The organism is Geodermatophilus pulveris, from assembly GCF_900188375.1.
GTDB lineage: Bacteria > Actinomycetota > Actinomycetes > Mycobacteriales > Geodermatophilaceae > Geodermatophilus > Geodermatophilus pulveris.
Map to the genome: position 1 here is coordinate 56614 of NZ_FZOO01000009.1, position 55613 is coordinate 112226.

At 76.5% G+C, this 55613-nt stretch carries 56 protein-coding genes and 1 riboswitch (1 of these 57 running past the window's edge); of the genes, 28 read left to right on the forward strand and 28 right to left on the reverse strand.

All coding sequences use genetic code 11. The features are described 5' to 3' along the window. Nucleotides 1–20: 20 nt before the first annotated feature. Nucleotides 21–138, reverse strand: a riboswitch (SAM riboswitch). 85 nt (nt 139–223) lie between these two features. Then, complete coding sequence (locus CHB98_RS16940; protein ID WP_089306775.1) at nt 224–1240, forward strand: zinc-dependent alcohol dehydrogenase family protein; 1017 nt, start codon at nt 224–226, stop codon at nt 1238–1240. Between the two features lie 4 nt (nt 1241–1244). Here the strand turns inward: CHB98_RS16940 and CHB98_RS16945 are convergent, their stop codons facing one another. The 4 genes from CHB98_RS16945 to CHB98_RS16960 are packed head-to-tail and all read right to left on the reverse strand — an operon-like array spanning nt 1245 to nt 3876. Next, the gene (locus CHB98_RS16945) at nt 1245–1748 is read right to left on the reverse strand and encodes an Rv3103c transmembrane domain-containing protein (RefSeq protein WP_089306776.1); all 504 of its coding nucleotides are present in this window, start codon (nt 1746–1748) and stop codon (nt 1245–1247) included. After that, the gene (locus CHB98_RS16950) at nt 1745–2620 is read right to left on the reverse strand and encodes a mechanosensitive ion channel family protein (protein WP_089306777.1); all 876 of its coding nucleotides are present in this window, start codon (nt 2618–2620) and stop codon (nt 1745–1747) included. Before CHB98_RS16950 ends, CHB98_RS16945 begins: the two co-directional genes overlap by 4 nt. Nucleotides 2621–2671: 51 nt before the next feature. After that, nucleotides 2672–3475, reverse strand: coding sequence for a thioesterase family protein (locus CHB98_RS16955; RefSeq protein ID WP_089306778.1), 804 nt, complete (start codon nt 3473–3475; stop codon nt 2672–2674). A 23-nt stretch (nt 3476–3498) separates the two neighbouring features. Then, nucleotides 3499–3876 carry a hypothetical protein gene (locus CHB98_RS16960; RefSeq protein ID WP_089306779.1) on the reverse strand — a complete coding sequence of 126 codons (378 nt, stop codon included), beginning with the start codon at nt 3874–3876 and terminating at the stop codon, nt 3499–3501. A 178-nt stretch (nt 3877–4054) separates the two neighbouring features. On the opposite strand from CHB98_RS16960, the gene CHB98_RS16965 reads away from it, so the two are divergent. From CHB98_RS16965 to CHB98_RS16975, 3 genes are all read left to right on the forward strand, one after another. Beyond that, a complete protein-coding gene (locus tag CHB98_RS16965) occupies nt 4055–4453 on the forward strand; it encodes a VOC family protein (protein WP_245821329.1) in 399 nt (132 codons plus the stop codon). Nucleotides 4454–4497: 44 nt separating this feature from the next. After that, nucleotides 4498–5442 carry an EamA family transporter gene (locus tag CHB98_RS16970; protein ID WP_245821287.1) on the forward strand — a complete coding sequence of 315 codons (945 nt, stop codon included), beginning with the start codon at nt 4498–4500 and terminating at the stop codon, nt 5440–5442. A gap of 252 nt (nt 5443–5694) precedes the next feature. Beyond that, the gene (locus tag CHB98_RS16975; protein WP_089306782.1) at nt 5695–6657 is read left to right on the forward strand and encodes a siderophore-interacting protein; all 963 of its coding nucleotides are present in this window, start codon (nt 5695–5697) and stop codon (nt 6655–6657) included. A 66-nt stretch (nt 6658–6723) separates the two neighbouring features. On the opposite strand, the gene CHB98_RS16980 is transcribed toward CHB98_RS16975, so the two are convergent. From CHB98_RS16980 to CHB98_RS17000, 5 genes are all read right to left on the reverse strand, one after another. Beyond that, nucleotides 6724–7536, reverse strand: a complete 813-nt coding sequence (locus CHB98_RS16980) for an ABC transporter ATP-binding protein (protein ID WP_245821288.1) — start codon at nt 7534–7536, stop codon at nt 6724–6726. A gap of 26 nt (nt 7537–7562) precedes the next feature. Then, nucleotides 7563–8639 (reverse strand): FecCD family ABC transporter permease, encoded by a 1077-nt coding sequence (locus CHB98_RS16985; protein WP_089306783.1) that lies wholly within the window; start codon nt 8637–8639, stop codon nt 7563–7565. After that, entirely contained in the window at nt 8636–9709 is a 1074-nt protein-coding gene (locus CHB98_RS16990) for a FecCD family ABC transporter permease (RefSeq protein ID WP_245821290.1), read from the reverse strand. The genes CHB98_RS16985 and CHB98_RS16990 overlap by 4 nt, the downstream gene beginning before the upstream one ends. A 178-nt stretch (nt 9710–9887) precedes the next feature. Further along, nucleotides 9888–10607, reverse strand: a complete 720-nt coding sequence (locus tag CHB98_RS16995) for a mycothiol-dependent nitroreductase Rv2466c family protein (RefSeq protein ID WP_089306784.1) — start codon at nt 10605–10607, stop codon at nt 9888–9890. Between the two features lie 13 nt (nt 10608–10620). After that, nucleotides 10621–11037 carry a DUF2237 family protein gene (locus tag CHB98_RS17000; protein ID WP_089306785.1) on the reverse strand — a complete coding sequence of 139 codons (417 nt, stop codon included), beginning with the start codon at nt 11035–11037 and terminating at the stop codon, nt 10621–10623. A gap of 145 nt (nt 11038–11182) precedes the next feature. Here CHB98_RS17000 and CHB98_RS17005 point away from each other — a divergent pair, with 145 nt between their 5' ends. Continuing rightward, nucleotides 11183–13198 carry an acetoacetate--CoA ligase gene (locus tag CHB98_RS17005; protein ID WP_089306786.1) on the forward strand — a complete coding sequence of 672 codons (2016 nt, stop codon included), beginning with the start codon at nt 11183–11185 and terminating at the stop codon, nt 13196–13198. Between the two features lie 12 nt (nt 13199–13210). Here the strand turns inward: CHB98_RS17005 and CHB98_RS17010 are convergent, their stop codons facing one another. From CHB98_RS17010 to CHB98_RS17025, 4 genes are all read right to left on the reverse strand, one after another. Next, the gene (locus CHB98_RS17010) at nt 13211–14161 is read right to left on the reverse strand and encodes a carbohydrate ABC transporter permease (protein ID WP_218822405.1); all 951 of its coding nucleotides are present in this window, start codon (nt 14159–14161) and stop codon (nt 13211–13213) included. Next, nucleotides 14161–15093: a carbohydrate ABC transporter permease gene (locus CHB98_RS17015; RefSeq protein ID WP_089306787.1), complete on the reverse strand. Its 933-nt coding sequence runs from the start codon at nt 15091–15093 to the stop codon at nt 14161–14163. The genes CHB98_RS17010 and CHB98_RS17015 overlap by 1 nt, the downstream gene beginning before the upstream one ends. A gap of 2 nt (nt 15094–15095) precedes the next feature. Next, on the reverse strand, nt 15096–16490 hold the full coding sequence (locus CHB98_RS17020; RefSeq protein WP_089306788.1) for an ABC transporter substrate-binding protein: 1395 nt from the start codon (nt 16488–16490) through the stop codon (nt 15096–15098). Between the two features lie 81 nt (nt 16491–16571). After that, a complete protein-coding gene (locus CHB98_RS17025; protein WP_089306789.1) occupies nt 16572–18278 on the reverse strand; it encodes a glycoside hydrolase family 13 protein in 1707 nt (568 codons plus the stop codon). Nucleotides 18279–18336: 58 nt separating this feature from the next. Between CHB98_RS17025 and CHB98_RS17030 the strand changes: the two genes are divergently transcribed. Then, entirely contained in the window at nt 18337–19143 is an 807-nt protein-coding gene (locus CHB98_RS17030; protein ID WP_245821295.1) for an SDR family NAD(P)-dependent oxidoreductase, read from the forward strand. On the opposite strand, the gene CHB98_RS17035 is transcribed toward CHB98_RS17030, so the two are convergent. Further along, nucleotides 19071–19460 carry a VOC family protein gene (locus tag CHB98_RS17035; RefSeq protein WP_089306790.1) on the reverse strand — a complete coding sequence of 130 codons (390 nt, stop codon included), beginning with the start codon at nt 19458–19460 and terminating at the stop codon, nt 19071–19073. The two genes, CHB98_RS17030 and CHB98_RS17035, sit on opposite strands and share 73 nt — an antisense overlap. 90 nt (nt 19461–19550) lie before the next feature. On the opposite strand from CHB98_RS17035, the gene CHB98_RS17040 reads away from it, so the two are divergent. Further along, on the forward strand, nt 19551–19928 hold the full coding sequence (locus CHB98_RS17040) for an FKBP-type peptidyl-prolyl cis-trans isomerase (RefSeq protein WP_089306791.1): 378 nt from the start codon (nt 19551–19553) through the stop codon (nt 19926–19928). A 120-nt stretch (nt 19929–20048) separates the two neighbouring features. Here CHB98_RS17040 and CHB98_RS17045 read toward each other — a convergent pair whose 3' ends face one another. The 3 genes from CHB98_RS17045 to CHB98_RS17055 all read right to left on the reverse strand — a co-directional run bounded on the left by CHB98_RS17045 (nt 20049) and on the right by CHB98_RS17055 (nt 21676). After that, the gene (locus CHB98_RS17045) at nt 20049–21011 is read right to left on the reverse strand and encodes an NAD(P)H-dependent flavin oxidoreductase (RefSeq protein ID WP_089306888.1); all 963 of its coding nucleotides are present in this window, start codon (nt 21009–21011) and stop codon (nt 20049–20051) included. A gap of 88 nt (nt 21012–21099) precedes the next feature. After that, nucleotides 21100–21342: an acyl carrier protein gene (locus tag CHB98_RS17050; RefSeq protein ID WP_089306792.1), complete on the reverse strand. Its 243-nt coding sequence runs from the start codon at nt 21340–21342 to the stop codon at nt 21100–21102. 70 nt (nt 21343–21412) lie between these two features. Further along, nucleotides 21413–21676, reverse strand: coding sequence for a hypothetical protein (locus CHB98_RS17055; protein WP_245821297.1), 264 nt, complete (start codon nt 21674–21676; stop codon nt 21413–21415). Between the two features lie 85 nt (nt 21677–21761). Between CHB98_RS17055 and CHB98_RS17060 the strand changes: the two genes are divergently transcribed. The 8 genes from CHB98_RS17060 (at nt 21762) to CHB98_RS17095 (ending at nt 31806) form a co-directional block, all read left to right on the forward strand. Beyond that, complete coding sequence (locus CHB98_RS17060) at nt 21762–22079, forward strand: ArsR/SmtB family transcription factor (protein ID WP_342744043.1); 318 nt, start codon at nt 21762–21764, stop codon at nt 22077–22079. Beyond that, nucleotides 22076–22612, forward strand: coding sequence for an SRPBCC family protein (locus CHB98_RS17065; RefSeq protein WP_089306794.1), 537 nt, complete (start codon nt 22076–22078; stop codon nt 22610–22612). The genes CHB98_RS17060 and CHB98_RS17065 overlap by 4 nt, the downstream gene beginning before the upstream one ends. A gap of 206 nt (nt 22613–22818) precedes the next feature. After that, nucleotides 22819–24633 (forward strand): phosphoenolpyruvate carboxykinase (GTP), encoded by a 1815-nt coding sequence (locus CHB98_RS17070; protein WP_089306795.1) that lies wholly within the window; start codon nt 22819–22821, stop codon nt 24631–24633. Nucleotides 24634–24787: 154 nt separating this feature from the next. Further along, entirely contained in the window at nt 24788–26002 is a 1215-nt protein-coding gene (locus CHB98_RS17075; protein ID WP_089306796.1) for an MFS transporter, read from the forward strand. Next, nucleotides 25999–26442: a rhodanese-like domain-containing protein gene (locus CHB98_RS17080; protein WP_089306797.1), complete on the forward strand. Its 444-nt coding sequence runs from the start codon at nt 25999–26001 to the stop codon at nt 26440–26442. The genes CHB98_RS17075 and CHB98_RS17080 overlap by 4 nt, the downstream gene beginning before the upstream one ends. Before the next feature lie 41 nt (nt 26443–26483). Then, a complete protein-coding gene (locus CHB98_RS17085; RefSeq protein ID WP_245821301.1) occupies nt 26484–27119 on the forward strand; it encodes an acVLRF1 family peptidyl-tRNA hydrolase in 636 nt (211 codons plus the stop codon). A gap of 123 nt (nt 27120–27242) precedes the next feature. After that, nucleotides 27243–29252, forward strand: coding sequence for a HelD family protein (locus tag CHB98_RS17090; RefSeq protein ID WP_089306798.1), 2010 nt, complete (start codon nt 27243–27245; stop codon nt 29250–29252). A 103-nt stretch (nt 29253–29355) separates the two neighbouring features. Further along, a complete protein-coding gene (locus tag CHB98_RS17095; RefSeq protein ID WP_089306799.1) occupies nt 29356–31806 on the forward strand; it encodes a transglycosylase domain-containing protein in 2451 nt (816 codons plus the stop codon). On the opposite strand, the gene CHB98_RS17100 is transcribed toward CHB98_RS17095, so the two are convergent. Genes CHB98_RS17100 through CHB98_RS17110 form a run of 3 tightly spaced genes read right to left on the reverse strand, consistent with a single transcriptional unit; the run spans nt 31767 to nt 34458 of the window. After that, complete coding sequence (locus tag CHB98_RS17100; protein WP_245821303.1) at nt 31767–32639, reverse strand: YhjD/YihY/BrkB family envelope integrity protein; 873 nt, start codon at nt 32637–32639, stop codon at nt 31767–31769. The genes CHB98_RS17095 and CHB98_RS17100 overlap by 40 nt on opposite strands. Then, nucleotides 32636–34189 (reverse strand): phytoene desaturase family protein, encoded by a 1554-nt coding sequence (locus CHB98_RS17105; protein WP_089306800.1) that lies wholly within the window; start codon nt 34187–34189, stop codon nt 32636–32638. Before CHB98_RS17105 ends, CHB98_RS17100 begins: the two co-directional genes overlap by 4 nt. A gap of 59 nt (nt 34190–34248) precedes the next feature. Continuing rightward, a complete protein-coding gene (locus tag CHB98_RS17110) occupies nt 34249–34458 on the reverse strand; it encodes a lipoprotein (RefSeq protein ID WP_089306801.1) in 210 nt (69 codons plus the stop codon). Nucleotides 34459–34811: 353 nt separating this feature from the next. Here CHB98_RS17110 and CHB98_RS17115 point away from each other — a divergent pair, with 353 nt between their 5' ends. The 3 genes from CHB98_RS17115 to CHB98_RS17125 all read left to right on the forward strand — a co-directional run bounded on the left by CHB98_RS17115 (nt 34812) and on the right by CHB98_RS17125 (nt 37682). Further along, nucleotides 34812–35870 carry a C40 family peptidase gene (locus tag CHB98_RS17115; RefSeq protein WP_089306802.1) on the forward strand — a complete coding sequence of 353 codons (1059 nt, stop codon included), beginning with the start codon at nt 34812–34814 and terminating at the stop codon, nt 35868–35870. Nucleotides 35871–35976: 106 nt separating this feature from the next. Further along, nucleotides 35977–36312 carry a DUF3817 domain-containing protein gene (locus CHB98_RS17120; protein WP_089306803.1) on the forward strand — a complete coding sequence of 112 codons (336 nt, stop codon included), beginning with the start codon at nt 35977–35979 and terminating at the stop codon, nt 36310–36312. 38 nt (nt 36313–36350) lie between these two features. Then, nucleotides 36351–37682, forward strand: coding sequence for a serine hydrolase domain-containing protein (locus CHB98_RS17125; protein ID WP_089306804.1), 1332 nt, complete (start codon nt 36351–36353; stop codon nt 37680–37682). A gap of 169 nt (nt 37683–37851) precedes the next feature. Here the strand turns inward: CHB98_RS17125 and CHB98_RS17130 are convergent, their stop codons facing one another. From CHB98_RS17130 to CHB98_RS17140, 3 genes are all read right to left on the reverse strand, one after another. Beyond that, nucleotides 37852–38499, reverse strand: coding sequence for an MSMEG_1061 family FMN-dependent PPOX-type flavoprotein (locus tag CHB98_RS17130; RefSeq protein WP_218822406.1), 648 nt, complete (start codon nt 38497–38499; stop codon nt 37852–37854). A 31-nt stretch (nt 38500–38530) separates the two neighbouring features. Continuing rightward, complete coding sequence (locus CHB98_RS17135; RefSeq protein WP_179224612.1) at nt 38531–39049, reverse strand: hypothetical protein; 519 nt, start codon at nt 39047–39049, stop codon at nt 38531–38533. 216 nt (nt 39050–39265) lie between these two features. Then, nucleotides 39266–39823 (reverse strand): hypothetical protein, encoded by a 558-nt coding sequence (locus CHB98_RS17140; RefSeq protein WP_089306806.1) that lies wholly within the window; start codon nt 39821–39823, stop codon nt 39266–39268. 58 nt (nt 39824–39881) lie between these two features. Between CHB98_RS17140 and CHB98_RS17145 the strand changes: the two genes are divergently transcribed. Continuing rightward, nucleotides 39882–40136 (forward strand): DUF3253 domain-containing protein, encoded by a 255-nt coding sequence (locus CHB98_RS17145; RefSeq protein WP_089306807.1) that lies wholly within the window; start codon nt 39882–39884, stop codon nt 40134–40136. On the opposite strand, the gene CHB98_RS17150 is transcribed toward CHB98_RS17145, so the two are convergent. Then, the gene (locus CHB98_RS17150) at nt 40127–40600 is read right to left on the reverse strand and encodes an Lrp/AsnC family transcriptional regulator (RefSeq protein ID WP_218822407.1); all 474 of its coding nucleotides are present in this window, start codon (nt 40598–40600) and stop codon (nt 40127–40129) included. The genes CHB98_RS17145 and CHB98_RS17150 overlap by 10 nt on opposite strands. A 264-nt stretch (nt 40601–40864) precedes the next feature. Here CHB98_RS17150 and pdhA point away from each other — a divergent pair, with 264 nt between their 5' ends. The 6 genes from pdhA (at nt 40865) to CHB98_RS17180 (ending at nt 47666) form a co-directional block, all read left to right on the forward strand. After that, entirely contained in the window at nt 40865–41989 is a 1125-nt protein-coding gene (gene pdhA, locus CHB98_RS17155) for a pyruvate dehydrogenase (acetyl-transferring) E1 component subunit alpha (protein ID WP_179224614.1), read from the forward strand. A gap of 79 nt (nt 41990–42068) precedes the next feature. Continuing rightward, a complete protein-coding gene (locus CHB98_RS17160) occupies nt 42069–43046 on the forward strand; it encodes an alpha-ketoacid dehydrogenase subunit beta (protein WP_089306810.1) in 978 nt (325 codons plus the stop codon). A 3-nt stretch (nt 43047–43049) separates the two neighbouring features. Then, entirely contained in the window at nt 43050–44522 is a 1473-nt protein-coding gene (locus CHB98_RS17165; RefSeq protein WP_089306811.1) for a dihydrolipoamide acetyltransferase family protein, read from the forward strand. Nucleotides 44523–44661: 139 nt separating this feature from the next. After that, complete coding sequence (locus CHB98_RS17170) at nt 44662–45939, forward strand: APC family permease (RefSeq protein WP_245821305.1); 1278 nt, start codon at nt 44662–44664, stop codon at nt 45937–45939. Beyond that, complete coding sequence (locus tag CHB98_RS17175; RefSeq protein WP_089306891.1) at nt 45936–47120, forward strand: AGE family epimerase/isomerase; 1185 nt, start codon at nt 45936–45938, stop codon at nt 47118–47120. The genes CHB98_RS17170 and CHB98_RS17175 overlap by 4 nt, the downstream gene beginning before the upstream one ends. Before the next feature lie 78 nt (nt 47121–47198). Next, nucleotides 47199–47666, forward strand: coding sequence for an SRPBCC family protein (locus CHB98_RS17180; RefSeq protein ID WP_089306813.1), 468 nt, complete (start codon nt 47199–47201; stop codon nt 47664–47666). Nucleotides 47667–47774: 108 nt separating this feature from the next. Here CHB98_RS17180 and CHB98_RS17185 read toward each other — a convergent pair whose 3' ends face one another. Genes CHB98_RS17185 through CHB98_RS17200 form a run of 4 tightly spaced genes read right to left on the reverse strand, consistent with a single transcriptional unit; the run spans nt 47775 to nt 52015 of the window. Next, entirely contained in the window at nt 47775–48035 is a 261-nt protein-coding gene (locus tag CHB98_RS17185) for an HPr family phosphocarrier protein (protein ID WP_089306814.1), read from the reverse strand. Between the two features lie 53 nt (nt 48036–48088). Then, entirely contained in the window at nt 48089–50197 is a 2109-nt protein-coding gene (locus CHB98_RS17190) for a PTS fructose transporter subunit IIABC (RefSeq protein ID WP_089306815.1), read from the reverse strand. Nucleotides 50198–50216: 19 nt separating this feature from the next. Continuing rightward, entirely contained in the window at nt 50217–51251 is a 1035-nt protein-coding gene (locus CHB98_RS17195) for a 1-phosphofructokinase family hexose kinase (protein ID WP_089306816.1), read from the reverse strand. Beyond that, on the reverse strand, nt 51248–52015 hold the full coding sequence (locus CHB98_RS17200) for a DeoR/GlpR family DNA-binding transcription regulator (protein ID WP_089306892.1): 768 nt from the start codon (nt 52013–52015) through the stop codon (nt 51248–51250). The genes CHB98_RS17195 and CHB98_RS17200 overlap by 4 nt, the downstream gene beginning before the upstream one ends. A 159-nt stretch (nt 52016–52174) precedes the next feature. Here CHB98_RS17200 and CHB98_RS17205 point away from each other — a divergent pair, with 159 nt between their 5' ends. The 3 genes from CHB98_RS17205 to CHB98_RS17210 all read left to right on the forward strand — a co-directional run. Then, a complete protein-coding gene (locus CHB98_RS17205; protein WP_089306817.1) occupies nt 52175–53887 on the forward strand; it encodes a phosphoenolpyruvate--protein phosphotransferase in 1713 nt (570 codons plus the stop codon). 136 nt (nt 53888–54023) lie between these two features. Further along, complete coding sequence (locus tag CHB98_RS21790; protein ID WP_179224616.1) at nt 54024–54173, forward strand: hypothetical protein; 150 nt, start codon at nt 54024–54026, stop codon at nt 54171–54173. 213 nt (nt 54174–54386) lie between these two features. Continuing rightward, nucleotides 54387–55613: the 5' portion of a sensor domain-containing diguanylate cyclase gene (locus CHB98_RS17210; protein ID WP_089306818.1), read on the forward strand. The gene runs 861 nt beyond the window's last position; 1227 of the gene's 2088 nt are visible here — the first part of the coding sequence; the start codon lies at nt 54387–54389; its stop codon lies beyond the right edge, outside the window.

Genomic DNA, 55613 nt, shown 5'->3' on the forward strand with positions numbered 1-55613 from the left:
GGAGACCCGCGGCGCAGCGAGCTCCGTCCTTGCCCGGGTGACGGACGCCGCCCGGGCCGGCTCTTCCCCTGGAGCACCTCGGACGGAGTCGAGGTTGCCGGGCAGCCAGCCAGGTGCTTGACACTGCCTCTCGTGAGCCACCCGCGATCCTAGGCCGACCCGCCGCACCCGGTGGACGACGGGGGTGGCGGCGGCCGTCGCCGGTCGCTGACACGCTGCCGGGGTGCGCGCACTCGTCTTCGAGACCTTCGGCGGCCCGCTGACCGTGCAGGAGGTGCCCGCACCGGACCCGGCACCCGGCGGCGTCGTCCTCCGGGTGGGCGCCACCGGCGTGTGCCGCAGCGACTGGCACGCCTGGCAGGGGCACGACCCGGACGTGGTGCTGCCGCACGTGCCCGGGCACGAGCTGGCCGGCACGGTGGCCGCCGTCGGGGCCGGCGTCCGGCGCTGGCGGGCCGGCGACCGGGTCACCGTCCCGTTCGTCAACGCCTGCGGCCGCTGCGCGCAGTGCGCCGCCGGCGAGCACCAGGTGTGCGACCGGCAGACCCAGCCCGGCTTCGCCCACTGGGGCTCGATGGCGCAGTACGTCGCGCTGGACGCCGCCGACGTCAACCTCGTCGCGCTCCCCGCCGGGCTGGACGACGCCACCGCCGCCGCGCTGGGCTGCCGCGTCGCCACCGCGTTCCGGGCGGTGGTGCAGGTGGCCCGGGTGCGGCCCGGCGAGTGGGTGGCCGTGCACGGCTGCGGCGGGGTGGGCCTGTCGGCGGTGCAGGTCGCGCTGGCCGCGGGGGCCCGGGTGGTCGCCGTCGACGTCTCCCCGGCCGCCCGGGCGCTGGCCGCCGACCTGGGCGCTGAGCACGCCCTCGACGGCCCGGCGGCGATCCCGGAGCTGACCGGCGGCGGCGCGCACGTCTCCCTCGACGCGGCCGGCGCCGTGGCCGCCTGCGAGGACTCCGTCCGGTGCCTGCGCCCGCGCGGCCGGCACGTGCAGGTGGGCCTGCTGCCGCCCGCGCAGGGCCGCCCGGCCGTGCCGATGGACCTCGTCGTCGCCCGGGAGCTGCAGGTGCTGGGCAGCCACGGCATGGCCGCGCACGCCTACCCGGAGCTGCTCGGCCTGGTCGCCGCCGGGCGGCTGCGACCGCAGGCGCTGGTCACCCGGGAGCTGGGCCTCGACGAGGCCGGCGCGGCGCTGGCCGCGGTCGGCCGTGCGCCGGGCGTCGCCGTCGTCACCCGCTTCTGAGGCCTCAGGTCCCGGGCGCGCCGGTCGCGGTCGCCGCGGTCGTGGGGGCGGCCGTCGTCGGGGCGGCCGTCGTCGGACCGTCCGGCGCCGTCGTCGGGGCCGGCTCCGCGGTCCCCGGGGGCTCCGTCCCCGCGGTCCCCGCCGTCCCCGCCGTCGCGCCCGGGGAGGTCGCCGGCGGCGCGGCGGTGGAGCGCGGCGCCGTGGTGGTGGGCGCGGAGGTCGTCGGCGCGGCGGACTCGGTCGGCACGACCGGCACCACCTGGGCCGGGGTCTCCACGGAGGTGCCGTCGGCGGGGACCGTCCCGGCGGCCGGGTCCGGCGGGCGGACGTACAGGTAGAGCACGTAGAGCCCGACGAACAGCAGCGCCAGGACGACGGTCGAGGTGCGCGCCCGGCCGAGGTGGTGGGGCACCGCCGACCACCAGCGGCGCGGCGCGGCCGGCGGGGCGGTGCTCACCGACGGGGTGCGCGGCGGCTCGCCGGGGCCGTCGGTGCGCGGCGCGGTCACCGCGCACCGTCCACCGACGGCGTGGCGGCCGTCGGCGCCGGCACGCCCAGGCCCTCGCGGCGGAAGGCGGTGACGACGCGGGCGCGCAGGTCCCGGCCGACGTCGAACTGCTTGCCGGGCAGCGTGCGGGCCACCATCCGGACGTTGACCTGCTCCAGGTCGATCGTCTCCACCCCCATGACGCTGGGCGGGTCCAGCAGCAGCGGGCGCAGCTCCGGGTCGCGGAAGGCCTCCGCGCCGACCTGCCGCAGGATCTCGTTCACCCGGTTCACGTCGCTGCTGGTCGGCACCGGGACGTCGACCACGGCGCGCGCCCAGTCGCGGGACAGGTTGGTGACCTTGACGATCTGCCCGTTCGGCAGCGTGACCACCTCGCCGTTGGCCGACCGCAGCCGGGTGATCCGCAGCGTCACGTCCTCGATCGTGCCGTCGGCCGGCTCCACCCCGCCCACCACCTGGATGCTCACCACGTCCCCGAAGCCGTACTGCCGCTCGGTGATGATGAAGAACCCGGCCAGCACGTCGCCGACGATCCGCTGCGCGCCGAAGCCCAGCCCGACGCCGAGCACCGTGGCGGGCGCGACCAGCCCGCCGATCGGGATGCCCGCCCGGTCCAGGACGGCGAACACCGCCACCGCGTAGACCAGCACGATCAGCGTCCAGGTGATCACCTGGGTCAGCGAGTGCCGGTGCTTGGCCGCCTCCGAGCGCACCAGCGCGTCCCCGCCGGTGGCGCGGGCGTCGATGCGGTCGGTGATCTTCTCGCCGACCCAGGAGATGAAGCGGGCCAGCAGCACCGAGCCGAGCACGAGCAGCACGATCTCCAGCCCGCGCCCGGCCAGCCAGGTCAGCAGTGGGTCCAGGGGTTCCATCGGCGCCCAGTCTCCCAGCCCGCCCGGCGCAGGACGGCGGGGCCGGCCCGGTCAGCGCGTCTCGACGAACAGCGCCTGCGCGGAGCGGCCGATCCGGCCGGTGGCGTCGTGGAGGTCCGCGAAGCACTGCCCCGCGCCGGCCGGCCCGATCGTCGTGGCGGCGTCCACCCCGAGCCACTCCCCGGCCGGAGGCCGCAGCAGGGCCACGGTGAGGTCGATGTTGGCGAAGGTGGTCCGGGTCCAGTCCAGGACGGCGGAGATGCCGCTGGCCGCGTCGGTCATCACCAGCAGGTGCTGCAGGGGGCTCATCGGCTCGCCCTCGACGAGGGTGCACAGCGGCCGGGTCCAGGCGGCGGCCGGGCCCGGCGCGTTGAAGGAGCCGTGCGCGAAACGCCAGTCCAGCGCCCGGTGGTAGGCGACGTCGGTGGTGAAGAAGGCGGCGGTCTCCGGGCGGCTCTGCTCCGGCCCGGGCAACGGGACGCCGGCCTCCGGGGTCGGCTCGACCGCCGACGTCCGCAGCCGCCAGGCGGTCAGCCGCACCAGGGGCCGGTCGCGGTCGGCGGGCGAGTCCCCGGCGGTGAGCACCGCCTCGACCAGCTCGATGCGCCGGCCGGGCCGCAGCAGCCGGGCGGCGACCTGCACCGGGCCGACCGGCACCGGCGCCAGGATGTCGAAGGCCAGCCGGACGGTCTGCCCGGCCGGGATCGCGGAGACCCGCTCGGCCTCCCGGGCCAGCAGCGCGGCGACCGGCCCGGCGTGCTGCAGCGCCGGGTCCCAGGGGCCGATGGTCAGGTCGGTGGCGCGGTAGCCGTCCCCCTCGGGCAGGTAGAGGGCGCTGGGCGGGGCGGGGGTCACGCCCAGTGAGTCTGCCGCCGCGCTCAGCCGCCGGAGCGGCGGGTCTCCCAGACGGCGAACGCCGCCCACGCCGCCGCGACGGCCGCGGCGACCACCCACAGCCAGCGCACCGACGACCCGGTGGGGTTGGACAGCACGAGCAGCACGGCCACGACGAAGACGGCCCCGGCCAGCGGCGGGGTGCGCAGCAGCGTGCCCAGGGTGTCCGGGCCCGGGACGGTGACGAACACCACCAGCGCCACCACGACCAGGAAGGCGCACAGCGCGCCGAGGAAGGCCGCCGTCACCCCCCACTCGGCGGGCAGCCCGACGGCGCCCAGTCCCCCGAGGACGGCACCCACCGCCAGCCACAGCAGCGTCCGGCGCCGCCGCGCCGACCAGGGGGGACGCGGCTCGCTCACGGTGTGGTCCTCCCCCTGTCGCGGCGTCCTCCGGCGTCGTCCGCCCCTGGAGTGTGCCCGGCCGCCCGGGCGGGCACACGGGTGCGCGCCGGTGGGCGATGAGTTCGGCCGGGCGGCGGCGTCCTACCCCACGACGGGGCCGACCGGGCCCCCGGGACGAGTGGAGCCCCTCGTGCGCATGATCTTCGTCAACCTGCCCGTGTCCGACCTGGCGGCCGCGCGGGCCTTCTACGCCGGCCTCGGGTTCGGCTCCGACGAGCGGTTCTCCGACGACCGGACGACGTCGGTCGTGGTCTCCGACGCCATCGTGGTGATGCTCCTGACCCGGGACCGGTTCGCCGACTTCGTGCCGGACGCCGACCGGGTGGGCGACCCGTCGCGGTCGACCACGGTGCTCAACGCGCTGTCGGCCGGCAGCCGCGAGGAGGCCGACGACCTGCTGGCCCGGGCGCTGGCCTCCGGCGGGAAGCCGTGGATGCCGGCGCAGGACCACGGGTCCATGTACGGCGTCAGCTTCACCGACCCGGACGGCCACGTCTGGGAGGTCGTCTGGATGGACCCCGCCGTCCTGCAGTGACCCGGTAGGGGGCTCGGGGTGCGACGGTCGCTACATTGGGTCGTGTGCCCCGGCCCCTGCTCGGCTACGCGCTGACCGTCGGCGCGGCCGGCCTGTTCGCGGTCAACGGCACGGTGTCCACGCTGGCCCTGCAGGCGGGGATACCGGCGCCGTGGCTCACCGCGCTGCGCTGCGGCGGCGCGGCGGTCGTGCTGCTGGCCGTCCTGGCCGCCGTCGCGCCCGCGCGGCTGCGGGTGTCCCGCCGCGAGGTGCCGTTCCTGGCCGCGTTCGGCGTGGTGGGCGTCGCGCTGACCCAGTGCCTGTACTTCGTCGCGATCGGCCGGCTGCCGGTCGGCATCGCCCTGGTGTTCGAGATGACCGCGCCGGTGCTCATCGCGCTGTGGGTCTGGCTGGTCCGCCGGGAGCGGGTCCGCCGCCGGGTGTGGGCGGCGCTGGGGCTGTCGCTGTCCGGGCTGGTCCTGGTGGCCGAGGTGTGGCGCGGCGGCGGCTCGCTGGACGCCGGCGGCGTGGTGGCCGCGCTCGGGGCGGCGGTGTGCCTGGCCACCTACTACCTGATGGGGGAGCGGGGCACCGCCACCCGCGACCCGGTGACGCTCACCTGCTGGAGCTTCGTGGCCGCCGGGCTGTTCTGGGCGGTGCTGGCGCCCTGGTGGCCGTTCGACCCCGCGGTGCTGCGCAGCCCGGTGCCGGTCTCCCTCGGGTCGGTCGAGCTGCCGCTGTGGGCGCTGGTCGGCTGGATCGTCGTCCTCGGGGCCGTGGCGCCGTTCTGGCTGTCGCTGTCCGCGCTGCGCCACCTGCCGCCGACGACGGCCGGGCTGGTCGCCACGGTGGAGCCGGTGCTCGCCTCGGTGGTGGCCTGGCTGTGGGTGGAGCAGGTGCTGTCCGGGTGGCAGGTGCTCGGCGGCGCGGTCGTCCTGGTGGGCATCGCCCTGGCGCAGACCGCGCGCACCGCGCGCCCGGCCGCGGTCCCGGAGCCGGCCGCCGCGTAGTGCCGGCCGCTCACCTGACCTCCTCGGCCTCCTGCAGCTAGCCGGCCGGCTCGGTCAGGTCGCCGGCCTGCACCGGGTGGTCCGTGCCGACGTACCCCCCGCACGGTGACGCCCCGCTCGCCCGCGGCGGTGAACTGGCGGGCGACGGGTCTCCTCGCGGTCGGTGGCCGGGTGTTCCCTCCGCCGGTCGAACTCAGGTTAGCCTCGCCTCAGTAGGCCGCCGCCCGGGTCGGCCGGGACGGGAGAGCGGGCATGGCGACCACCGTGCAGCCGGCGGTCGTGGTCGCGGTCGCTCCGGCCTGGCGGTTCTTCGACGCCTCGGTCGCCGCGGTCCGCCGGCTGGGTCCCAGCTTCGTGCGGCTCACCCTCACCGGCCCGGACCTCGCCGCCTTCGGCGCGGCGGGCCGCGACCAGCGGTTCAAGCTGGTGCTGCCCCGGGACGGCGACGGGTTGGCCCGGCTGCGCGGGTGCGGGCCGGACTGGTACGCCGAGTACCGCGCGATGCCCGAGCAGCAGCGGCCGGTCATCCGCACCTACACCGTGCGGGCCGCCCGGCCCGAGCGTGCCGAGCTCGACGTCGACGTCGTCCTGCACGGCGTCACCGACGGGCACGCCGGCCCGGTCGCGAGCTGGGCGGCCGCGGCGGTGCCCGGCGACCGGATCGTCCTGCTGGGCCCCGACCGGCCGTGCCCCGACCCCGTCCGCTCCGGCCGGCCGTGGGGCGTGGAGTGGGCGCCGCCCGCCGCCGCCCGCACGCTGCTGCTGGCCGGCGACGAGACCGCCGTCCCCGCCGTGTGCGCCGTCCTCGAGTCGCTGGCCGGCGATCCGCGCCCGGTCACCGCGCTGCTGGAGGTCCCCGGGTCCGGGGACGCCGCCGACGTGGTCCTGCCGGCCGGGGCGACGCTGCGCTGGCTGCCCCGGGACGGCGCGCCGCGCGGGTCCCGGCTGGTGCCGGCCGTGCACGCCGCGCTGTGCGGGCTGGGCATCACCGCCGCGCCGGCCGCGCCGCCGGAGGAGGTGGGCGACGAGCTGCTGTGGGAGGTGCCCGACGCCGCGTGCGCCGACGGCGCGGCGGCCGCGGGCTGCTACGTCTGGCTCGCCGGGGAGGCCGGGGTGGTGACGACGCTGCGCCGCCGGCTGGTCGGCGACCTCGGCGTCCCCCGCGGCGCGGTCGCGTTCATGGGCTACTGGCGGGACGGCCTCGCGGGCCCGTGACGCCATGGAACGGCCCCGCGCAGGTCCCGGCCCGGGCTTGCGAGGGACGGGGGGACGCGGGGTCCTTCACCGGATCCGGCGGACCGGCACCACCATCGGCGACCCCACCACCGGGTCGGGCACCACCCGCGCCTCCAGGTCGAACACCTCGGCCAGCAGCTGCTCGGTGAGCACCTCGTGCGGGGAGCCCGAGGCGACCAGCGCGCCGCCGTCCATCGCGACCAGCCGCTGGGCGTACCGCGCGGCCAGGTTGAGGTCGTGCAGCACGACGACGACCGTACGGCCGCGCTCGGCGTGCAGCCGCGCCACCAGCTCCAGGACGTCGATCTGGTGGGACAGGTCGAGGTAGGTCGTCGGCTCGTCGAGCAGCAGCAGGTCGGTGCCCTGGGCCAGCGCCATGGAGATCCAGGCGCGCTGCCGCTGCCCGCCGGACAGCTCGTCGACCGGCCGGTCGGCGAGGTCGGCCATGTCGGTCCACACCAGCGCCTCGGCGACCGCCGCCTCGTCGTCGCGCGACCACTGCCGCAGCCAGGACTGGTGCGGGTGCCGGCCGCGGGCCACCAGGTCGCCGACGGTGAGCCCCTCGGGGGCGACCGGCGTCTGCGGCAGCAGGCCGAGCACCCGGGCCACCTCGCGGGTCGGCGTCCGCGCGATCGCCCGCCCGTCGAGCAGCACCTGCCCGGACACCGGCCGCAGCAGCCGGCCCAGCGCCCGCAGCAGGGTGGACTTGCCGCAGCCGTTCGGGCCCACGATCGCGGTGAACGACCCGTCGGCCAGCTGCAGGTCCAGGTCGCGGACGACGACGCGGTCGTCGTAGGCCAGGCTCACCGACTCGGCGGCGAGACGGACCGTTCCGTCCCGGGGGCGGGTGCTGGTCACGGCGTCGAGGGTCATGACGTTGGGGGTCACAGCGTGGATCGCCGCCTTCCGCGGACGAGGAGCCAGAGCAGGTAGGGCGCGCCGACGGCGGCGGTGAGGACGCCGACGGGCAGCGCCTGGGGCAGCACCGTGCGGGTGAGCAGGTCCGCGCCGACGACCAGGACCGCGCCGAGCAGCCCGGAGGCCACCAGCGGCGGGCGCGGACCCCCGGCGAGGCGGACGGCGACCTGGGGCACCACCAGGGCGACGTAGGCGATGGGGCCCGCCGCGGCCACGGCGGCCGCGGTGAGCCCGACGGCGACGAGGACGACGGACGCCTGGATCGGGACCAGCCGCACGCCCAGCCCGCGGGCGGTGTCGTCGCCGAACTGGACGGCGCCCAGCGCGCGGCCGCAGGCCAGCGCCGCCGGCAGCAGGACGGCGAGGGCGACCAGCAGCGGCACCGCCTCCGACCAGGTGCGGGCGTTGAGCGAGCCGGTGATCCACACGTAGGCGCTGGCGGCGTCCTGGACGGCGGCCCGGGTGAGCATCCAGTCCACGAGCGCCGAGGCCACCGCCCACAGGGCGATGCCCACGAGCACCAGCCGGTAGCCGTCCAGGCCGCGGCGCCAGGCGAGCAGGAGCAGCAGCAGCCCGGTGGTCAGCGCGCCGACCAGCGCGGCCAGCGGCACCCCGGCGCCGGCGACCAGGCCGGAGCCGGCCGGCCCCCCCAGGACGATCGCCGCCACCGCGCCGGCCGACGCGCCCTGGCTGATGCCCAGGACGTCCGGGGAGGCCAGCGGGTTGCGGGCGAACGTCTGGAACAGCGCGCCGGCCACGCCGAGCGCCACCCCCACCAGGGCGCCGACGACCACCCGCGGCGCCCGCAGCTGCCAGACGACGAGCTCCTGGGTCTCGTCGCCCAGGCCGGCCAGGGTGCGCAGCACGTCGGCCAGGCCGATGGGGAAGTCGCCGCGGCCCATGCTGACCGCGGCGAGCAGGACGGCGGCCACCGCGGCGCCGGCCGCCACGCCCACCGCCCGCCAGCGCACCCGCCCGGAGACCGGCCCGACCCGGACGACGGTCTCCCCCGGCTGGCGCACCCGCTGCGCCGCGGCCGTCACGTCGCCGCCAGCCGGCGGCGGCGGATCAGCGCGATGAAGAACGGCGCGCCGAGCAGCGCGAGCACGATGCCGACCTGCAACTCCCCGGGCCGGGCGACGACCCGCCCGACGACGTCGGCGAGCAGCAACAGCGCGGCGCCGAGCAGCCCGGATCCGGGCACCAGCCAGCGGTGCGCGGGGCCGGTGAAGGCGCGGACGACGTGCGGCACGACCAGGCCGACGAAGGCGATCGGCCCGCAGGCCGCCGTCGCCGCTCCGCACAGCAGGGTGACCGCGCCCAGGCCGACCAGCCGGGCCGGCCACACCCGCTGCCCCAGGCCGCGGGCGACGTCGTCGCCCAGGCCGAGCAGGTCCAGGGCCGGGGCGTTGAGCAGCGCCAGCACCAGGCCGGCGGCGACGAACGGGGCCACCTGCCAGGCGACGTCGGGGCCGCGGCCGGCCAGCGAGCCGACCACCCAGAAGCGGAAGGCGTCGAGGCTGTCGGTGTCGCTGACGAGGACCGCGCGGACCAGCGCGTAGAACAGCGCCGACAGGGCGGCGCCGGCCAGCGCGAGGGTCACCGGCGAGGCGCCGCCGCGGCCGGCCGAGCCGAGGGTGAACACCAGCACGGTGCCCACCAGTGCGCCGGCGAAGGCGAACCAGACGTACCCGGCCGGCGTGCCCACCCCGAGCAGGTGGATGGCCAGGACGACGCCGAGCGAGGCCCCGGCGGTGACCCCGAGCAGGCCGGGGTCGCCGAGGGGGTTGCGGGTGTGGCCCTGCGCGAGCGCGCCGGCGACGCCGAGGGACAGCCCGGCCATGAGGCCGACGGCGGTCCGCGGCACCCGCAGCTCGCGGATGATCACCGTCTCCTCGGTGCGCGCGCCCGGGTCGGTGAGCGCCTGCCACACCGCGCCCGGCCCGATGCCGCGGGAGCCGACGGCGACGCTCAGGGCGGCCGCGGCCGCCACCAGGACGAGCAGGAGGAGGAGGAGCAGGCGGGCGCGCCGCCGCCGCAGCAGGCCCCGGCCCGCGGCCGCGGGGGCCGCCGTCCCGGGTCGCCGCACGGCAGCGTCGGTCGTGGCGGACACGAGCGGCTCCCGGAGCGGACGGCGTAGGCCAGCCTCACCTTAGTCGCGACGGCGCCGCCTGCCAGCCGGGGAGTGGCCCCCTGCAGGGGCCCGCCGCTGGCCCCGCCCCGGGTCCCGCCCCGAGCCTGCGAGGGGTGGGGAGGACGGGGTCCTTCCACGGTGGGGGGCAGGGTGGCCTTCATCGGTGCTGGCGGCGGCTGCCCCCGTGCCAGTCCTCCTGCAGGCCCGCCTCGCCCGGGCGGACGCCGAAGGCCGGCAGCTGGGGCCGCTCGCGCAGGCTGCGCTTGAGCTCGGCGAACCCCGGGAAGGTCGCCAGCCCGACGACGTGGTCCCAGAGTGCGACGGCCTCCTCCGCCGACGGCAGCCGGCTGATGACCGGGCCGAAGAAGGCCGCGCCGTCCGGCGGGCGGAAGTGCAGGATCGGGGTGCCGACGTCCTTGCCGGTCAGGGCGAGGGCGGCGTCGGTCTCCTCCTGGATGCCGGCGTCCCACGACCCGTCGTCGACGGCGGACGCCAGCCCGGCCGGCAGCCCGGCCTCGGTGAGCACCTGCGCCACGAACTCCCGGCTGGTGGCCCGCTCCGGCGGCGGCTGCCCGGCCGGGTCCTCGAAGACGTGCCGGCCGACCGTGGCGTACAGCGGGTCGAGCGCCTGGGGCCCGTGCTCCGCGCGGGCGGCGGCGGCGACCCGCAGCAGGTGCAGCCCGGCGGTGTGCCCGGCCTCGTACTCCGGCGGGAACTGCGCGTCGTAGTCGACGTGCCGGTTGAGCAGCCGCAGCGAGATCAGCCGCCACTGCACGCGGTACTCCCGCTGCTCGGCGACCGTGCGGACCCACTTGCTGGTCATCCAGGCGAAGGGGCAGACCGGGTCGAACCAGAAGTGCAGGTCGGCGTCGTCCACGGAGGTCCTTCCGCTAGTCCAGCTCGCGCAGGTCGTCGGGGACGTCGACCGCGTTCCGGCGCAGCGCCTCGAGGGGCACCACCTCCAGCGCCCGGGCGTTGGTCGCGGCCAGGACGACGCCCGCCGCCGCGCCGGCCTGGTAGGCCTGCATCCACCGCGCGGCCACCACGCACCAGCGGTCGCCGGGGCGCAGCCCGGGGAAGCCGTACTCCGGGCGCGGGGTGGTCAGGTCGTTGCCCAGCTCCCGCTGCAGGGCGAGGAACTCGGTGGAGACGACGGCGCAGACGGTGTGGCTGCCGACGTCCTCGGGCCCGCTGCTGCAGACGCCGGTGCGGTAGAAGCCGGTCATCGGGTCGGTGCCGCACGGCTGCAGGGGCCCACCGAGCACGTTGATCTCGCCCTCGCCGCGCGGCTCGCCCACCCGGCCCATCCTGCCGCCGGACGGCGGTCCGCGCTGCCCGGGGGCGCCCCACCCGGAGCGGTTCGTGCACCCACCGCGGTCCGGCGGCCCGCGGGAGGACGGTTCGTGCACACGGCGTCGTGTCCTGTGCCGGCGGGGATGGCAGGGTGCCGGTGTGAGCACTGACACGCCCGCCGGGCCGCCGGTCCTCTGGCGGCCCACACCGGAGTCGATCCGGGCCACCCGCCTCGCCCAGTTCGCCGACCGGGTGTCCGCCCGGCGCGGCATCGACCTCGGCGACCCCGCCGACTACGACGCCGTCTGGCGGTGGTCGGTGGCACACCTCGACCAGTTCTGGGCCGAGGTGGCCGACTGGTCCGGCGTGCTGCCCGGCGTCCCCGACGACCGGGTGCTCACCCGCCGCGGGATGCCGGGTGCGGAGTGGTTCCCCGGCACGACGGTCAACTTCGCCGAGCAGGCCCTGCGGCACCCGGCCGACGGCACGGTCGACCCGGCCGCCCCGGCGCTGGTCGGCGTCGCCGAGGACACCGGCCCGGTCGAGCTGAGCTGGGCGGAGCTGCGCGGGCAGGTGGGCGCCTTCGCCGCCACGCTGCGCCGGCTCGGGGTGCAGCGCGGCGACCGGGTGGCCGGCTACCTGCCCAACGTGCCCGAGGCGGTCGTCGCCTGCCTCGGCGCCGCGGCGGTCGGCGCGGTGTGGTCCTCCTGCGCCCCGGACTTCGGCACCCGCAGCGTGCTGGACCGCTTTGCGCAGATCGAGCCCACCGTGCTGGTCGCCGTCGACGGCTACCGCTGGAACGGCCGGGAGTTCGACCGGCGCGACGTCGTCGCCGAGCTCCGGGCGGCGCTGCCCACCGTCCGGACGACGATCGCCGTCCCCCGGCTGCACCCCGGCGAGGTGCCCGAGGGCGCGAGGTCCGATGAGGTGCTGGCCTGGGCGGAGGCGGTCGGGGACGCGCAGGAGCCGGTGTGCGAGCAGCTGCCCTTCGACGCCCCGCTGTGGATCGTCTACTCCTCGGGCACCACCGGGCTGCCCAAGGGCATCGTGCACGGCCACGGCGGGGTCACCCTCGAGCAGCACAAGCAGCTGGGCCTGCACGCCGACGTCGGCCCCGGCGACCGCTTCTCCTGGTACGCCTCCACCGCCTGGATCATGTGGAACATCAGCCTGTGCGCGCTGCTGCGCGGCGCCACCGTGGTGGTCCACGACGGCGCCCCGACGTACCCGTCGGCCGCCGCGCTGTTCGACCTCGCCGAGCGCACCCGGCTCACCTACCTGGGCACCAGCCCCGGCTACCTCATGGCCTGCGAGAAGGCCGGCGTGCGGCCGCGGGACACCCACGACCTGTCGGCGCTGCGCACCATCGGCGTCACCGGCTCCCCGCTGCCGGCGTCGTCCTTCGCCTGGGTGTACGAGGCGGTGGAGCCGGACGTGTTCCTCGGCTCGATCTCCGGCGGCACCGACGTGGCCACCGGGTTCGTCGGCTCCACCCTGCTGGTGCCCGTGACCGCCGGGGAGCTGCAGCGGCCGATGCTGGGCGTCGCGGCGGCCGCGTGGGACGCCGACGGTCGCCCGGTCACCGGCGAGCTCGGCGAGCTGGTCATCACCGAGCCGATGCCGTCGATGCCGCTGTACTTCTGGGCCGACCCCGACGGCTCCCGCTACCGGGAGGCCTACTTCGAGCCCTGGCCGGGGGTGTGGCGGCACGGCGACTGGCTGGAGGTCACCGAGCGCGGCACCTGCGTCATCACCGGCCGGTCGGACTCCACGCTCAACCGCGGCGGCGTCCGGATGGGGACCGCCGACATCTACGCCGCCGTGGAGTCCGTCCCGGAGGTGCGCGACTGCGTCGTCCTCGGCGTCGAGCAGCCCGACGGCGGCTACTGGATGCCGCTGTTCGTGCAGCTGGCCGACGGCGCGGAGCTGACCGAGGAGCTGGCGGCCCGCATCCGGGCCGCCATCCGCTCCCAGGCCAGCCCGCGGCACGTGCCCGACGAGGTGCTCGTCGTCCCGGCGGTGCCGCACACCCGCACCGGCAAGCGGCTGGAGGTCCCGCTCAAGCGGCTGTTCCAGGGCGTCGACCCGGCGAAGGCGGTCAACGTCGGCGCCGTGGACGACCCCGCGGCGGTGGAGCACTACGTGCGGCTGGCCCGGGAGCGCAGCGCCCGCTGAGCCGGGCCGGGCTCAGCCCTTCTCGGCGCCGGCGGTCAGCCCGCCGGTGAGCAGCCGCTCGGTGGCGAAGAACAGCACGACGATCGGCAGCGTCAGGATCACCGACCCGGCCATGAGCACGGTCGTCGGGATCTCGATGCTGCCCGCGAGCTGGGACAGCCCCAGGGACACCGTCCAGCGCGGCCGCACCTCCACGAGGAACAGCAGGGCGAACAGGAACTCGTTCCACGCGATCATGAAGACGAACAGCGCGTTGGACAGGATCGCCGGCATCGCCAGCGGCAGGGTGATCCGCCGCATGACGGTGAGCCGGGTGGCGCCGTCCACGGCCGCGGCCTCCTCGATGCTGGCCGGCACGGTCTGGAAGTAGTTGCGCAGCGTGTAGATGGCGACCGCGATCGTCTGGGACACGTACACCAGCACCAGCGGGGCCAGGGCCCCGCGCAGCCCGAGCCGGGTGAAGAACACGAACAGCGGGACGGCGAGCAGGATGCTCGGGAACAGGTAGACGGCGAGGAACAGCACGCTGACCCGCCGGCGGCCGGGGAAGCGCAACCGGGCGATGGCGTAGCTGCCCAGGACGGCGAAGACCAGCGTCACCGCGACCGTGCCGAGCGCGACCAGACCGCTGTTCAGCATGAACCGCAGGAAGCCCTGCCCGCCGGACGCGGTGGGGGCGAGGACGTCGCGGTAGGTGTCGGCCGTCAGCTCCGACAGTGCCGGCCACAGCCGTCCGGGGTCCTGCAGCAGCGAGCTCAGGTCCCGCAGCGACAGCAGCACCATGTAGTAGAAGGGGAACAGCGTGAACAGCGCCAGCCCCACGATCACCACCCAGCGCAGCACGCCGAGCACCCGGGTCTCCACCGTGGTGCGCGACCAGCCCCGCCCGGTGGGGGCCCGGGACGGGCGGGTGTCGGCCGCGGCCGCCGGCGTCTCCGCAGGCGCCGTCACCATGCGGGTCATCAGGCCACCTCGTCCTTCGCCGCGAAGCGGTAGTACACCGTGACCAGGACCAGCAGCACGACGGACAGGACCAGCGCCTGCGCGGACGCCGCGCCGATGTCCCCGCGGCTGACCAGGTAGTCGAAGACCCGCACGCTGATGACCTCGGTGCCGGCCCCGCCGCCGGTGAGCAGGTAGATGTCGTCGAAGTTGTTGAACGTCCAGATGAAGCGGAGCAGCGCCAGCACCGCGATCGTCGGCATCAGCTGGGGCAGCGTGATGTGCCGGAACACCTGCGTCGGCGTCGCGCCGTCCACCCGCGCGGCCTCCTCGAGGGAGGCCGGCGCCGCCTGCAGCCGGGCGGTGAGGAAGAGGAAGGCGAACGGGAAGGACCGCCACATCTCGAAGACGATGACGGTGGCCAGCGCGGTCGGCCGCTCGGTCAGGAAGGGGATCGGCTCGTCCCAGCCGAGCACGCCGGTGCCGACCTCGTTCACGATGCCGAACTGGGGGTTGAGCATCACGCCCCAGACGAAGGTGGCGGCCACGACCGGCGCCACGTAGGGCAGCAGCAGCGACGCGCGGACGAACGTCCGCCCCCGGAAGGGCCGGCGCAGCGCGAGCGCCGCCACCAGCCCGAGCCCGACGGACGCCGCCGTGCCGCACCCGGCGTAGACCAGCGTGGTGACCAGGGCCTGCCAGAAGCCGGGGGAGCCGAACACGTCGGCGAAGTTCTCGACCGTGAGGTCCCCGAACAGCCCGGCGCTGCGCAGCCGGATCAGCCGCAGGTCCTGGAAGGCCAGCAGCACCGTCCACAGGATGGGCAGCACCACGAGCACCAGCACGAGGACGACGGTCGGCGAGATGAGGGCCAGCCCCGTCCGTGCCTCGCGCCACCGCAGCGTCCCGCGGCCGGCCCGCTCCGGCTGCGCGGCCCGGGGGGACGACGACACGCTCACTCCAGCGAGGCGGCGATCTCGCGCAGCGCGTCGGCCGCCTGCTGCGCCGCCCCGGGCGGGTCGACCTCGCCGCCGGTCATCGCGGCGATGGCCTGCGGGACGGGCAGCTCGCCCAGGGCGGCCCCGACCAGGGCGCCCTGCCCCTGCGGGATGCCCCACGGCGAGATGGTGTCCGGCGCGGTGCGCACCGCCTCGAGGACCTCGGGGGAGTAGAGGTCCGACAGCGGCGCCTTGGTGTCCACGCCGGCCGGCAGCGTGGCCCAGGCGTCGATGAACCGCGTCGGCTCCTCGGCGGTGCCCGACCGGGTGGGCACCTTGCCCTCGGGGGAGAAGCCCAGCCACTGCTCGTAGCCGTCCTCGAGCATGTAGGTGACGAAGTCGGCCGCGGCGCTGGACGCGTCCGCGGTCACCGCCCAGGAGACGATCTCGCCGAACTGGGCCGCCCCGTCACCGTCCGGGCCGGAGATGGCGGTCACCACGCCGCTGTTCTCCGCCAGGAAGGCCGGGTTCCCGGCGCACTCGGGGCAGGTGGGCGCCGCGTCGGCCCGCAGGCCGGCCATCTCGTCGAGGATGAACGACGACCACACGACCATGGCCGCCTGCCCGGCGAAGTAGGCCGCGCGGGTGGTGTCGACGTCCTGCGCCCCGGCCACCGAGTGGTCGCTGATCAGCCGGTCGTAGAACTCGAAGGACGCCACGCACGCGTCGCTGTCCAGGGTGACCTCGCCGCCGTCGTCCACCAGCTCGCAGCCGTTGCCCAGGGCGAGGTGCTCGAAGGTCTGCTGGGTGAAGGCGTCGTTGGGCACCGTGGCCCCGACGAAGCCGGCCCGCTCGGGGGTGTCCAGCGCCTGCGCCGCGGCCAGGATGTCCTCGTAGGTCTCCGGTGGCGCGAGCCCCGCGGCCTCGAACAGGTCCTGGCGGTAGACCAGCAGCTGCGCCCAGCCGTCGCTGGGGACGGCGAGCTGGGTGTCGCCGTCGCGGGTCAGCTCCAGGGCCCGCTCGGAGAACGTGTCGGCGCCCAGCCCCTCGATGACCGAGGCGGCGGCGTCGGGGTCGAGCAGCTCGTTGGTCGCCAGCAGCTGCACGCCGGCCAGCGGCAGGGCGCCCACGACGTCGGGCAGCTCACCGGCGGCGGCCGAGGAGGTGAGCAGCTGGTTGAACTGGTTGGGGTCGACGGCGACCAGCTCGACCTCGACGCCGCTGCTCTCGGTGAACGCGGCGGCGATCTCCTCCTGCGCGGCCACCCGGTCGGGCAGGTTCTCCAGGGTCCACACGGTCAGCGGGCCGCCGTCCTCGCCGCCGCCGGAGTCGCCCGACCCGCAGCCGGCGACCAGCACGCCGACGCCGACCGCCGCCACCGCCGCCCTGACCCGTCGCCTCGTCGCGCCCATCGAGCCTCCTCGCGGTGACCGGCCCCCTCGCCGGAGTCCGGACAGTAGCGGCTGATCACCCGGCGTGCGCCCGGAGCCGGGTCAGGTGCGCAGCACCCGGGCCTCCCACGGGCGCAGGACGGCGGGGTCCGCCTCGGGCAGGTTGCCGAGCACGAGTCCGGCGCCGACCGCCTCCGGCAGCAGCTCACCCAGCGGGTGCTCCCGCCCGCCGAGGTTGCACACGACGAGCAGCGTGTCGCCGTCCAGGCTGCGGGTGAAGGCGTACAGCTCCTCGTGCCCGGGCAGCAGCATGGTGAAGTCGCCGAAGGCCACCACCGGGTCGTCGTGCCGCAGCGCGACCAGCCGCCGGTGGTGTGCGAACACCGAGGCGGGGTCCTCGCGCTGGGCGGCGGCGTTCCACTCCGCGTGGTCGGGGTTGACCGGGATCCACGGCGTCCCGGTGGTGAAGCCGGCGTGGGCGGAGGAGTCCCACTGCACCGGCGTCCGCGCGTTGTCCCGGCCCATCCGGCGCAGCGCGGCCAGCACCGCCCGGGGGTCCTCGCCGTGCGCGACGGCCTGGGCGAAGTGGTTGAGGGACTCGACGTCCCGGAAGTCGTCGATGCTGGTGAACGGGGCGTTGGCCATCCCCAGCTCCTCGCCCTGGTAGACGTAGGGCGTCCCGCGGTGCAGGTGCAGCAGGGTGGCCAGGCAGGTCGCGGAGTCCCGCCGGGAGCGCGGTGAGTCGTCGCCGAAGCGGGAGACCGCCCGCGGCTGGTCGTGGTTGTCCCAGTACAGGCTGTTCCAGCCCACGTCGGCCAGCCCGGCCTGCCAGCGGCCGAAGGAGGCCTTCAGGTCGGCCATCCGCAGCGGTCGCGGGGAGAACTTCGAGCCCTCGTAGTCCAGCTGCACGTGCTCGAACTGGAAGACCATGTCCACCTCGCCGCGGGCCGGGTCGGTGAACAGGCGGGCCTCCTCCACGGTCACCCCGGGCATCTCGCCGACCAGCAGCAGCCGGTCCCGGGAGGCGCCGTAGACCTCGCGGTGCATCTCCTGCAGGAACTCGTGGATCCGCGGCCCGCAGACCACCGAGGACGACGCGTCGCCGTAGGGCAGCCCGGGGACCGGCGGGCCGTCGTGCAGCTCGCCGTCCGGGCCGACGTCCTTGCTGATCAGGTTGATGACGTCCATGCGGAACCCGTCGACCCCCCGGTCGAGCCACCACCGCATCATCGCGTAGACCGCCTGGCGGACCTCCGGGTTCTCCCAGTTGAGGTCCGGCTGGCGGCGGTCGAACAGGTGCAGGTAGTACTCGCCGCTGGCCTCGTCGAGCTCCCACGTCGGACCGGAGAAGAAGGAGTGCCAGTTCGTCGGCTCGGCGCCGGGCTGCCCGGCCGCCATCCCCGCCCGCGGGGGCCGCCACCAGTACCAGTCCCGCTTCGGGGAGTCCGGCGACGAGCGGGACTCGACGAACCACGGGTGGGCGTCACTGGTGTGGTTGACCACCAGGTCCATGAGCAGCCGCATGCCGCGCGCGTGCAGCTGCGCGACGAGCTCGTCGAGCTGCTCGAGGGTGCCGAACAGCGGGTCGACGCCCTGGTAGTCGCTGATGTCGTAGCCGTTGTCGGCCTGCGGCGAGGGGTACACCGGCGACAGCCAGACGACGTCGACGCCGAGGTCGGCGAGGTGGTCCAGCCGCTGCAGGACGCCGCCGAGGTCACCGATCCCGTCGCCGTCGGAGTCCTGGAAGGAACGCGGGTAGACCTGGTAGACGACGGCGCGGGTCCACCACGGGGGCTGCTCGGACGGCATGCGGCCAGCCCAGCACGCCCGCGACGGCGGCGCACCCGGTCCGCTACGGTCCCCGACCGTGCCCCCCGGTGTCGTGCTCGTGACCGGCGGGAGCCGCGGCATCGGCGCGGCCACCGTCCGGGCCGCCGCGGCGGCCGGCTGGCCGGTGGCCCTGACGTTCCGGGACGACGCCGCCGCGGCCGACGGCGTCGTCGCCGAGGTCGAGGCCGCCGGGCGTGCCGCGGTCGCCGTCCGCGCGGACGTCTCGGTCGAGGACGACGTCCTCGCCGCGTTCGCCGCCGCCGAGCGCCTCGGGCCGGTCACCGGGCTGGTCGCCAACGCGGGCATCGTGGGCGCGCGGGCGCGGGTGGACGAGCTCACCGCCGAGCGGGTGCAGCGGGTGCTGGCCGTCAACGTACTGGGCGCCGTGCTGTGCTGCCGGGAGGCGGTGCGCCGGATGTCCACCCGGCACGGCGGCGCCGGCGGGTCGGTCGTGCTGGTCTCCTCGGCCGCCAGCCGGCTGGGGTCGCCCGGCGAGTACCGGGAGGACCCCCGCCACTCGCCGGCTCGCGGCGGGACCCTGCAGGGGGCCGTTGCCGAGGGGGTCCGGGTCAACGTCGTGCGGCCCGGGATCATCGAGACGGAGATCCACGCCAGCGGGGGCCAGCCCGACCGGGTGGCACGGGTGGGACCGACCGTGCCGATGGGCCGGGCCGGTCGCGCCGAGGAGGTCGCGGCGCCGTCGTGTGGCTGCTCGGCGACGACGCCGGCTACCGCACCGGCAGCCTGCTCGACGTCGCCGGCGGCCGCTGATCAGTGCCCGGGCAGGGTGTGGTGCACCGCCTCCACGTTGTTGCCGTCCGGGTCGCGCAGGAAGACGCCGTAGTAGCCGGGGTGGTACTCCGGCCACACCCGCGGCTCGTGCAGCACCTCGGCGCCGTGGTCGCGAGCCAGGGAGAACACCTCGTCCACCGCCGCCCGGGACGGCACCGCGAGCGCCAGGTGCACCGGGCGCTCGGTGCCCTCGGCGAGCGGGCTGAGCCACAGCTGCGGGTGGCCGTCGGGTCCGGCCAGGCCGACGACCGGCCCGCCCGGCGTCTCGTAGCGCATCGCCTCCCGCAGGCCGGCCGGGGCGAAGACCGTGGTGTAGAAGGCGACGGCGGCGGGGACGTCGGCGGCCTGCAGGCCGAGGTGGTCGATCACGCCGCCGGACCGTAGCCCGGTCGACGACCCCGCGGAACCGCTGTTTGGATGGGTGCGACGACCCACCCGGCACCGACCCCAGGAGAACCGATGACCGACCCCGCCCGCCCCGACGTCGAGCCGCCGACCGGCCCCGCCCCCGACGACCTGGTCATCGAGGACATCACCGTCGGCGACGGCCCGGAGGCCAAGGCCGGCGACCTGGTGAGCGCCCACTACGTCGGCGTCACCCACGACGGCGGCGAGCAGTTCGACGCCTCCTGGGACCGCGGCGACCCGCTGGAGTTCCGCCTCGGGGTCGGCATGGTCATCCAGGGGTGGGACGAGGGCATCGCCGGCATGCGGGTGGGCGGCCGTCGACGGCTGACCATCCCGGCGCACAAGGCCTACGGCGAGCGCGGTGCCGGTGGCGTCATCGAGCCCGGCGCCACGCTGGTGTTCGTCGTCGACCTCATGGGCGTGCGATGACACGGTCGGCCTCCCGGCCGACACCGCGGCCACGAGCCGTCCCCGGCCGGCGTTGAGCCCATCCGGCCCATCCGTCGGGGACCCTCCGGGCCCCGCTCCTCGCGGCCACACAGCGGTGTGTCAGGCCAGCAGGTCCGCCACCGCCCGCAGCGCCCGCTCGGCGTCGGCCGCCAACTGTTGGACGACGTCGGCCGCCGGCCGCTCGGCGGTGACCAGCCCGACGGACTCCCCGGCGTAGAGCGGCGCGGCGGACAGGTCACCGGTCCGCCGCGCGTCGACCACCCGGCGCCGGGCGTCCGGGTCGGCGGCCAGCTCGGCCTCCCGGCCGTGCCACTCGCGGCTGAAGTCGTTGACCAGGGCGCGGCCCGGCCAGCGCTCCGGCCAGGCCAGCCCCTGCGCGACGTCGAAGGCGCGGGTGAGCACGGTGTCCTCGCCGGCGGCCGCGCACACGCGGGCGCGGGCGGCGGGGGAGTTCAGCGCCTCGGGGCAGGCCAGCAGCGGGGTGCCGATCCACACCCCGGCGGCCCCGGCCGCCAGCGCGGCGGCCACCCCGGCCCCGGTGGCGATCCCCCCGGCGGCCAGCACCGGGCGGTCGGCCAGGGCCAGCACCTCCTGCAGCAGCGGCAGCGTGGCGCGCTGCCCGGTGTGCCCGCCGGCCTCGGTGCCCTGGGCGACCAGCAGGTCGACGCCGGCGTCCAGCGCGCGGCGGGCGTCGTCGGCGGTGTTGACCTGGGTGACGACGGCGATGCCGGCTTCGTGCAGCAGCCGGGCGGCCGGGGCGACGTCGCCGAAGGACACCGACACCAGCACCGGGCCCGCGGCCACGGCGGCGTCGAGCAGGCCCGGCCGGTCGGTGAGCGCCCAGGCCATGAGACCGATGCCGAACGGCAGGGCGTCGGCGGCCGGGACGGCGGCCTGCTCGGCCACGAAGCCCGGCTCGGCGGCGTTGCCGACGCCGATCATCCCCAGCCCGCCGCCGAGGGAGACGGCGCGGGCCAGCGCGCCGCCGGCCACACCGGCCATCGGGGCCCCGACGACCGGTGCGGTCAGGTCGAACCTGCGGGTGAGCGGCGTCCGGATCACGCCGCCCACTATGCCGTTGCCTGCTGGAACGGCCTCCCTGCAGGGGCCCGCCGCGAGCCTGCGAGCGGCGGGGGGCAGGGAGGTCCTCCTACTGCGTCGCGGGGCCGCCCTGCTCGGTGCCGGAGATCTGGCGGAGGAACTCGTGGCAGCGGCGCGCCCGCGCGCTGTCCTGCTCCATCACCTCGCGGAAGAAGCCGGCGACGTCCTGCAGCCCGGCGTTCTCCGCGTCGCGGACGTACTGGCCGTAGTCGTGCCCGGCCTTGAGCGAGTGGTACTGCACCGAGATGAGGTCGTAGGTGACGTCCTCGAAGCCTGTCTCACCGGTGGCCATGCTGTGCCTCCTCGCACGCGGACTCGTGGGGTCACGGGGTTGCCCGGTCCGCGGCGGCCGAAACGGCCGCTCAGGTGTTCGGGGCCTCCGAGAACGCCCCGCCGGCCACGGGCGGGCCGAACCCCTCGTCCTCCACGATGGCCGTCCCGGCGACGTCCCCGCCGCCGGCGTCGTCGGCGGCGTCCCGACCGGCGGTGAGCTCGTCCTCGCCGGTGGCCGAGGGGTCGTCCTGGGTCGAGGCGAGGTCCTCGCCCTGCCCGTGGGCGCCGGGGTCGGCCTGGGTGGTGCGCGGGTCGTTCAGCGGATCGGGGACGTCGGGGTCGGTGACGCTCATGGACCCGTCGTGCCCGGGAGCGCCGCGCGCCAACCCCTCGCCAGACGCGTAACCCATGTGTTACGCATGCGACGTGGAGGCGCTCGTGGCACTCGCGGACCCGACCCGGCGGGCGCTGCTCGGGCTGCTCGTCCCCGGGGAGCTGGCCGCCGGGGAGCTCGCCGCGCGCTTCCCGGTCAGCCGCCCGGCGATCAGCCGGCACCTGCGCGTGCTGCGCGAGGCCGGCCTGGTCCGCAGCCGGGTCCAGGGCCGGCGGCGGCTCTACGCCCTGGACCCGCGCCCGCTGCGGGAGCTCGACGACTGGCTGGCGCCCTACCGCGACCTGTGGGCCCGGCGGCTGGACGCACTGGACACCGAGATGGCCCGCGGCCGGCGGGCCCGGAGGAGGAGAGGGACCCCATGACCGGTCACGACGCCGTCCAGGACGCCATGGCCCGCCGCGGCGTCGTCACCACCGGGGACGACGGCCGGCAGCGACTGGAGTTCCGCCGCTCCTGGCCCGACCCGGTGGAGGACGTGTGGGCGGCGCTCACCGAGCCCGACCGGCTGGCCCGCTGGATGGGCACCTACGACGGCGAGCGGCGCCCCGGCGGCACCGGCACCTTCACGATGATCCACGAGCAGTCGCAGCCGGCCGGCGAGCCCATGCGGATCGTCGCGTGCGACCCGCCCCGGCGGCTGGTGGTCGAGTGGGTGCAGGAGGACGTCGCCACCTGGCGGGTGGACCTGGACCTGTCGTCCGAGGACGGCGCGACCGTGCTCCGCTTCGTCCAGTCCTTCCCCGCCGACGCCGACGTCACGGACTACGCGGCCGGCTGGCACTGGTACCTGGACAAGCTCGACGCCGAGGTCGGCGGGCGCCCCGCGCCGGGGGACTGGGACACCTTCGCCACCGGCGTCGCCGGGCCCGTCTACGGCACGTCGGCGGAGGCCTGAGCAGCCTCCCCCCGGCCGGCCCGCGAGGTAGACGTCCTATACGTAACATCCCTCACGGTTACACTCGTGTTCCCCGCTTGTACGCTTTCCGGACCCCGGCACCGCCGTCGGCGCCCCGGGCGTCGGGCGGTACCGACGACAGCTGAGCAGCACGAGCCCCAGCGCCGGCGGTCCCCCGACCGGTGTACCCAGAGGATGGAGACGCCGTGACTTCCGTGGCCACCCCCGGTCTCGACAACGCCCCGACCACCCACGCCCGGCTGCTCGCCTGGGTGCGCGAGATGGCCGAGCTGACCGCCCCCGAGCGGGTCGTGTGGGTCGACGGGAGCGACGAGGAGTGGGAGCGGCTCACCCGGCAGTTGGTCGACGCCGGCACCTTCACCCGCCTGGAGAAGAAGCCCAACTCCTTCTGGTGCGCCTCGGACCCCAGCGACGTCGCCCGCGTCGAGGACCGCACCTTCATCTGCTCGGTCGACGAGGCCGACGCCGGTCCCACCAACAACTGGATGGACCCGGCGGAGATGAAGTCGGTCATGACCGAGCTGTACCGCGGGTGCATGCGCGGCCGGACGATGTACGTCATCCCGTTCTGCATGGGCCCGGTCGAGGCCGAGAACCCGATGTTCGGCGTGGAGATCACCGACTCGGAGTACGTCGTGGTCTCCATGCGGGTCATGGCGCGCATCGGGTCGCACATCCTCGAGGCGATGGGTGAGGACCGGCCGTTCGTGCCGGCGATGCACTCCCTGGGCGCCCCGCTGGACGAGGGCCAGGCCGACGTCCCGTGGCCGTGCAGCGACACCAAGTACATCGTGCACTTCCCCGAGGAGCGCATGATCTGGTCCTACGGCTCCGGCTACGGCGGCAACGCGCTGCTGGGCAAGAAGTGCTACTCGCTGCGCATCGCCTCGGTCATGGCCCGCGACGAGGGCTGGCTCGCCGAGCACATGCTGATCCTCAAGCTGGTCAGCCCGCAGCAGAAGACCTACTACGTCGCGGCGGCCTTCCCGAGCGCGTGCGGCAAGACGAACCTGGCCATGCTGGAGCCGACCATCCCCGGCTGGCGGGTCGAGACCCTCGGCGACGACATCGCCTGGATGCGCTTCGGCGAGGACGGCCGGCTCTACGCGCTCAACCCCGAGTACGGGCTGTTCGGCGTCGCCCCGGGCACCGGCTGGGACACCAACCCCAACGCCATGCGCACGATCGACCGGGGCAACTCGGTGTTCACCAACGTCGCGCTCACCGACGACGGCGACATCTGGTGGGAGGGGATGACCGACGAGCCGCCGGCGCACCTCACCAGCTGGAAGCACCAGGACTGGACGCCGGACAGCGACGAGCCCTCCAGCCACCCGAACAGCCGCTTCTGCACGCCGATCACCCAGTGCCCGATCCTGGCGCCGGAGTACTCCGACCCGCAGGGCGTGCCGATCTCGGCCATCCTCTTCGGCGGCCGCCGCAAGACGACGATCCCGCTGGTGACCGAGGCGCGGGACTGGAACCACGGCGTGTTCATGGGCGCGACGCTGTCCTCGGAGACCACGGCCGCGGCCACCGGCGCCGTCGGCGTCGTCCGCCGCGACCCGTTCGCGATGCTGCCCTTCATCGGCTACCACGCCGCGGACTACGTCGGGCACTGGGTGGAGACCGGCAAGCAGCACGACGCCGCCAAGCTGCCGAAGATCTTCTACGTCAACTGGTTCCGTCGGGACGCCGACGGCGGCTTCCTGTGGCCGGGCTTCGGGGAGAACAGCCGGGTGCTCAAGTGGGTCGTCGAGCGGCTCGAGGGCACCGCGGCGGCCGAGGAGACCGCCGTCGGGCACGTGCCGACGCCGGACTCGCTGGACGTCTCCGGTCTGGACATGAGCCGCGAGCAGGTGGAGGCGGCGCTCGTCGTCGACAAGGAGGAGTGGCGCGCCGAGCTGCCGCAGATCCACGAGTGGTTCGAGAAGTTCGGCGACAAGCTGCCCAGCACCATGTGGGACGAGCTCGCCATCCTGGAGCACCGGCTCTCCTGAACGGCGTCCCCGCGGCGGGCCCCCGCTGGGGGCCCGCCGCGGGCGTGCGCGGGGCGGGGAGGGGCTCCGGCCGCCGTCGGGCCCCGATCGCCACCGTCGGTTAGCGTGACAGGTCGAACCGGTGACCCCCTCCGCCCGAGACGACAGGTCCCCCGTGCTCAATCCGTACCTCCACGTGCTCCGCACGCCGCACGCGGTGCCGATGGTGCTGGCCGCGTTCGTCGGGCGGCTGCCGCTGTCGATGGTGGGGCTGGGCTCGGTCCTGCTGATCGCCTCGGAGACCGGCAGCTACGGGCTGGGCGGGGCGGTCGCCGCGACCGGGGCGGTCACGACGGCCATCTCCGGCCCGCTGCTGGGGCGCTGGGCGGACACCCACGGCCAGCGCCGCACGCTGCTGCCGGTGCTGGCCCTGTTCGTCGTCGCCGGCTGCGTGTTCCTGCCCGCGGTCAAGGACGACTGGCCGCTGTGGACCGTCTTCGCCTCCGCCGGGCTGGCCGGCGCCTGCATCCCGCCCGTCGCCTCGATGATCCGGGTGCGCTGGACCCACCTGCTGCGCGGCACGCACCGGCTGCCCACGGCGCTGGCGATGGAGTCGGTGGTCGACGAGTTCGTCTTCATCGTCGGCCCGGTGCTGGTCACCGTCCTGTCCACCACCGGGCACGCCACCTCCGGCGTGGTCACCGCCTTCGTCCTGGCCGTCGTCGGAAGCCTGCTGTTCGCCGCGCAGGGCCGCACCGAGCCGCCGCCGCACGGGCACGCCGCCCGCACCGGCCCCGCGGCGATCCGCACGCCGGGGCTGCGGGTGCTGTTCGTCGTCGGGGCCGCGGTGGGCGCGGTGCTGGGCAGCCTGGAGATCGCGCTGGTCGCCTACGCCGACGAGCAGGACGCGATGGCGCTGTCCGGCGTCCTCATCGCCGCGCTCGCGCTCGGGTCCATGGCCAGCGGCATCGGGTGGGGCAGCGTGCACTGGCGGCACCCGCTGCGGCACCGGCTGGTCGTCGCCCTCGCGGTGCTCACGGTGCTCAGCCTGCCGCTGGCCCTGGTGGGCGACATCTGGCTGATGATCCCGTTCGTCGTGGTCGCCGGCCTGGCCGTCTCGCCGTCGCTGATCAGCTCCTTCACCCTGGCCGAGGTGCTCGTGCCGCGCTCGGCCACCACCGAGGCGTTCACCTGGATCGGCACCGCGCTCGGCCTCGGGGTGGCGCTCGGCTCCTCGGCCGCCGGCAAGCTGGTCGACTCCGTCGGGGCCAACAGCGCCTTCCTGGTCGCCACCGTCGCGGCCGCGGTGGCCACCGTGGTCGTCGCCGCCGGCCAGCGGCTGCTGCACGTGCCCGCCGAGCACGCCGCCGAGCCGGCGATGGCCCGATGAGCGGCGACGGCACGACGAGCGACGGCACGACGAGCGACGGCCCGGTGAGCCGGCCCCGCCCGGTCGACGAGGTGCTCGAGGAGGCCCGCGGCCGGCTGCACCGCCTGGAGCCGGCGGAGGCGGCCGCGCGGGTGGCCGCCGGCGCCCTCCTGGTCGACACCCGGCCGGTCGCCCAGCGGCAGGCCGACGGCGAGGTGCCCGGCGCGCTGGTCGTCGAGCGCAACGTGCTCGAGTGGCGGCTGGACCCGGCCAGCGACGCCCGGCTGCCGCAGGCCACCGATCACGACGTCGAGGTCGTCGTGCTGTGCAACGAGGGCTACGCCTCCAGCCTGGCCGCCGACTCGCTGCGCGCGCTGGGCCTGCACCGGGCCACCGACGTCGTCGGCGGCTACCAGGCCTGGGCCGCGGCCGGGCTGCCCACGACCCGGGACGGCACCTGACCCGCTCCCGCCCCGCCGCCGGCGGCGGCCGGCAGCTGCGCGTGCCCCCCGACCGCCTGGGGCGCTGGCTGGACGGCGTCGCCGCCCGGCACGGCACCTTCGCCACCGTCGAGCCGGTCGACGGGGCCGTGCGGGTGGTCTGCGCCGACGGCACCGAGGTCGTGCTGCGCGCGCCGTTCGACTGGCGGGCGGGGCCGGCGCTGCTGTCGTCGTTCACCGCCGCGGCACGGGTGCCGCACCGGGCCGCCGTCCTGCTGGTGCGCCGCGGCCGGTGGGCGGCCGGCGTGTTCGACGGTGGCGACCTGGTGGTGTCCAAGGTCGACGCCCGCCAGGTCCAGGGGCGGACGGCGGCCGGCGGCTGGTCGCAGCAGCGCTTCGCCCGGCGCCGCGGCCACCAGACCGACGCGGTGGTCGCGGCGGCCGCCGAGACCGCCGTCCGGGTGCTGGCGCCGCACGCCGGGGAGGTCGAGGCGCTGTTCACCGGCGGCGACCGCGGCCTGGTGGACGAGGTCATGGCCGACCCGCGGCTGCGGGCGCTCGCCGCGCTGCGCCGCGGGCCCGCCCTGGAGGTCGGCGAGCCCACCAAGGCGGTGCTGCTGACCACCCCGGAGGAGTTCCGCGCCGTCGGGGTGCGCATCGTGGAGCCCGGCGAGCGGACCGACTCCCCGCGATCATGAGCGCCGGGAGGCGACGCGCCGCGCGCTGTCGGCGTGTCGCGTCCCGGGCTCCATGATCGTCGGGTGGAGTGCCCGACGGACGGCCTCGACCGGGCGGCCTGGACGGCGTAGCGTCCTCCGACCGTGTCTCCCGCGGCTCCCGAGACCACCGCCCCCGATCCCGTCCTCGCCGCCGAGCGCGCTCACCTGCGGCGCGCGGCCGACTGCCTGACCGCCATGCGCGCGGCCACCGCCGCCGTCACCGATGCCGGCGTCGACGCCTGGGCCGCCGAGCGCCTGGGCGCCGCCCGCGCCGAGCGGCTGCGCGCGCTGGCCGCCGACCCCGGCGTCCCGCCCTCCTTCGGGCGCACCGACACCGGCACCGAGACCTTCCACATCGGCCGTCGGCACGTCCGCGACGCCGACGGCACCCCGGTCGTCATCGACTGGCGGGCGCCGATGAGCCGGCCGTTCTACCGGGCCAGTGCCGCCGATCCGCAGGGCCTGGTCCGCCGCCGCCGGTTCGGCTTCTCCGGCGGCGAGCTCACCGGCTACGAGGACGAGCTGCTGGGCCAGGGTCGCGACGGCGACGGCCGGCTCCTGCGGGAGGAGATCGAGCGCCCGCGGTCGGGCCCGATGCGCGACATCGTGGCCACCATCGCGCCCGACCAGGACGACATCGTGCGCGCGCCGCTGGCCGAGTCGATCTGCGTGCAGGGCGCCCCCGGCACCGGCAAGACGGCCGTCGGCCTGCACCGGGCGGCCTACCTGCTCTACACCCACGGCGGGCAGCTGGCCCGCACCGGCGTCCTCGTCGTCGGGCCGAACCGGGCGTTTCTGCGCTACATCGAGCAGGTGCTGCCCACCCTCGGGGAGGTCGACGTCGAGCAGACCACGGTCGCCGAGCTGACCGCCCGGGTCCCGGTGCGCGGCACCGACGCCCCCGAGGTCGCCGTCCTCAAGGGCGACGCCCGGCTGGCCGAGGTGCTGCACCGCGCGCTGTGGGGCTCGATCGCCAAGCCGGCCGACGACGTGCAGGTGCCCCTGGCCGGGCGCCGCCGCCGGGTGCCGGTCGAGCGGCTCAAGCGGTACGTCGACGACCTGCGCCGCCGCGGCCGGGCCGGCGCGGACCAGCAGGTGCTGCACCACGCCGCCGGCCGGGAACGGCTGGCCGTGCTCGTCGCCGAGGACGCGCGCCGGCAGGCCGAGGAGGCCGGCGGCAGCCCGACGGACGCCGAGACCCGCCGGGCTGCCCGCAGCCCCGAGGTGCGCGCCTTCTGCGACGCCGTCTGGCCCGCCCGGGACGCCGCGGAGCTGGTGCACGCGCTGCTCACCGACCCCGCCCTGCTCGCCCGTGCGGCCCGCGGCCTGCTCGACGACGCCGAGCAGGCGCTGCTGCGGCGCCCGGCCGGACCGCTGCACCGCGCACCCTGGACCGACGCCGACGCGGTCCTGGTCGACGAGGTGGCCGGGCTGCTGGAGCGCACCCCCGGCTTCGGGCACGTCGTCGTCGACGAGGCGCAGGACCTCTCGCCCCTGCAGTGCCGGGCCGTCGCCCGGCGGCTGGCCGCCGGGTCGCTCACCGTCCTCGGCGACCTCGCCCAGGCCACCAGCCCCTGGTCGGCGGCCGACTGGGGCGGCACCCTGGCCGGTCTCGGCCGCCCGGACGCCGCCGTGCGGCCGCTGCTGCGCGGCTACCGGGTGCCCGGCGAGGTCCTCGACTACGCCAACCGGCTGCTGCCGCTCATCGCACCCGGCCTGCCGGCGGCCACGGCGGTGCGCCGCGGGCCGGGGTCGCTGCGGGTCCGCGCGGACGGGGTGCTGCCGGACGTGGTGCGCGAGCTGGCCGCCCGGCCCGGCTCGATCGGCGTGGTGTGCGCCGACGCCGCCGTCCCTGGGGTGGCCGCGGCGCTGGCCGGCGCCGGGCTGCCCGCGGCGGTGCTCACCGACGACGGCGCGGCCGGCCCGCTGGCCGTCGTCCCGGCGTCGCTGGCCAAGGGCCTGGAGTTCGACGCGGTGGTCGTCGTGGACCCCGCCGCGATCGTCGCAGCCGAGCCGCGGGGGCTGCACCGGCTCTACGTCGTCCTCACCCGGGCGGTCAGCACCCTGGTCGTGCTGCACGCCGGGGACCTGCCGGAGCCGCTCGCGGAGTGACGCCTGGTGCTGCGGCGACCACCCGCTGTCCGCACGCGGCGCGCATGGTTGTGAGCGGCGGCGAATGCTGTTGCAGTGGGGCGACCTCACGGGAAGGGGGCCCATGGACCTGCGCGCGGACGCACGGGCCGGGACGCTGCTCAAGCTCGCCGCCACGGTCGTCGTGGCCGGTGCGCTGGTGGCGGGTCTGCTCCTCCCCTGGGTCGGCGGGCCCGCGGTCGCCGCCCAGCAGTCCACCGGCCTGCTCGGCGACCTGCCCACCGAGCTCACCGTCGACGCCCCGGCGGCGAACACCGTGGTCCTGGCGGCCAACGGCGAGCTGATCACCTCCTTCTACGAGGAGAACCGCGCCCCCGTGCCCGGTGACCGGATCGCCGAGGTCATGAAGCAGGCGATGGTCGCCATCGAGGACGCGCGCTTCTACGCCCACCACGGCCTGGACGTGCAGGGCACCGCGCGCGCCCTGGTCACCAACATCGCCGCGGGCGGCGTGCAGGAGGGCGGCTCCACGCTGACCCAGCAGCTGGTCAAGCAGACGCTGCTGCAGACCGCGGACACCCCCGAGGAGCGCAGCGCGGCCACCGAGCAGACGCTGGGCCGCAAGCTGCGCGAGGCCCGGCTGGCCCTCGCCCTGGAGGACACCTACTCCAAGGACGAGCTGATCACCCGGTACCTCAACATCGTCTACTTCGGGCAGAACGCCTACGGCGTGCAGCCGGCCGCGCAGGCCTTCTTCGGCGTCGACGCCGCCGCCCTCACCCTGCCCCAGGCCGCGCTGCTGGCCGGCCTCGCGCAGAGCCCGACCGAGGACGACCCGTTCACCGACCCCGAGGCGGCCACCGCCCGGCGCAACGAGGTCCTCTCCCGGATGGCCGAGCAGGGCCTGGTCAGCGAGACGGAGGCGGCCGCCGCGCAGGCGTCCCCGCTGGGCCTGGCCCCGGCGCCCGCCCCCCGCCGCGGCTGTGCCGAGGCCTCCGTGGGCGCCTTCGTCTGCGACTTCGTGCAGCGCCACCTGACCCAGGAGCTGGGACTGACCCAGGAGCAGCTGGACAACGACGGGCTGGTCATCCGCACCACCCTGGACGCCGACCTGCAGCGGGCCGGGGACGCCGCCGTGCTGCAGACGCTGAGCATGGGCAACTCGCTGGCCGGCGTGTTCACCGCCGTCGAGCCCGGCACCGGCCACCTGCTGGCGATGAGCGTCAACCGGGTGTTCGGCTACGACCAGGCCGACCCGGCGCAGGAGTCGTTCAACCTCAACCTGGCCGCGAGCAAGGGCTCCGGCTCGACCTACAAGGTCTTCACCGCCGCCGCGGCGCTGGCCAAGGGCTACTCCAGCCACTACACGCTGACCACGTCGGACCCCTACGTGTCCCGCGTGTACAAGGACGGCGCCCGCCCCTACGACGTCGGGAACGCCGGCACCTACCGCTCGACGCTGGACCTCACCACCGCCCTCTACCAGTCCTCCAACACCTACTTCCTCGCCCTCGAGGACGCCCTGGGCACCGTCGAGGAGCCGGTGCGGATGGCCGATCGGATGGGGCTGTTCCAGTTCAGCGACCCCGCGCTGCCGCAGCGGATCATCGACGAGAACCGGGGGTCGTTCACCTTCGGCGCGGAGGCCACCAGCCCGCTGGCGCTGGCCAGTGCCTACTCCACGCTGGCGGCCAGCGGCACGCAGTGCGACGTCGTCCCGGTGACCGAGGTGCTCGACCAGCACGGCGAGCCGGTGGCCGGTGCCGACGGCGAGCCGCTGGCGCTGGGGGACCGGTGCACGCCCGAGGCGGTCGCGCCGGGCGTGGCCGACACGCTCAACCAGATGCTGCGCAAGGACGTCGAGCCCGGCTACTCCGGGGCGACCGGCACCCGCGCGTACGTGCCCGGCCACCAGATCGCGGGCAAGACCGGGACCTCGCAGGGCAACGACTCGATCGCGTTCGTCGGCTACACGCCGGAGATCGCGGCCAGCGTCATGGTCTTCAACCCCAAGGAGAAGCAGAACGTCGGCGGCTTCGGCGGCGGCAAGGCGGCCACCGTCTGGCGGGACGCGATGGCGCCGGTCCTGCAGGCCCGCGGCAGCGGGGAGTTCCGGCCCGCCGACGAGAAGGTGGAGAACGGCAACACCCGCCCGGTCCCCGGCTGCACGTCGGTGCGCGGCTGCCGCACGGCGCTGGGCGACGCCGGCTTCGAGCACCGCACCGTCGAGGTGGACAGCAACCGGCGCGCCGGCACGCTGCTGGGCACCAGCCCGCCGCGGGGCGGCCGGGCCGTCCCGGGCCAGGTGGTCTCCATCCTGGTGAGCAACGGCGAGGACTACGTCGCCCCCCGCCCGGCCCCGCAGCGGCCGCGGGAGACCGAGCGCGTGCAGCCGGACCCCCGGCCCTCGTCGCAGGCCCCCGCGCCGCCCCCGGCGCCGGAACCCGCCCCGGACCGCCCGTCGGAGCCGGCGGCGCCGCCCCCGGACACGCAGGGCGGGCAGCCCGCGGAGCAGCCGGACCCGGGCCAGCCGGATCAGGGCCGGCCGGACACCGGGGGGCGGCCGGGCGGCTGAGCCGCGCGGCGCAGCCGCTCGTCGAGCGACTGGGTGAGCAGCCACCCGGCGATGACCACCAGGTGCAGCAGCCACAGCCAGAGGATGATCGCCACGACTGCGCCGACGGCGGTGAGGCCGCCGAACGGGGCGCCGAGGGCCAGGGGCAGGCCGAGGAACACCACGAACCCCTGCAGGAAGCCCGACAGGCAGGCGGCGGTGAACAGCACGCCGGACACCAGCGCCCCCCAGTGCAGCCGCCGTCCCCCGGCGATGACGCCGTAGCCCCACCCCAGGGGCACGGTGAGGACGGCGAGCACCGAGTAGTAACCGACGAAGAAGCTGCCCACGTCGCTGCCTCGGTCCTGCATCCCGGCCATCACCCCGGCGGCCATCAGCAGCGGGTAGGACAGCACCGGGAAGGCCGCCACGAGGGGCATGGCCAGCAGCCGCCCCCGCCAGCCGGTCAGCGTGTCGTCCTCGGCGGTGAACCGCAGCAGTGCCCGGCGCAGCCCCTCGCCGTAGAAGGACAGCGGGACCAGGGCGAGCACGAACTCCAGCAGCCCCATCGTCACGCCGGCGTCCACCAGGGTCCGCACCGCCTCGGGGGCACCCAGCTGGGCCGGCAGCAGGTCGCCCAGCCGGCCGCCCAGCTCGCGGACGGCGTCCGGCGAGGCGACCAGGGCGGTGAGGGCGAGCGCCACCAGCAGCAGCGGGACGACGGCGATGCCGGCGTAGAAGGTGAGCCCGGCGGCGATCAGCGCGACGTCCCGGCCGCGCAGCCGCTCGACGGCGTCGCGCAGCAGGTCCCGCGTCTCGCCGCGCAGCTGGGTGGCCGACCAGGCCGGGCTCACCCAGGGTCCAGCAGGTGCCGGGCCGCCGCGTACCCGCCCAGGCCGCTGACCGCCCCGCCGCGCACCGTGCCGCCCGAGGACGCGGCCACCAGCCGGGGGTGGTCGGTGGCCACCCCCCAGGTGCCCACCTGCTCGGGCGTCGCGGCCGCCGGCCAGGACAGGTCGCCGTGGAAGATGTGCCCGCCCGGCATGGCGAGGGACGCCTCGACGTCCAGCGGCGAGGACGCCTGCAGGCACGGCCGGCCGTCGGCGTCGCGGGCCAGGCAGTCGGCCAGCGGCTCGGCCAGGTGCGCGTCGAGCTGGGCCAGCACCCGGCGCACCGCCTCCGCGCGCGTGCCGTCGGGGTCGGCGCGGAACAGCACGGCCGGGGTGTGCAGGCCGAAGAGGGTCAGCGTGTGCCGGCCGGCGGCCCGCTCGGCCGGGCCGAGCACGGAGGGGTCGGTCAGTGAGTGGCAGTAGACCTCGAACGGGATGACGTCGGGCAGCCGGCCGGCGGCGGCCTGCGCGTGCGCGGCGTCGAGCTGGCCGGCGGCCTCGTCGACGTGGCAGGTGCCGGCGAGGGCCACCGCCGGGTCGACGCCCGAGCGCAGCCGGGGCAGCCGGTCGAGCACCATGTTGACCTTGAGCTGGGTGCCGTCCGGGGTGGGGCGGGGCGGCCGCCCGGTCAGCCGGTCGAGCACCGCCGGCGCGGCGCCGCCGACCACCCGGCCGGCGCCGGCCGCGTGGGCGGTGCCGTCGTCGTCGGTCCAGTGCACGGTGGCGCCGTCGGCGCGCAGCTCGACCGCCGTCACCTCGGCCCGGGTGACCAGCTCGGCGCCGGCGCGGCGGGCCGCGGCGGCCATGGCGCCGGTGACCGCGCCCATGCCGCCGACCGGGACCCGCCAGCGCCCGGTGCCGTTGCCGACCACGTGGTAGAGGAAGCAGCGCCCGGCCGGGCCGGCGGCGTCGTGCACGTCGGCGCCGGTGCCGATCAGCCCGTCGGTCAGCGCGACCCCGCGGACGACGTCGTGCGCCAGCTCGTCGGCGACCACGTCGGCCAGCGGCCGCTCGCGCAGGTCGTGCCACAGCCGCGGGTCGCGCAGGCGGCCGGCCAGCCCGGCGGGGGACAGCAGCGGCTCGGTGAGGGTGGGGGCGAGGTCCTCGGCGAGGGCGGCCAGCCGGGCGGACAGCCGCCGCCAGCCGGCGTACTCGGCGTCCGAGCCGGTCAGCTCCCGGAAGGAGGCGGCGGTGGCCGGGCCCTCGTCCCGCTCGACCAGCAACCCCCGGCCGCCGGCGACGGGGGTGTGCGAGGCGACGGCACGGTCGGCGAGGGCCACCTGCAGGCCGAGCTCGGCGACCACCCGGTCGGGCAGCAGGCTGACCAGGTAGGAGTACGCCGACAGCCGCACGTCGACGCCGGGGAAGACCTGCCGGCTGACCGCGGCGCCGCCGACCTCGGGGAGCCGCTCGAGGACCAGCACCGACCAGCCGGCGCGGGCCAGGTACGCGGCGGCCACCAGCCCGTTGTGCCCGCCGCCGACGACGACGGCGTCGTACGCGCGTGCACCCACCGGCGGACCGTAGCCGGTGCGCTGCCGGGCGGCCGGTCCGCCGCCGGTCCGCGTCGTGGTCAGCCCTCGCTGTCGTCTTCGGTCTCGCTGCCCTCCTGGTTGTCCTGCTCGGCGTCCTGGCACTGCTCCTCGTCGGTGGCGCCGGCCTCGGCGGCCGCGCACTCCGTCGTCCCCCGCTCCAGGTCCGTGTTGCCGCCGCTCCCGGTGCTGGAGCACCCGGTCAGCGCCGCCGCGGCGAACAGCACGACGAGGGGTCGCTTGAGATCCATGACCGCTGCGTGCCCCGCGGCACCTCCGGGCAACCCCGTCCGTCACAGCGGCCCCGCGCCTCTCGCGCCACCTGCGCGGTCGAGTCGAGGACCGACGAAACCACCCGGATGTGATTGTCACACTGCGGTCACGCCGTTACGGTCGGTACATCCGCCGGGGCTCCCCGTCACCGATGTGGGGGACGTCCCGCGGATGCCACCGCGCCGGCGACCCCCTCCCCGGAGGCCCCGGTGCCGAGGCCACTCGGGTGCGGCGCGCACCGGCACCACGGCCGGATGCGCCGGTCGACGCGCGCCCGGACCCGTCCGCTGCCCCGGTGGGCGGCCGAAGCAGAACGGAGTGCCGCCGCACCATGGCGACCCCTCGCACCGCCCGCCGCGCCGCCCTCGTCCTGGTCGGGGCCGTCGCCCTCGCGTTCGCCCCGGTCCCCGCCGGCGCCGAGGAGCCGACCACGGCGGCCGCCGCCGCGGCGCTCGTCGCCGCCCGCGGCCACGAGCTGGAGGTCCTCACCGAGGACTTCAACGAGGCCCGCGAGGAGATGGCCGGCCAGCAGGCGGCCGCGCAGGCCGCCGCCGCGGCGGTGACCGAGGCCGAGCGCGCCGTGACCGCCGCCCAGGACGCGGTGGTCGGCGTCGCCCGCAGCGCCTTCACCGGCGAGTCCATGGGGTCCTTCCGCGCGATGATGACCAGCGGGTCGGCCGACGAGTTCGTCGACCGGGTCACCCTGCTGCAGGCCGTGGCCGGCCACCAGGGCGAGCTGCTGGAGCGCGCGGTCGCGGCCGGCGAGGCCGCGGGGCAGGCGCGGGTCGTGGCCGAGCGCGCCGCCGGCGAGGCGCAGCGGCAGTACGACGCGGTGGCCCGCCAGCAGGCGGACCTGCAGGCGCAGATCACCGCCTACCAGGCCGACTACGCCCGGTTGTCGGCCGAGGAGCGGCGGGCCGCGCTCGACGCCGCCGCGGCCGCGCACGCGGCCGGTGAGGGCGGCCGGGCCAGCCGGACGGAGCGCGAGGAGCCGGAGCCCGCCGCGGCCGCGCCCGCCCCGGTCAGCGTGGCGAGCGGCTCGGTGCAGGCGGTGGTCGACCGGGCGCTGGCCCAGCGCGGCAAGCCCTACGTCTGGGCGGCCGCCGGCCCGGGGTCCTTCGACTGCTCGGGGCTGGTGCAGTACGCCTTCGCGGCCGCCGGGGTCGACCTGCCGCACTCCAGCCGCATGCAGTCGGCCATGGGCGCGCCGGTCTCCCGGTCGGAGGCGCGCGCCGGGGACCTGGTCGCCTTCTACAGCCCGATCAGCCACATCGGCATCTACCTGGGCGACGGCCGGATGGTGCACGCGCCGACGTCCGGCGACGTCGTCAAGGTGTCCAGCGTCGACGTCATGGGCGCCACGCCGAAGTTCACCCGCGTCGCTGTCTAGCGCCCCCGGCTGCCTCCCGCGCGGGAGGCACGTGGGGAGCACCGGGGACGGCGGGTGGCCGGGGTCACCACGGGCGGCGGGCCGGTCCGCTGCGCCGTCGGGGACCATGGGGGACGTGACCCCGCGCGCCGTCGCCCTCGCCTTCCGAGCCGTCGCCCTGGCCGAGGCGGGCTCCTGGGTGGGCCTGCTGTTCGGGATGTTCGTCAAGTACGTGCTGGCCACCTCCGAGCGCGGCGTGCAGGTCTTCGGGCCCGTCCACGGCGCCGTCTTCGTCGTCTACCTGGTCGTCACGGTCGTCGCCGCCCGGGTGCTGCGGTGGAACGCCGGGACGACCCTGCTCGCCCTCGCCGCCTCGGTGCCCCCGCTGGCCACCCTGTGGTTCGACCGGTGGGCCACCCGCACCGGCCGGCTGCCCGTGCCCGAGGCGGCGCCCACCTCCTGAGCCCAGCTCCCGGCCCCGGCTCGCTACGGTCCCCGGTCATGCCGGAGCCCGTGCTGCCGTTGACCGCCCGCCTGCTGCTCGCCCGCACCGCCCGGGCCCAGCGCGACGGCCGCGCACCGGGCCTGGTCGCCGGGGTCGTCCGGGACGGCGGGCCGGTCTGGTCGGCCGGGCGCGGGGACGTGCCCGGGCCGCACACCGACGTCCAGTACCGGCTCGGCTCGATCAGCAAGACGGTCACCGCGGTCGCCGTGCTGCGGCTGCGCGACGAGGGGCTGGTGCACCTCGACGACCCGCTGGACCGGCACGTGCCCGGCACCCCGCTCGGGGACCGCACCGTCGGCCAGCTGCTCGCCCACGTCGCCGGCGCCGCCGCGGAGAGCCCGGGGGAGTGGTGGGAGCGGGCGCCCGGCGGCACGCTGGCGGACCTGCGGCTGGGCCCCGAGCACGTCGTCCTCGGCGCCGCGCGCCGCTTCCACTACTCGAACCTGGGTTTCGGCCTGCTCGGCGAGCTGGTCGCCCGGCTGCGCGGGCGCCCCTGGGCCGACGTCGTCCGCACCGAGGTGCTCGCCCCCCTCGGCATGGACCGGACGACGCCGCGGCCGGTCGCCCCCGCCGCCGAGGGCCGCGCGGTGCACCCGTGGGCCGACGTCGTCCTGGCCGAACCCGAGCACGACGCCGGCGTCATGGCCGCCGCAGGGCAGCTGTGGGCCACGCTGGCCGACCTCTCCCGGTTCGCCACCTTCCTGCTCGGCGACACCGCGGACGTGCTCGACCCCGCGACGCTGGAGGAGATGACCGTGCCCGCGGGCGTGGACCCCTCCGCGCCGGGGTGGTCGGCGTACGGCCTGGGCGTGCAGGTGCTGCGGGTCGACGGGCGCACCCTGGTCGGCCACGGCGGGTCGATGCCCGGCTTCCTCGCCGGCGTGCTGGTCGACCGCGAGGAGCAGACCGGGGCGGTCTCCCTGGCCAACACCACCAGCGGGCTGGACCCGCTGCTGCTGACCGGCCTGCTCACCGACCTGCGCACCGCCGAACCGCGGGTCGTGGCGGCCTGGACGCCGTCCGCGCCGCCGGTGCCGCTGGAGGTCCTCGGCGTCTGGTTCTGGGGGCCGGCGCCGGTGGTCCTGCGCGCCGTGCCCGGCGGCCTGCTGCACCTCGGCCCGCTGCCGGGCCGGTCCGGGCGGGCCAGCCGCTTCACCCGGCGGGACGACGGCACGTGGCTGGGCCTGGACGGCTACTACGCCGGCGAGCCGCTGCGCATCGCGGAGGACCACCTGGACGTCGGCACCTTCGTCTTCACCCGGCAGCCCTACGACCCCGGCGCCCCGGTGCCCGGCGGCGTCGACGAGGGCGGCTGGACCGCGAGCTGACAGCGGTGTGCTGGCCGGGCGGGCGATGGACAGCCCACTGTCCCCGCCACCGGGTGACCGTCCGTTCTCCTGCGGTCGTCCGCCTGCTCTTGCGGTGCTGCAACACCGCAAGAGGACGCGAACGCCCGCAGGAGGTGTCCCTCCCGACGGTGGCCCGACGTCGCCACCATCAGGAACACCGCTGTGCCGGACCCGCGTCAGCCGGCGGGGTACAGGCCTGCGGAGTCACCGCTCGCCGTAGTACCGCTCGATGTCCTCGAGCCGCTCCCCGCGGCGCTCGAGTCGGGAGGCCATCACGGCACGGGAGGGGACGGCGTCCGGCGTCCAGCTGCCCGGGTCCCACGCTCCGCACGCAGGAATGCCCCGCGCAGTGGGAGGAGACCTGCTCGACCTCGACGACCAGCGCCAGCCGCGGGCGGTGCCCCCGCACCAGCACCCGGTCGAGCAGCGCGGGGTCTCGTCTCAGCCGGGCCCGGCCGTCCACCCGCAGCGTGTCGCCGCGGCCTGGGAGGAGGTGGAGCAGGGCGACGTCCGGGTTGGTGAGCACGTCGCGGTAGCCGTTGGCCCGCCGGTTGCCTGCCCGCTCGGGCAGCGCGATGGTCCGGTCGTCCAGGACGAGCGTGAACCCGGGCGGGTCTCCCTCGGGCGAGACGTCGCAGCTGCCGTCGGCGCCGCTGGTGGACACCAGGCAGAAGGGCGAGGCCGCCAGCCACTGCCGGTCCAGCTCGTGCAGCCGGTCCCGCTCCTTGGCGGGCGCCACAGGCGACGGTTCGCCCCGGAGCTCCCGGAGCTCGGCCTCCGTGGTGATCTCGTCCACGACGGGCAGTCTGCCCCTGTCCGGGCACTGCCTAGGGGCGGTCGAAGGCGCCCATCGTCGTCTTCACCACCGCGCCGTAGGCCAGGTGCGGGACGACGTCGCTGGCCCAGTCGGTGGCCGACCAGGTGCGCGGGTCGGTGACGCCGAGGACGGTCATCGGCCCGTTGGCCGCCACCAGCACGCCGGCCGTGGTCAGCAGCGTGCCGACCAGCGGCCGCGACCGGAAGCCCGCCGCCCGCACCAGCCCGACGGCGACGCCGACGCCCACGCCGGCCACCAGCCCGGTCAGCGGGCCCAGGCCCTGCACCCGGTTGGACCGCGTGACCTCGTCCCCGGGGATCGGCACGTGCGCGGCCTCGGCCAGCTTCTCCACCGTCTGCTCGGGGGTGGAGCTGGTGCCCCGGCCGCGGACGACCATGTCCAGGTAGGTGACGGCGTTCAGCGCGGTGGTGCCCGCGGCGCCGGCGGCCGCACCGCGCAGCGCCCAGCCCACCACGCCGATGCCGCGTCGTCCCGTTCCGATGGTCCCCAGCGGGGTGCGCCTCACCATCCGCCCGGTCTACCCCCGCCGGGCGGCGGTGCACACCCTCCTCAGCGCGGCACCGGGGAGCAGGGGAAGCCGGCGACCAGCCGGGTGCCCCGCCGGACGGTCCCCCGGTGCTGGAGCTCGTACCCGTGGGTGGACAGCGTGGGCAGCGAGACCACAGCCGTGGACCGACAGCAGCTCCTGCAGCAGGCCGCGGTCTCCGGGGTACACGGGGCGCCCCTACCCGCGGGCGTCCCCGCCCCACCGGCCGCGCCGGCGCAGCAGCAGCCCGCCGACCACCACGGCCAGCACGGCGGCGGCGCCGGCCTCCAGGGTCGTGCGCGACGGGCCCCTGGGGAACACGGTGCCGGCCGACCCGGGCGCGGGCGTGCCGGACCCGGTGAGCATCTGCACCTCCGCCGCGGCCTCGACGGTCCACGGCGCGGTCCCGCCGCACAGCCCGGCGGCCAGCCCGTCGTCCTCCCGGGTGGCGAAGACCAGGAAGGGGCCCTCGCCGGTGAGCTCCAGGCCGCACGAGGCACCCGACGCGGGGGACAGCACGCCCTGCCGGGCGGCGACCCGGCCGGTGTAGACGGTGCCGACACGGAAGACGTGCAGGGCGGTGTCGCCGGCCACCTCCCGGGACTCCAGCCGGCCGGAGAACACCGCGTCGGCGCGCAGGGCGAGCTCGGTCGACGTCCCCCCGGTGCAGCCGCACGCCGACGCCGCCGGCGCCAGCACCCAGCCGGCCAGCACGAGCAGCAGGCCGGCGAGCAGTCCGGTCGTGGCGCGGCGCACGGCACCAGCATCCCCGGGCCGGTGGCGCCGTGGCGCGAGGGCGGCCAGCCTGGGCGGTGTGGACGACGTGGGCGCGCGCCTGGAGCAGGCGATCGGCGCGCTGCTGGACCACCGGCGGGCCGGCGCGACGATCTGCCCGTCCGAGGCCGCCCGCGCCGTCGACCCGGCCGGCTGGCGGGCCCTGATGCCCGCCGCCCGTGCGGCGGCCGGCCGGCTGGCCGCGGCCGGGCGGGCGGAGGTCACCCAGCGCGGCGAGGTCGTCGACGTGGCCACCGCGCGCGGCCCGGTGCGGGTGCGCCGGCCTCAGTCCTGAGCCGTCGCGCGCTCCAGCAGCGGGCCCATGCGGTGGTCGACCAGCCGGCGCAGCGCCAGCGCGGTGTCGGTGCGCTGGACGCCGGGGATGGCCAGCACCCGCTCGGTGATGCGCCACAGGTCGTCGGCGTCGACGGCGACCACCCGCACCAGCAGGTCGGCGACGCCGGACAGCGCGGTCACCTCGAGCACCTCGGGGATGTGTGCGAGCGCGTCGCCGACGTCGGCCAGGCTCCGCTGCACCACCTGCACGGTCACGTACGCGCCGAGCCGGTAGCCCAGGGCCTCCGGGCGGACCCGGTGGTCGAAGGGCGCCAGCGCGTCGCCGGACTCCAGCCGGGCCAGCCGGGCCTGCACGGTGTTGCGGGCCAGCCCGAGCCGCTGCGACAGCGCCATGACCGTCGCCCGCGGGTCCTCGCCCAGGGCCTGGAGGAGGCGGGCGTCGGTGGCGTCGAGAGCGGTCACGCCGCTCAGTCTGACAGGATCCGCACCCCCCGGGAGGGGCATCCTGCGCAATCCGGGGGGCGGACCTTGCGCAGAACGGGGGGTGGGTGTCTCCTCCACTCCAGGCCCGGACGTGCCACGATGTGTGAGTGGTGCCACACCCGGGCGCCACGGGACGTCCAGACCGCCGCCCCGACCGGTGACCCCGGCAGCAGCGGTGCGACGGTGAGGAGGAGCACAGTGCGCGAGCTCGCGAGCAGACCCCTGAGCGCAGCGGTGTCCGGCATGACCACCGAGGTGGTCGACCCGGTACCGGGGGCGGGGGCGCCGCACCTGCCCCGCCAGACCGGTCTGGTGCAGCTGCTGACACCCGAGGGCGAGCGGGTCGAGCACCCCGACTACGCCATCGACGTGACGGCCGAGGAGCTGCGCGACCTCTACCGCGACCTGGTGCTGGTCCGCCGCTGGGACGTCGAGGCCACCGCGCTGCAGCGGCAGGGCGAGCTGGGCATCTGGGCCTCGCTGCTGGGCCAGGAGGCCGCGCAGGTCGGCGCCGGCCGCGCCCTGCGCCCCGACGACACGGCCTTCCCCACCTACCGCGAGCACGGCGTGGCGTGGACCCGCGGGGTGGACCCGCTGCACGTCATCAGCCTGTTCCGCGGCGTCGACAACGGCGGCTGGGACCCGGTCGCCACCGGGTTCAACCTCTACACCGTCGTCATCGGCGCCCAGTGCCTGCACGCCACCGGCTACGCCATGGGCCTGCAGCGCGACGGCGCGGAGTCCGCCGCCCTGGCGTTCCTCGGCGACGGCGCGACCAGCCAGGGCGAGGTCAACGAGGCGATGATCTGGGCGGCCAGCTTCTCCGCGCCGGTCGTCTTCTTCTGCCAGAACAACCAGTACGCGATCAGCGTCCCGCTGGAGCGCCAGTCGCGGGTGCCGCTGTACCAGCGCGCGGCCGGCTTCGGCTTCCCCGGCGTCCGGGTCGACGGCAACGACGTGCTCGCCGTCCTGGCGGTGACCCGCGCGGCGCTGGCCGCCGCCCGCGAGGGCCAGGGCCCCACCTTCATCGAGGCGTTCACCTACCGGATGGGCGCGCACACCACCTCCGACGACCCCACCCGCTACCGGCTGGCCAGCGAGCTGGAGGAGTGGAAGCTGCGCGACCCGATCGCGCGGGTCAAGGCGTACCTGTCGCGCACCGGCACCGCCGACGCGGACTTCTTCGCCGACGTCGAGGCCCGGGCCGACGAACTGGCCGCCCACATCCGGCGCGGCACCACCGAGATGCCCGACCCGCCCGGGACGGCGATGTTCGACCGGGTGTACGCCGAGCAGACGCCGCACCTGGCCGCCCAGCAGGCGCAGTTCGAGGCCTACCAGGCCGGCTTCGAGGGGAGCCACCGGTGACCGGGCCGAAGACGACGCCCGAGCGAGCATCGCAGGGAGCGCCGGCGACCGAGGAGCGTACCGAGGGCGGAGTCGAGCGATGACACAGCTGCTCACCATCGGCAAGGCGCTCAACCTCGGCCTGCGCCGGGCCATGGAGGACGACGCCAAGGTCGTGCTCATGGGGGAGGACATCGGCCGCCTGGGCGGGGTCTTCCGCATCACCGACGGCCTGCAGAAGGACTTCGGCGAGGACCGTGTCGTCGACACCCCGCTGGCCGAGGCCGGCATCCTCGGCACCGCCGTCGGCCTGGCCATGCGCGGCTACCGGCCGGTGTGCGAGATCCAGTTCGACGGGTTCGTCTTCCCCGCCTACAACCAGATCGTCACCCAGGTCGCCAAGATCCACGCCCGCTCGCGGGGACGGCTGGCGATGCCGATCGTCATCCGGATCCCCTTCGGCGGGGGCATCGGCGCCGTCGAGCACCACAGCGAGAGCCCGGAGGCGTACTTCGCGCACACGCCGGGGCTCAAGGTCGTCGCGGTCAGCAACCCGGTCGACGCCTACTGGGGCATCCAGCAGGCCATCGCCCACCCCGACCCGGTCGTCTTCCTGGAGCCCAAGCGGCGGTACTGGGACAAGGGCGAGGTGGACACCGACGCCACGCCGGACCCGCTGCTCGCCGCCCGCGTCGTGCGCGCCGGCGACGACGTCACGGTGCTGGCCTACGGGCCGATGGTGAAGACCGCGCTGCAGGCGGCCGAGGCCGCCGCGGAGGAGGGCCGCTCCCTGGAGGTGGTCGACCTGCGCGCGATCAGCCCGCTGGACCTCGACCCGGTGGTGGAGTCGGTGCGGCGCACCGGCCGCTGCGTCGTCGTGCACGAGGCGCCGGTGACCCTCGGGCTCGGCGCCGAGATCGCCGCGCGGATCACCGAGAGCTGCTTCCACTCCCTCGAGGCCCCGGTGCTGCGGGTGGGGGGCTACGACACCCCCTACCCGCCGTCCAAGCTCGAGGAGGAGTACCTGCCCGACCTCGACCGGGTGCTCGACGCCGTCGACCGTGCCATGGAGTTCTGACCGATGCTGCGCCAGTTCATGCTGCCCGACGTCGGCGAGGGGCTCACCGAGGGCGAGATCCTGCACTGGCTGGTCGCCGTCGGCGACACGGTCACGGTCAACCAGCCGCTGTGCGAGGTGGAGACGGCCAAGGCCGCCGTCGAGCTGCCCTCGCCGTGGGCGGGCACGGTCACCGCGCTGCTGCACGAGGCCGGTTCGACCGTCGACGTCGGGACGCCGATCATCACCATCGACACCGGCGGCGGCGACGTACCGGCCCCCGCTCCCGCCCCCGACCGGGCGGCGGACGCGGAGCCGGCGGCCGGGCTGATCGGCGGGGCGGCCCCCGGCGGGCGGACGGCGGTGCTGGTCGGTTACGGCCCGCGCACCACCGAGGCCCGCCGCCGCCCCCGCCGCGGCGCACCGCCGCCCAGCCGGCCGGCCGCCCGCGTCCCCGGCGCGGACTACGGCAGCGGGGGCCAGGAGCGCCCGCCGCTGCTGGCCACCGCCCCGGACATGACCACCAAGCCGGTGCGGCACGGTGGCCTGGAGGTGGGCCGGCAGGCCGAGGCCAACGCCGCGGGCGGGGAGTCGGTGACCGCGCTGAGCGCCGCCCCCGGCCGCGGGCGGGCCCGCCCGCTGGCCAAGCCGCCGGTGCGCAAGCTGGCCAAGGACCTCGGCGTGGACCTCACCGCGCTCACCGGCAGCGGTCCCGGTGGGGTGATCACCCGCGCCGACGTCCACCAGGCGGCCGCGGCCCCCGCGTCGGTGACGGAGCTGCCGTCGGCGGCCGCGACGGCGGGGGAGCAGCGCATCCCGGTGCGCGGGGTGCGCAAGCACACCGCGGCGGCGATGGTCGCCAGCGCGTTCACCGCCCCGCACGTCACCGAGTTCCTCACCGTCGACGTGACCCGGATGCTCAAGCTGCGCTCCCGGCTGGCCGCGCGGCCGGAGTTCGCCGGGGTCCGGGTCAGCCCGCTGCTGTTCGCCGCCAAGGCGGTGCTGCTGGCCGCCGGCCGGCACCCGATGGTCAACAGCTCGTGGGACGAGGCGGCGCAGGAGATCGTCGTGCACGGGCAGGTGAACCTGGGCATCGCGGCGGCCACCCCGCGCGGGCTGCTGGTCCCGAACGTCAAGGACGCCGGCCGGCTGTCCCTGGTCGAGCTGGCGACCGCGCTGGCGCAGCTCACCGAGACCGCCCGGGCCGGGCGGACCGCGCCGGAGGACATGACCGGCGGGACGATCACGATCACCAACGTCGGCGTCTTCGGCGTGGACACCGGGACGCCGATCCTCAACCCCGGCGAGTCGGCGATCCTGGCCTTCGGGGCGATCCGCGAGATGCCGTGGGTGCACAAGGGGAAGGTCCGCCCGCGGCAGGTGACCCAGCTGGCCCTGTCCTTCGACCACCGGGTGATCGACGGCGAGCTGGGCAGCCGGTTCCTCGCCGACGTCGGCGCGCTGATGTCCGACCCGGGGACGGCGCTGGCCTTCTGAGTCACCCGGCTGTCGGCCGAGGGGGGGTGCGCGACCGGGTGCAGGCGGTCGCGCGCGCCGACGACAGCGGACCGGTGCGCCCCGGCGGGTGAGGATGAGGGGCCCGGGTGCACGGCCCGGGCCCCACGGGAGGAGTCCGGTGCCCGATCACCCGCCCCAGCCCGGTACCGGCCGCCCGGAGCTGGCCCGCCGGCTGGGCACCGGCGACGCCGTGGTCATCGGCGTGGGCTCGATGGTCGGCGCCGGGGTCTTCGCCGCCTTCACCCCCGCCGCGGCCGCCGCCGGGGCCGGCCTGCTCGTCGGTCTGGCGCTGGCCGCCGTCGTCGCGTACTGCAACGCCGTCGCCTCCGCCCAGCTCGCCGCCCAGTACCCGTCCTCGGGCGGGACCTACCTCTACGGCCGCGAGCGGCTCGGCCCGTGGTGGGGGTTCCTCGCCGGGTGGGGCTTCGTCATCGGCAAGACCGCCAGCTGCGCGGCGATGGCGCTGACCTTCGCCGCGTACGCCGCCCCCGCCGGATGGCAGCGGCCGGTGGCCGTCGCGGCGGTGGTGGCGCTGGCCGCCGTCAACTACCGCGGCATCACCCGGACCGCCGGGCTGACCCGCGTCATCGTCACCGTCGTCCTGCTCGCCCTCGCCGTGGCGGTGGTCGTCGCCTGGGCCGGCGGGCAGGCCGACCCCGGCCGGCTGGGCTCGTGGACCGCCCCGCCCGGCGGGTGGTACGGCGTGCTGCAGGCGGCCGGTCTGCTCTTCTTCGCCTTCGCCGGCTACGCCCGCATCGCCACCCTCGGCGAGGAGGTGCGCGACCCCGCCCGCACCATCCCGCGCGCCGTCTCGGCGGCCCTGGGCATCGCGGTGGCCGTCTACGCCGTGGTGGCGGTGACGCTGCTGGCCGTCCTCGGGCCGGAGGGGACCGCGGCCACCCCGGTGCCGCTGGCCGCCGCGGTCGGGGACGCCGGCGACTGGGCCGGCGCGGTCGTGCGCGTCGGCGCCGCCGCGGCCGCCCTCGGCGCGCTGCTGGCCCTCATCGCGGGCATCGGGCGCACCGGGCTGGCGATGGCCCGCGAGGGCGACCTGCCCGGCCCGCTGGCCGCCGTCCACCCCCGGTACCGGGTGCCGCACCGCGCCGAGGTGGCCCTCGCCGCGGTCGTCTGCGTGCTCGTCCTGACCGTCGACCTGCGCGGGGCGATCGGCTTCTCCTCCGTCGGCGTGCTGGTCTACTACCTCGTGGCCAACGTCGCCGCGGCCACCCAGACCGGCCCGCACCGCCGCTTCCCGCGGGGCCTCCAGGTACTCGGCGCCCTCGGCTGCGTGGTGCTGGTCGTGACGCTGCCGGTCGCGTCGGTAGCCGCCGGGGTGGCGGTGTTCGCCGTCGGGGTCGGCTACCGGCTGTGGCGGCTGCGGGCGGTGGCCCGGTGACCGACCTCGACCGGCTGCTGCGCTTCGCCGCCCGGTCCCGGTTGCCGGAGGGGGGCTTCGGCTACCTCGGCGACGACGGCCGGGTGCTCCCCGACCGCGGCCAGGAGACCTGGATCGTCGCGCGGATGACGCACGTGTTCGGGCTGGCGCAGCTGACCGGCCGCGAATGGTGGGACGGACCGGTCCGGCACGGGGTCGAGGCGCTGGCCGCCGGCCCGCTGCACGACGGGGCCCGCGGGGGCTGGTACGCCTCGACCGCCGGCGACACCCCGTCCGACGACGGCAAGGCCGCCTACGTGCACGCCTTCGTCGTCCTGGCCGCCGCGACCGCGACCGCCACCGGCGCGCCCGGGGGCCGCGCGCTGCTCGACGAGGCGCTCGGCGTGTGGCAGACCCGCTTCTGGGACGACACCGAGGGCCTGGCCGTCGAGGAGTGGGACGCCGGCTGGAGCCGGCTGTCGGACTACCGCGGCGCCAACGCCAACATGCACGGCGTCGAGGCCTCGCTGGCCGCCGCGGACGCCCTCGGCGACGACGACCCGCGCGCCGCCCGGCTGCGCGGCCAGGCGCTGCGCAGCACCGAGCGGCTGGTGCACGGCTGGGCGCGGGCACGGGGGTGGCGGCTGCCCGAGCACTTCACCGCCGCCTGGGAGCCGCTGCCGGAGTACAACCGCGACGAGCCGGCGCACCCCTTCCGGCCGTACGGCGTCACCGTCGGGCACCTGTTCGAGTGGGCGCGGCTGGCGCTGCACGTCCGCGCGGTGACCCCCGACCCGCCGTCCTGGCTGCTCGAGGACGCCGTGGGGCTGTTCGCCGCGGCCGCCTCCCGCGGCTGGGCCGTCGACGGCCATACCGGCTTCCCCTACACGCTGGGCTGGGACGACCGGCCGGTGGTGCGCCGGCGGATGCACTGGGTGCTGTGCGAGGCGGTGGCCGCGGCCGAGACGCTGGCCACCGTCACCGGCGAGGCCACCTACGGCGCGCTGGCCCGCCGGTGGCGCGCCCACGGGGAGGCCCGGTTCGCCGACCCGGCCACCGGCAGCTGGCACCACGAGCTCACCCCCGAGGGCGCGGTCGCCGCGGACACCTGGGCGGGGCAGCCGGACGCCTACCACCTGGCGCAGATGCTGCTCCTGCCCGGCCGCCCGGTGCGGGGCAGCGTGGCCGCCGCCCTGCACTGAGCCCGCACCGGGCAGGTGTCCTGGCCCGGGACGGGGGGTAGGGCGACGCCGCACCGGAACCCGAGCAGAGGAGCGAACGTGGCCAGCGTGCAGGAAGCCGTCGACGTCGACGTCCCGATCCGGGTCGCCTACGACCAGTGGACGCAGTTCGAGTCCTTCCCGAAGTTCATGGGCGGGGTCGAGCGGATCACGCAGATCGACGAGACGCGCACCCACTGGGTGACCAACATCGACGGCGTCGAGCGGGAGTTCGACGCCGAGATCACCGAGCAGCACCCCGACGAGCGGGTGGCCTGGACCAGCACCGGCGGCGACGCCAAGCACGCCGGGGTGGTCACCTTCCACCGCCTCGCCGACGACAGGACCCGGGTCATGATCCAGATCGACTGGGAGCCGCACGGCCTGGTCGAGAAGGCCGGCGCGGCGCTGGGCTTCGACGACCGGCAGGTCAAGGCCGACGCCAAGCGGTTCAAGGAGTTCATCGAGAGCCGCGGCACCGAGACCGGCGCCTGGCGCGGCGACGTCCCCCGGCCCGACCAGCAGTAGCAGGACGGCGCCCGCCCCCTTCTGCAGGGGACGGGCGCCGTCGTCTGTGGCGGCCACCCATCAGGGGCCCACGCCGAGCGTGCGAGGCGTGGGGGGATGGGTGGCCCGTCAATCCGCGTCGAGGTCCTGGGCGACCAGGCCGGCGATCTGGTCGAGGACGGCGGGGTCGTCGCTGCTCACGACGACCTCCGTCCCCTGCTTCGCGCCGAGCGTCATGATCATCAGCGGTGACCCGGCGTCCACCGGGTTGCCGCCGGGGGTGGCCAGGGTGACCGGCACGCCGGCCTTCCCGACGGCCTCGGCGATCAGGGCCGCCGGCCGGGCGTGCAGCCCGACCCGGGAGCCGACGGTGACGGTCTGACTGGGCATGGGGGAACTCCTCGATCAGGGGCGGACGGACGGGTGGGACACAGCCTGGCCGCTCAGGCCCTGGCCGGCTGGGTGACGGGGGCCGCGGAGTGCCCGTGGGCCATGTCGACGGCGTCCCCGGGGACGGCGTCGGCCCGGGGCCGGCCGATGCTCTTCGCGATGGTCACCGCGAGGGCCCCCACCACCATGCCGATGGCGATCGCGAGCAGGAACAGCAGGAAGTTGCTGATCGCGAAGAACACGAACACCCCGCCGTGCGGCGCCCGCAGCTCGATGCCCGAAGCCGCCACGATCGCGCCGGTGGTCGCGCCGCCCAGCATCATCGAGGGGATGACCCGCAGCGGGTCGGCCGCGGCGAACGGGATGGCGCCCTCGGAGATGAACGACAGGCCCAGCAGCCAGGCGGCCTTGCCGTTGTCCCGCTCGGCCGGGGTGTACAGCTTCGGCCGGATCGCGGTGCTCAGCGCCATCGCCAGCGGCGGGACCATGCCGGCGGCCATGACGGTGGCCATGATGACCAGCGGCGCGCCGGAGCCTGCGGCCAGCCCGGTGGTGGCGAAGACGTAGGCCGCCTTGTTGACCGGGCCGCCGAGGTCGAAGCACATCATCAGGCCGAGGATGATGCCGAGGAGCACCGCCGAGGTGCCGGTCAGGCCGTTGAGCCAGTTGCCCAGCCCGGTGAGGGCGGCGGCCAGCGGGCGGCCGAGGACGACGGCCATGAGACCGCTGGCGATCAGCGTGGCCAGCAGTGGGATGATCACGACCGGCTGCAGGCCGCGGACGCCGACCGGCAGCTTCCAACCGCTGATCCACCGCGCCGCGAAGCCGGCGATGATGCCGCCGACCAGGCCGCCGATGAAGCCGGCGCCCACGCTCACCGACACGGCGCCGACGACGAAGCCGGGCACGATGCCGGGGCGGTCGGCGATGGCGTAGGCGATGTAGCCGGCCAGCGCCGGGACCAGGAAGCCGAAGGCGGCCTGGCCCAGCACGGTGCACACCGCGCCCAGGTAGCCGAGGAGGCCGTCGTTGAGACCCTCGGTCGGCGGGGCCGTCGGCAGGTCCAGCAGGGAGTTGTTCAGCACCCAGGTCAGCGCATAGCTGTCCCCGGCCTCCGACGCCGGGTTGGGGTTGACGATCTGGTAGCCGCCGAACAGGAAGCCCAGCGCGATGAGCAGACCGCCCGCGGCGACGAACGGGATCATGTAGCTGACGCCGGTGAGCAGCCAGCGGCGGATCTCGGTGGCCGTGCCGGCCGACCCGGCGGCCGCGGCGGGCTCGGCCGCCCCACCGGCGCCACCGGGCACCCGGGGGGCGTTCGGGTCGTCCGCGGCGGCCAGGGCCTCGCGGATCATCACGTCGGGCTCGTTGATCGCCCGCTTGGTGCCCGACTGCACCAGCGGCTTGCCGGCGAACCGGTCGCGGTCCCGGACACCCACGTCGACGGCGAAGACGACCGCGTCGGCGGCCCGGATGACCGCCGGGTCCAGCGGGGTGGCGCCCGAGGAGCCCTGCGTCTCCACGTGCACGTCGACGCCGGCCGCCTGCCCGGCGGCGGTGAGCTTGTCGGCGGCCATGTAGGTGTGCGCGATGCCGGTCGGGCAGGCGCTGACCACGACCACGCTGCGGCGGGCGGCGGCCGGTGCCGCGGCCGGCGCCGGGGTGGGGGCCGGCGCGCCGGCGGGGGAGCCCACGGGGGCGGTCGCCGGCTCGGGGGCGACGACCTCCTGCACCAGCCGCACGACCTCGGCCGGGGAGCCGGCCGCGCGCAGCGAGGACACGAACTCCGGCCGCACCAGCGCGCGGGCCAGGGCGGTGAGCAGCGTGAGGTGGTCGGCGTCGCCGTGGGCCGGCGCGGCGATGAGGAAGACCAGGTCGGCCGGGCCGTCCGGGGCGCCGAAGTCCACCTTCGGCGACAGCCGGGCGAAGGCCAGCGAGGCCTCGGTGACGGCGGCGGAGCGGCAGTGCGGGATGGCGATGCCGCCGGGCAGTCCGGTGGCCGCCTGCGCCTCGCGGGCGAGGGCGTCGTCGGCCAGGCCGTCGGCGGCGGTGGCCCGCCCGGCGCCGGCGACCAGCGCGGCCAGGCGGCGCACCACGGTGGCCTTGTCGGAGCCCAGGTCGGCGTCGAGCGCCACCAGGTCGGGGGTGATCAGGTCGGGCATGGCCCAGCCTCCGGAGGGGTCAGTGGACGTCGCGGCCGGCGGCCGGGACGGTGGTGATCGAGGTGTGCGGCGGTGCGGTGGCGGTGCCGGGCAGTCCCACGGTGCGGACGCCGGAGACCTCGACGCGGAGGGCGGCCACCTGCGCGGGCGTCGGGACGGCGGACCCGGGGAGCGCGGCGCTGGCCGCGCCGTGGGCGACCGCGCTGCGCAGCCGCTCGGCCGGCGGGGCACCGGCGAGGTCGGCCAGCACGTAGCCGGCCAGGCTGCAGTCGCCGGCGCCGACGGTGCTGCGGACGGCGATCCGCGGCGGGGTGGCCGACCAGACCCCCTCGGCGCAGGACAGCAGCGCGCCGTCGGCGCCCAGGGTCAGCAGCACCTCGGCGACCCCCCGGGCGTGCAGCTCGGAGAGCGCGGCCAGCGCGGCGGCGCGGTTGGTGGTCAGGTGGGTCTCGGGCACGCCGGAGAGCTGGGCGAGCTCCTCGGAGTTGGGCTTGAGCAGGTCCGGCGCGGCGTCCGGGCCGGCGGCGAGCAGGGCCTGCAGCGGGGCCTCGGAGGTGTCGACGGCGATCCGCGCCCCCGAGTCGCGCAGCGAGCGGACCAGCTCCGCGTACCAGTCCAGCGGCGTGCCCGGCGGCAGCGAGCCGGACAGCACCACCCAGCGGGCGCCCTCCGCGTGCCGGTGCAGGGCGGCGGCCAGGGCGGCGCGGGCGGCGCCGTCCAGCGGGGCGCCGGGCTCGTTGAGCTTGGTGGTCGTGCCGTCGGGCTCCACCAGGCTGTAGTTGGTGCGCGCGGGGGCGGCGACCGGCACGCTCTCCGTCGGCAGGCCCAGCCCGTGCAGGGCCCGCAGGATCGGGTCGTCGTCCGCCGCGGGCAGCACGGTGCGGACGTCCGACCCGGCGGCGGCCACCGCGCGGGCGACGTTGACGCCCTTCCCGCCCGGCTCGGTGGAGCTCGGTGCCAGGCGGGTGACGCCGCCGCGGGGGAGCGGGCCGGGCAGCACCAGCGTGCGGTCCAGGCTGGGGTTGGCGGTGAAGGTGACGACAGGGGCACTCATGCGACCACGACCTCGATCCCGGCGTCCTCGAGACGGGCGAGGTCGGCCGGTGCGGCCTCGGCGTCGGTGACCAGGACGTCGACGTCGGCCGGCGTCGCGAAGCGGACCAGGTGCTCGTGGCCGAACTTGCTGCTGTCGGCGAGCACCACGACCTTCTGCCCGGCGCGGATCATCGCCCGCTTCACCGAGGCCTCGGCCTCGTCGGGGGTGGTGAAGCCGTGCTCCGCGGTGACGCCGTTGGTGCCGAGAACGACGACGTCCACCCGCAGGTCGGCCAGGGCGGTCACCGCCCGCTCGCCCACGGCGCACTGGGTGATGCCGCGGACCCGGCCGCCCAGCACGTGCAGGTCGATCCCCGGCACGGCGGCCAGCCGGGCGGCGTGCGGCACCGAGTGCGTGGCCACCAGCAGCCGGCGGTCACCGGGGAGCAGCTCGGCCAGGGCGGCGGTGGTGCTGCCGCCGTCGAGCAGCAGGCTCCCGGCGGTCGCGGGCAGCAGGTCCAGCGCCGCGGCGGCGATCTTGCGCTTCTGCTCGCTGCGGGTGCCGTGCCGCTCGCCCAGGGCGGTCTCGACGTAGGTGAGCGCGCCGGCGGGGACGGCGCCGCCGTGCACGCGGCGCAGCATCCCGGCACGCTCCAGCGCGGCGAGGTCGCGGCGCACCGTCTCGGTGGTGACCCCGAACTCCTCGGCGAGCGCGGTCACCGAGACCCGCCCGCGGTCGGCGACCAGCGCGGCGATCGTCTGCTGACGCTCCTCGGCGTACACGCCCACCTCCCAGCTGATGCCCGATCGTGTTGGATTTGACCTGCGTTGCTGTTGTTCTACGCCCGATGTGTTGACAAGTCAACACCCAGTGGTGACCCTGGTCTCAGCAGGCGTCCATCTCCGCCTCACCCTCCGGCCACCGACACGTGCGAGGCACCCATGACCGTCCAGGCCCCCGGAACCGCCGCCCCCGGAACCGCCGCCGGCCCGCTGGTGCTCCCGGGCACGCCCGTCGTCCCGGGCGTCGCCTGGGGGCCGGTGGTGCGCCCGTCCGGGGCGGTGGTGCTGCCGGACGACGACGGCGGCGTGGTCGCCGAGGGCCAGCGCGCGGGGGAGAAGGCCCGGTTCGCCGCCGCGGCGGGGGTGGTCGCCGACCGGCTGGCCGCCCGCGCCGCCGCCGCGACCGGGGTGAGCGCGGAGGTGCTGTCCACGACCGCCGGCCTGGCCCGCGACCGCGGCCTGCTGTCGGCGGTCGAGCAGCGGATCGACGCCGGCACGCCCGCGGCCGTGGCCACCGTGCAGGCGGCCCAGCAGTTCGTCGACCTGTTCACCTCCCTCGGCGGGCTCATGGCCGAGCGGGTGACCGACGTCCGCGACGTCCGCGACCGGATCGTCGCGGAGCTGACCGGGCAGGGGGAGCCGGGCGTGCCGAGCCCGGACGAGCCGTCGGTGCTGCTGGCCGACGACCTCGCGCCGGCCGACACCGCGGGGCTGGACCCCGAGCGGATCACCGGCCTGGCCACCCGGCTGGGCGGCACGACCAGCCACACCGCGATCATCGCCCGCCAGCTGGGGCTGCCCTGCGTGGTCGCCGTCGCCGGCCTGGCCGACGTCCCGGAGGGTGTCGCCGTGCTGCTCGACGGCGAGCGCGGCACGGTCACCGTCGAGCCCGACCCGGCCGACGCGCGCGCCCGGGTCGAGGCCTCGCGGGCCGCCGCCGCGGCGCTGGCCGGCTACCGCGGTCCCGGCCGCACCCGTGACGGGCTGGAGGTCAAGGTGCTGGCCAACGTGCAGGACGGCGCCGGCGCGCGGGCCGCCGCGGCCCGGCACGCCGAGGGGGTCGGGCTGCTGCGCACCGAGCTGGCGTTCCTCAGCCGGGCCGAGGAGCCGTCGGTGGAGGAGCAGGCGGCCGGCTACGCCGCGGTCCTCGAGGCCTTCCCGGGACAGCGGGTCGTCGTCCGCACGCTGGACGCCGGGTCGGACAAGCCGCTGGCCTTCGCCACCATGCCCGACGAGGAGAACCCGGCCCTCGGCGTCCGCGGGCTGCGGGTGGCCCGCCGGGACCCGGGCCTGCTCGAGCGGCAGCTGGACGCGGTGGCCGAGGCCGCCCGGCGGACGGGCGCCGAGCCGTGGGTGATGGCCCCGATGGTCGCCACGGTGGCCGAGGCCCGGGACTTCGGGCAGCGGGTGCGGGCCCGCGGGCTGACCCCGGGGGTGATGGTGGAGATCCCCTCGGCGGCGCTCATGGCCGATCGGCTGCTGCGCGAGGTGGACTTCCTGTCGATCGGCACCAACGACCTGTCGCAGTACACGCTGGCCGCCGACCGGCTGTCCGCGGACCTCGCCGACCTCACCGACCCGTGGCAGCCGGCGCTGCTCGCCCTGGTGCAGGCGACCGCCGAGGCGGGCCGGCGCACCGGGAAGCCGGTCGGGGTCTGCGGGGAGGCCGCCGCCGACCCGCTGCTGGCCTGCGTCCTCGTCGGCCTGGGCGTCACCTCGCTGTCCTGCGCCGCGTCGTCGATCGCCGGGGTCGGGGCCCGGCTGGCCGTCGTCGACACCGAGGCCTGCCGGCGGGCGGCGCAGGCCGCGCTGGCCACCGACGACCCGCACGACGCGCGGGCGGCGGCGCGCCGGGAGCTCGGCGTGGAGTAGCCCGCCCCTCACCCCACACGGGTGAGGGATCGTCGTCACATCTCGTCCTGCGCCTGGTTTTCTTCGGAATACTCGATGCTGCACCTGCATTGTGCTGGGTGTCAGGCGGGACGAGACCGGAAGAAGGCGACGAGAGATGACGAGCGTGACCTCCAGCTGGCGGCAGCGTCGGCAGGCGGCGCGGACGCGCCGGGCGCTGGACCGCGCCCTCGCGCGCACCAGCAGCCCGGCGATGCGCGACGAGCTGCTCACGATGGCGAACAGCAGCTTCACCTCCCTGCGCTGACGCGCGGGGCCCCTCCCCCGGGAGGGACGACGTGCGCGACCCCGGCCTCGGACGACGAGGACCGGGGTCGCTGCCGTCCGGGGGGACGGCCGCCGCGGTGGCTCCCCCCCGACGGGTGGGCCGGCTCAACCGTCCGGCGCCGCGTGCCGATACCCCGGCCGTGAGCACACTGTCCGCCCGTGGCGCGGGCGCCGCGCGCCCCGGCGGCCGGCGGTGAGCGCCGGGCCGGCGGGCGAGCCGCGGGAGACCTCCGGCGCGACGACCGCGCTGCTGCTGGCGCACGTCCGCCACCAGGGTGGGGACGGGGCGGTCGAGGCGGTGCTGCGGCACGCCGGCGTGCCGCACTCGGCGGCGGAACTGTCCGAGCCGTCACGCTGGACGAGCTACGACACCCGCATCCGGCTGTTCACCGCCGCGACCGAGGTGCTCGGCGAGCCCCGGACGATGTTCCGTGTCGGGCGCGAGGCGCTCGGCAACGGGCTGCACCCCGCGCTGGTGCTGCTGGTCCGCACCATGGGCTCACCGCGGCAGGTCTACCGGCAGCTGCCCCGCGCGGTGGCCAAGTTCTCCACCACCTCCACGATGCGCGTGCTGGCCGCGAGCGGCACCTCGGCCACGCTGAGCTACACCCTGCACGAGGGCTACCGGCACTCCCGCCTGGACTGCGAGTACGCCCAGGGCCTCATCGGCATGGTGCCCACCATCTTCGGCCTCCCGCCGGCGGACCTGGAGCACCCCGAGTGCGAGTCCGACGGCCACCCGGCCTGCGTCTACCGGCTCAGCTGGCAGCGGCGCGGGTGGCAGCGGGGCGCCCGGCGCCGGCCCGCGGCCGACCCCGAGCTGGTGGCGCTGCGCCAGCAGCTGGGCGCCCTGCAGTCCGCGGCCGCCGACCTGGTCGCCAGCGAGGACGCCGACTCGGTCCTGCAGCGCATCGTCGAGCGGGCCGCCGCCGCGGTGCTGGCGCCCGGGTACCTCCTGGCCGTGGCCGACCCCGCGGGTGGCCCGCCGAGGGTGCACGCCGCCGGCGTGCCCGAGGACCAGCGCGCCGGCCTGGCCGCCACGCTGCTGGCCGGCGGGGACCCCGGCCCGCACGTGGTCGCGGTGGACGTCACCTCGGCGCGGCGCCACCACGGCCGGCTGGCCGTGGTCTACCGGCCCGGCGGCGGGGAGCTCGGGCACGAGCAGCCGATGCTGGCCGCCTACGCCGGCTACGCCGCCGCGGCGCTCGACCTGGTCCTCGCCCTGGACAGCTCCCGGGAGGAGGCCGACCGCGCCGGCGCGCTGCTCGGTCTGGCCCACGAGCTGTCCGGGGCGACCGAGGCCGCCGCGGTGTCCGCCGTGGTGGCCGAGGCCCTGCCCCGGGTGGTCGGCTGCCACAGCGCGGCGGTCCTGCTGTGGGACCCGGCGTCCGGCTGCCTGCGCGCGTCGGCCGCGGCCGGC

Coding starts and splice junctions, on each gene's coding strand:
- CHB98_RS16950 (WP_089306777.1), bottom strand. CDS start 2,620: ATGGAACCCCTGGACCCACTGCTGACCTGGCTGGCCGGGCGCGGGCTG.
- CHB98_RS16965 (WP_245821329.1), top strand. CDS start 4,055: ATGATCTTCGTCAACCTGCCCGTGTCCGACCTGGCGGCCGCGCGGGCC.
- CHB98_RS16975 (WP_089306782.1), top strand. CDS start 5,695: ATGGCGACCACCGTGCAGCCGGCGGTCGTGGTCGCGGTCGCTCCGGCC.
- CHB98_RS17000 (WP_089306785.1), bottom strand. CDS start 11,037: ATGGGCCGGGTGGGCGAGCCGCGCGGCGAGGGCGAGATCAACGTGCTC.
- CHB98_RS17010 (WP_218822405.1), bottom strand. CDS start 14,161: ATGACCCGCATGGTGACGGCGCCTGCGGAGACGCCGGCGGCCGCGGCC.
- CHB98_RS17020 (WP_089306788.1), bottom strand. CDS start 16,490: ATGGGCGCGACGAGGCGACGGGTCAGGGCGGCGGTGGCGGCGGTCGGC.
- CHB98_RS17025 (WP_089306789.1), bottom strand. CDS start 18,278: ATGCCGTCCGAGCAGCCCCCGTGGTGGACCCGCGCCGTCGTCTACCAG.
- CHB98_RS17040 (WP_089306791.1), top strand. CDS start 19,551: ATGACCGACCCCGCCCGCCCCGACGTCGAGCCGCCGACCGGCCCCGCC.
- CHB98_RS17050 (WP_089306792.1), bottom strand. CDS start 21,342: ATGGCCACCGGTGAGACAGGCTTCGAGGACGTCACCTACGACCTCATC.
- CHB98_RS17055 (WP_245821297.1), bottom strand. CDS start 21,676: ATGAGCGTCACCGACCCCGACGTCCCCGATCCGCTGAACGACCCGCGC.
- CHB98_RS17065 (WP_089306794.1), top strand. CDS start 22,076: ATGACCGGTCACGACGCCGTCCAGGACGCCATGGCCCGCCGCGGCGTC.
- CHB98_RS17080 (WP_089306797.1), top strand. CDS start 25,999: ATGAGCGGCGACGGCACGACGAGCGACGGCACGACGAGCGACGGCCCG.
- CHB98_RS17095 (WP_089306799.1), top strand. CDS start 29,356: ATGGACCTGCGCGCGGACGCACGGGCCGGGACGCTGCTCAAGCTCGCC.
- CHB98_RS17110 (WP_089306801.1), bottom strand. CDS start 34,458: ATGGATCTCAAGCGACCCCTCGTCGTGCTGTTCGCCGCGGCGGCGCTG.
- CHB98_RS17115 (WP_089306802.1), top strand. CDS start 34,812: ATGGCGACCCCTCGCACCGCCCGCCGCGCCGCCCTCGTCCTGGTCGGG.
- CHB98_RS17120 (WP_089306803.1), top strand. CDS start 35,977: ATGGGGGACGTGACCCCGCGCGCCGTCGCCCTCGCCTTCCGAGCCGTC.
- CHB98_RS17125 (WP_089306804.1), top strand. CDS start 36,351: ATGCCGGAGCCCGTGCTGCCGTTGACCGCCCGCCTGCTGCTCGCCCGC.
- CHB98_RS17135 (WP_179224612.1), bottom strand. CDS start 39,049: ATGGTGAGGCGCACCCCGCTGGGGACCATCGGAACGGGACGACGCGGC.
- pdhA (WP_179224614.1), top strand. CDS start 40,865: ATGACCACCGAGGTGGTCGACCCGGTACCGGGGGCGGGGGCGCCGCAC.
- CHB98_RS17160 (WP_089306810.1), top strand. CDS start 42,069: ATGACACAGCTGCTCACCATCGGCAAGGCGCTCAACCTCGGCCTGCGC.
- CHB98_RS17165 (WP_089306811.1), top strand. CDS start 43,050: ATGCTGCGCCAGTTCATGCTGCCCGACGTCGGCGAGGGGCTCACCGAG.
- CHB98_RS17185 (WP_089306814.1), bottom strand. CDS start 48,035: ATGCCCAGTCAGACCGTCACCGTCGGCTCCCGGGTCGGGCTGCACGCC.
- CHB98_RS17190 (WP_089306815.1), bottom strand. CDS start 50,197: ATGCCCGACCTGATCACCCCCGACCTGGTGGCGCTCGACGCCGACCTG.
- CHB98_RS17195 (WP_089306816.1), bottom strand. CDS start 51,251: ATGAGTGCCCCTGTCGTCACCTTCACCGCCAACCCCAGCCTGGACCGC.
- CHB98_RS17205 (WP_089306817.1), top strand. CDS start 52,175: ATGACCGTCCAGGCCCCCGGAACCGCCGCCCCCGGAACCGCCGCCGGC.
- CHB98_RS21790 (WP_179224616.1), top strand. CDS start 54,024: ATGACGAGCGTGACCTCCAGCTGGCGGCAGCGTCGGCAGGCGGCGCGG.